This window comes from Phytohabitans kaempferiae (assembly GCF_042433955.1).
GTDB classification, from domain to species: domain Bacteria; phylum Actinomycetota; class Actinomycetes; order Mycobacteriales; family Micromonosporaceae; genus Phytohabitans; species Phytohabitans kaempferiae.
Window position 1 is genome coordinate 57,672 of sequence record NZ_JBHLUH010000041.1, and the last position, 55,337, is coordinate 113,008.

56 protein-coding genes, 2 tRNA genes and 1 pseudogene (2 of these 59 cut by a window edge) are annotated in these 55,337 nt (G+C 72.1%); 40 read left to right on the top strand and 19 right to left on the bottom strand.

Translation table 11 applies throughout. The features are described from left to right. The 3 genes in view from ACFFIA_RS20845 to ACFFIA_RS20855 are tightly spaced (at most 17 nt apart) and all read left to right on the top strand, a layout consistent with a single transcriptional unit that may run on beyond the window. Positions 1–66, top strand: the end of a protein-coding gene (locus tag ACFFIA_RS20845; RefSeq protein WP_377253218.1) for a TrmH family RNA methyltransferase. 459 nt of this gene lie to the left of the window's left edge; only the last 66 of its 525 coding nucleotides appear in the window; its start codon lies beyond the left edge, outside the window; it ends in the stop codon at positions 64–66. A 17-nt stretch (positions 67–83) separates the two neighbouring features. Beyond that, a complete protein-coding gene (locus ACFFIA_RS20850; protein ID WP_377253219.1) occupies positions 84–938 on the top strand; it encodes an LLM class flavin-dependent oxidoreductase in 855 nt (284 codons plus the stop codon). Then, positions 935–1,342, top strand: coding sequence for a TIGR03668 family PPOX class F420-dependent oxidoreductase (locus ACFFIA_RS20855; RefSeq protein WP_377253221.1), 408 nt, complete (start codon positions 935–937; stop codon positions 1,340–1,342). The genes ACFFIA_RS20850 and ACFFIA_RS20855 overlap by 4 nt, the downstream gene beginning before the upstream one ends. On the opposite strand, the gene ACFFIA_RS20860 is transcribed toward ACFFIA_RS20855, so the two are convergent. Further along, positions 1,270–1,686, bottom strand: coding sequence for an MBL fold metallo-hydrolase (locus ACFFIA_RS20860; protein ID WP_377253391.1), 417 nt, complete (start codon positions 1,684–1,686; stop codon positions 1,270–1,272). The two genes, ACFFIA_RS20855 and ACFFIA_RS20860, sit on opposite strands and share 73 nt — an antisense overlap. A gap of 99 nt (positions 1,687–1,785) precedes the next feature. Here ACFFIA_RS20860 and ACFFIA_RS20865 point away from each other — a divergent pair, with 99 nt between their 5' ends. The 8 genes from ACFFIA_RS20865 (at position 1,786) to ACFFIA_RS20900 (ending at position 11,023) form a co-directional block, all read left to right on the top strand. Then, complete coding sequence (locus ACFFIA_RS20865) at positions 1,786–4,857, top strand: TIR domain-containing protein (protein WP_377253222.1); 3,072 nt, start codon at positions 1,786–1,788, stop codon at positions 4,855–4,857. A 152-nt stretch (positions 4,858–5,009) separates the two neighbouring features. Further along, positions 5,010–5,207: a hypothetical protein gene (locus tag ACFFIA_RS20870; RefSeq protein WP_377253223.1), complete on the top strand. Its 198-nt coding sequence runs from the start codon at positions 5,010–5,012 to the stop codon at positions 5,205–5,207. 62 nt (positions 5,208–5,269) lie between these two features. After that, positions 5,270–6,292, top strand: a complete 1,023-nt coding sequence (locus tag ACFFIA_RS20875) for an AAA family ATPase (RefSeq protein WP_377253392.1) — start codon at positions 5,270–5,272, stop codon at positions 6,290–6,292. Continuing rightward, positions 6,289–7,275 carry a DUF58 domain-containing protein gene (locus ACFFIA_RS20880; protein WP_377253224.1) on the top strand — a complete coding sequence of 329 codons (987 nt, stop codon included), beginning with the start codon at positions 6,289–6,291 and terminating at the stop codon, positions 7,273–7,275. Before ACFFIA_RS20875 ends, ACFFIA_RS20880 begins: the two co-directional genes overlap by 4 nt. Next, positions 7,272–8,231 carry a VWA domain-containing protein gene (locus ACFFIA_RS20885; RefSeq protein ID WP_377253225.1) on the top strand — a complete coding sequence of 320 codons (960 nt, stop codon included), beginning with the start codon at positions 7,272–7,274 and terminating at the stop codon, positions 8,229–8,231. Before ACFFIA_RS20880 ends, ACFFIA_RS20885 begins: the two co-directional genes overlap by 4 nt. Positions 8,232–8,243: 12 nt before the next feature. Next, on the top strand, positions 8,244–9,119 hold the full coding sequence (locus ACFFIA_RS20890; protein WP_377253226.1) for a S1C family serine protease: 876 nt from the start codon (positions 8,244–8,246) through the stop codon (positions 9,117–9,119). 9 nt (positions 9,120–9,128) lie between these two features. Continuing rightward, the gene (locus ACFFIA_RS20895) at positions 9,129–9,809 is read left to right on the top strand and encodes a response regulator transcription factor (protein ID WP_377253227.1); all 681 of its coding nucleotides are present in this window, start codon (positions 9,129–9,131) and stop codon (positions 9,807–9,809) included. Next, entirely contained in the window at positions 9,809–11,023 is a 1,215-nt protein-coding gene (locus ACFFIA_RS20900) for a sensor histidine kinase (protein WP_377253228.1), read from the top strand. The genes ACFFIA_RS20895 and ACFFIA_RS20900 overlap by 1 nt, the downstream gene beginning before the upstream one ends. Here ACFFIA_RS20900 and ACFFIA_RS20905 read toward each other — a convergent pair. Further along, positions 11,005–12,597 (bottom strand): pectate lyase family protein, encoded by a 1,593-nt coding sequence (locus ACFFIA_RS20905; protein WP_377253229.1) that lies wholly within the window; start codon positions 12,595–12,597, stop codon positions 11,005–11,007. The genes ACFFIA_RS20900 and ACFFIA_RS20905 overlap by 19 nt on opposite strands. A gap of 12 nt (positions 12,598–12,609) precedes the next feature. Next, positions 12,610–13,629 (bottom strand): pectate lyase family protein, encoded by a 1,020-nt coding sequence (locus ACFFIA_RS20910; RefSeq protein WP_377253231.1) that lies wholly within the window; start codon positions 13,627–13,629, stop codon positions 12,610–12,612. 122 nt (positions 13,630–13,751) lie between these two features. Here ACFFIA_RS20910 and ACFFIA_RS20915 point away from each other — a divergent pair, with 122 nt between their 5' ends. Further along, the gene (locus ACFFIA_RS20915; RefSeq protein WP_377253232.1) at positions 13,752–14,435 is read left to right on the top strand and encodes a hypothetical protein; all 684 of its coding nucleotides are present in this window, start codon (positions 13,752–13,754) and stop codon (positions 14,433–14,435) included. 5 nt (positions 14,436–14,440) lie between these two features. Then, a complete protein-coding gene (arfB, locus tag ACFFIA_RS20920; RefSeq protein ID WP_377253233.1) occupies positions 14,441–14,872 on the top strand; it encodes an alternative ribosome rescue aminoacyl-tRNA hydrolase ArfB in 432 nt (143 codons plus the stop codon). On the opposite strand, the gene ACFFIA_RS20925 is transcribed toward arfB, so the two are convergent. Further along, positions 14,835–15,770, bottom strand: a complete 936-nt coding sequence (locus ACFFIA_RS20925; RefSeq protein WP_377253234.1) for a 3-methyladenine DNA glycosylase — start codon at positions 15,768–15,770, stop codon at positions 14,835–14,837. The two genes, arfB and ACFFIA_RS20925, sit on opposite strands and share 38 nt — an antisense overlap. Positions 15,771–15,793: 23 nt before the next feature. Here ACFFIA_RS20925 and ACFFIA_RS20930 point away from each other — a divergent pair, with 23 nt between their 5' ends. The 3 genes from ACFFIA_RS20930 (at position 15,794) to ACFFIA_RS20940 (ending at position 16,887) form a co-directional block, all read left to right on the top strand. Continuing rightward, positions 15,794–16,570 (top strand): fumarylacetoacetate hydrolase family protein, encoded by a 777-nt coding sequence (locus ACFFIA_RS20930; protein ID WP_377253235.1) that lies wholly within the window; start codon positions 15,794–15,796, stop codon positions 16,568–16,570. Positions 16,571–16,650: 80 nt separating this feature from the next. Next, a tRNA-Gln gene (locus tag ACFFIA_RS20935) sits at positions 16,651–16,722 on the top strand. Between the two features lie 92 nt (positions 16,723–16,814). Continuing rightward, a tRNA-Glu gene (locus tag ACFFIA_RS20940) sits at positions 16,815–16,887 on the top strand. A gap of 1,121 nt (positions 16,888–18,008) precedes the next feature. On the opposite strand, the gene ACFFIA_RS20945 is transcribed toward ACFFIA_RS20940, so the two are convergent. Further along, positions 18,009–18,695 (bottom strand): IclR family transcriptional regulator, encoded by a 687-nt coding sequence (locus ACFFIA_RS20945; RefSeq protein WP_173159014.1) that lies wholly within the window; start codon positions 18,693–18,695, stop codon positions 18,009–18,011. A 49-nt stretch (positions 18,696–18,744) separates the two neighbouring features. Here ACFFIA_RS20945 and leuC point away from each other — a divergent pair, with 49 nt between their 5' ends. The 3 genes from leuC to ACFFIA_RS20960 all read left to right on the top strand — a co-directional run bounded on the left by leuC (position 18,745) and on the right by ACFFIA_RS20960 (position 21,503). Further along, positions 18,745–20,193, top strand: coding sequence for a 3-isopropylmalate dehydratase large subunit (gene leuC, locus ACFFIA_RS20950; protein WP_377253236.1), 1,449 nt, complete (start codon positions 18,745–18,747; stop codon positions 20,191–20,193). 27 nt (positions 20,194–20,220) lie between these two features. Then, the gene (gene leuD / locus ACFFIA_RS20955; RefSeq protein WP_377253237.1) at positions 20,221–20,808 is read left to right on the top strand and encodes a 3-isopropylmalate dehydratase small subunit; all 588 of its coding nucleotides are present in this window, start codon (positions 20,221–20,223) and stop codon (positions 20,806–20,808) included. Between the two features lie 176 nt (positions 20,809–20,984). After that, positions 20,985–21,503, top strand: coding sequence for an HU family DNA-binding protein (locus ACFFIA_RS20960; RefSeq protein WP_377253238.1), 519 nt, complete (start codon positions 20,985–20,987; stop codon positions 21,501–21,503). A 79-nt stretch (positions 21,504–21,582) separates the two neighbouring features. Here the strand turns inward: ACFFIA_RS20960 and ACFFIA_RS20965 are convergent, their stop codons facing one another. The 7 genes from ACFFIA_RS20965 to ACFFIA_RS20995 form a co-directional block, all read right to left on the bottom strand. Further along, positions 21,583–23,658 carry an MMPL family transporter gene (locus tag ACFFIA_RS20965; protein WP_377253240.1) on the bottom strand — a complete coding sequence of 692 codons (2,076 nt, stop codon included), beginning with the start codon at positions 23,656–23,658 and terminating at the stop codon, positions 21,583–21,585. Positions 23,659–23,730: 72 nt separating this feature from the next. Continuing rightward, positions 23,731–24,417, bottom strand: coding sequence for a response regulator (locus ACFFIA_RS20970; RefSeq protein ID WP_377253241.1), 687 nt, complete (start codon positions 24,415–24,417; stop codon positions 23,731–23,733). Between the two features lie 3 nt (positions 24,418–24,420). Further along, the gene (locus ACFFIA_RS20975; protein ID WP_377253242.1) at positions 24,421–25,626 is read right to left on the bottom strand and encodes a sensor histidine kinase; all 1,206 of its coding nucleotides are present in this window, start codon (positions 25,624–25,626) and stop codon (positions 24,421–24,423) included. 80 nt (positions 25,627–25,706) lie between these two features. Continuing rightward, on the bottom strand, positions 25,707–26,597 hold the full coding sequence (locus tag ACFFIA_RS20980) for a bifunctional NUDIX hydrolase/histidine phosphatase family protein (protein WP_377253243.1): 891 nt from the start codon (positions 26,595–26,597) through the stop codon (positions 25,707–25,709). Next, a complete protein-coding gene (locus tag ACFFIA_RS20985; RefSeq protein WP_377253244.1) occupies positions 26,585–28,114 on the bottom strand; it encodes a CYTH and CHAD domain-containing protein in 1,530 nt (509 codons plus the stop codon). Before ACFFIA_RS20985 ends, ACFFIA_RS20980 begins: the two co-directional genes overlap by 13 nt. Positions 28,115–28,123: 9 nt before the next feature. Continuing rightward, on the bottom strand, positions 28,124–30,286 hold the full coding sequence (locus tag ACFFIA_RS20990; RefSeq protein WP_377253393.1) for an RNA degradosome polyphosphate kinase: 2,163 nt from the start codon (positions 30,284–30,286) through the stop codon (positions 28,124–28,126). Positions 30,287–30,442: 156 nt separating this feature from the next. Beyond that, positions 30,443–30,640 (bottom strand): cold-shock protein, encoded by a 198-nt coding sequence (locus ACFFIA_RS20995; protein ID WP_377253245.1) that lies wholly within the window; start codon positions 30,638–30,640, stop codon positions 30,443–30,445. A gap of 96 nt (positions 30,641–30,736) precedes the next feature. Here ACFFIA_RS20995 and ACFFIA_RS21000 point away from each other — a divergent pair, with 96 nt between their 5' ends. After that, the gene (locus ACFFIA_RS21000; RefSeq protein WP_377253246.1) at positions 30,737–32,197 is read left to right on the top strand and encodes an LLM class flavin-dependent oxidoreductase; all 1,461 of its coding nucleotides are present in this window, start codon (positions 30,737–30,739) and stop codon (positions 32,195–32,197) included. Here the strand turns inward: ACFFIA_RS21000 and cofC are convergent. Beyond that, positions 32,149–32,799 carry a 2-phospho-L-lactate guanylyltransferase gene (gene cofC, locus ACFFIA_RS21005; protein WP_377253248.1) on the bottom strand — a complete coding sequence of 217 codons (651 nt, stop codon included), beginning with the start codon at positions 32,797–32,799 and terminating at the stop codon, positions 32,149–32,151. The genes ACFFIA_RS21000 and cofC overlap by 49 nt on opposite strands. Positions 32,800–32,939: 140 nt before the next feature. On the opposite strand from cofC, the gene ACFFIA_RS21010 reads away from it, so the two are divergent. The 3 genes from ACFFIA_RS21010 to ACFFIA_RS21020 are packed head-to-tail and all read left to right on the top strand — an operon-like array spanning position 32,940 to position 35,745. Next, on the top strand, positions 32,940–33,644 hold the full coding sequence (locus ACFFIA_RS21010; RefSeq protein ID WP_377253249.1) for a lysophospholipid acyltransferase family protein: 705 nt from the start codon (positions 32,940–32,942) through the stop codon (positions 33,642–33,644). Then, positions 33,641–34,636, top strand: a complete 996-nt coding sequence (locus ACFFIA_RS21015) for an NAD(P)H-dependent glycerol-3-phosphate dehydrogenase (protein WP_377253250.1) — start codon at positions 33,641–33,643, stop codon at positions 34,634–34,636. The genes ACFFIA_RS21010 and ACFFIA_RS21015 overlap by 4 nt, the downstream gene beginning before the upstream one ends. Beyond that, a complete protein-coding gene (locus ACFFIA_RS21020) occupies positions 34,633–35,745 on the top strand; it encodes a cystathionine gamma-lyase (RefSeq protein ID WP_377253251.1) in 1,113 nt (370 codons plus the stop codon). Before ACFFIA_RS21015 ends, ACFFIA_RS21020 begins: the two co-directional genes overlap by 4 nt. Positions 35,746–35,785: 40 nt before the next feature. Here ACFFIA_RS21020 and ACFFIA_RS21025 read toward each other — a convergent pair. Next, a pseudogene (locus tag ACFFIA_RS21025) lies at positions 35,786–36,376 on the bottom strand (Clp protease N-terminal domain-containing protein); the annotation flags it as partial. Beyond that, positions 36,376–36,612, bottom strand: coding sequence for a helix-turn-helix domain-containing protein (locus ACFFIA_RS21030; protein WP_377253252.1), 237 nt, complete (start codon positions 36,610–36,612; stop codon positions 36,376–36,378). The gene ACFFIA_RS21030 and the pseudogene ACFFIA_RS21025, both read right to left, overlap by 1 nt. Before the next feature lie 111 nt (positions 36,613–36,723). On the opposite strand from ACFFIA_RS21030, the gene ACFFIA_RS21035 reads away from it, so the two are divergent. Continuing rightward, a complete protein-coding gene (locus ACFFIA_RS21035; RefSeq protein ID WP_377253253.1) occupies positions 36,724–36,957 on the top strand; it encodes a hypothetical protein in 234 nt (77 codons plus the stop codon). Here the strand turns inward: ACFFIA_RS21035 and ACFFIA_RS21040 are convergent. Next, positions 36,948–37,499, bottom strand: coding sequence for a protein-tyrosine phosphatase family protein (locus tag ACFFIA_RS21040; protein ID WP_377253255.1), 552 nt, complete (start codon positions 37,497–37,499; stop codon positions 36,948–36,950). The two genes, ACFFIA_RS21035 and ACFFIA_RS21040, sit on opposite strands and share 10 nt — an antisense overlap. Positions 37,500–37,553: 54 nt before the next feature. Between ACFFIA_RS21040 and ACFFIA_RS21045 the strand changes: the two genes are divergently transcribed. Next, positions 37,554–38,654: a D-alanine--D-alanine ligase family protein gene (locus tag ACFFIA_RS21045; protein WP_377253256.1), complete on the top strand. Its 1,101-nt coding sequence runs from the start codon at positions 37,554–37,556 to the stop codon at positions 38,652–38,654. A 208-nt stretch (positions 38,655–38,862) separates the two neighbouring features. On the opposite strand, the gene ACFFIA_RS21050 is transcribed toward ACFFIA_RS21045, so the two are convergent. Both ACFFIA_RS21050 and ACFFIA_RS21055 read right to left on the bottom strand, forming a co-directional pair. Beyond that, positions 38,863–39,429, bottom strand: a complete 567-nt coding sequence (locus tag ACFFIA_RS21050) for a DUF3515 family protein (RefSeq protein WP_377253257.1) — start codon at positions 39,427–39,429, stop codon at positions 38,863–38,865. Beyond that, on the bottom strand, positions 39,430–39,663 hold the full coding sequence (locus ACFFIA_RS21055) for an Lrp/AsnC ligand binding domain-containing protein (RefSeq protein ID WP_377253258.1): 234 nt from the start codon (positions 39,661–39,663) through the stop codon (positions 39,430–39,432). It lies immediately after the preceding gene. Positions 39,664–39,846: 183 nt separating this feature from the next. Here ACFFIA_RS21055 and ACFFIA_RS21060 point away from each other — a divergent pair, with 183 nt between their 5' ends. From ACFFIA_RS21060 to recG, 6 genes are all read left to right on the top strand, one after another. Continuing rightward, positions 39,847–40,782: a thiamine-phosphate kinase gene (locus ACFFIA_RS21060; RefSeq protein ID WP_377253259.1), complete on the top strand. Its 936-nt coding sequence runs from the start codon at positions 39,847–39,849 to the stop codon at positions 40,780–40,782. Positions 40,783–40,823: 41 nt separating this feature from the next. Continuing rightward, on the top strand, positions 40,824–41,363 hold the full coding sequence (locus ACFFIA_RS21065) for an RNA polymerase sigma factor (RefSeq protein ID WP_377253260.1): 540 nt from the start codon (positions 40,824–40,826) through the stop codon (positions 41,361–41,363). Beyond that, positions 41,360–42,454 (top strand): CU044_5270 family protein, encoded by a 1,095-nt coding sequence (locus tag ACFFIA_RS21070; RefSeq protein ID WP_377253262.1) that lies wholly within the window; start codon positions 41,360–41,362, stop codon positions 42,452–42,454. The genes ACFFIA_RS21065 and ACFFIA_RS21070 overlap by 4 nt, the downstream gene beginning before the upstream one ends. Before the next feature lie 116 nt (positions 42,455–42,570). After that, a complete protein-coding gene (gene rpmB / locus ACFFIA_RS21075; RefSeq protein WP_377253263.1) occupies positions 42,571–42,762 on the top strand; it encodes a 50S ribosomal protein L28 in 192 nt (63 codons plus the stop codon). A 236-nt stretch (positions 42,763–42,998) separates the two neighbouring features. Continuing rightward, entirely contained in the window at positions 42,999–44,609 is a 1,611-nt protein-coding gene (locus ACFFIA_RS21080; protein WP_377253264.1) for a fatty acid kinase ATP-binding subunit FakA, read from the top strand. Continuing rightward, positions 44,606–46,810: an ATP-dependent DNA helicase RecG gene (gene recG / locus ACFFIA_RS21085; RefSeq protein WP_377253266.1), complete on the top strand. Its 2,205-nt coding sequence runs from the start codon at positions 44,606–44,608 to the stop codon at positions 46,808–46,810. The genes ACFFIA_RS21080 and recG overlap by 4 nt, the downstream gene beginning before the upstream one ends. Positions 46,811–46,965: 155 nt before the next feature. Here recG and ACFFIA_RS21090 read toward each other — a convergent pair whose 3' ends face one another. Beyond that, on the bottom strand, positions 46,966–48,075 hold the full coding sequence (locus tag ACFFIA_RS21090; RefSeq protein ID WP_377253267.1) for a cell wall anchor protein: 1,110 nt from the start codon (positions 48,073–48,075) through the stop codon (positions 46,966–46,968). A 312-nt stretch (positions 48,076–48,387) separates the two neighbouring features. On the opposite strand from ACFFIA_RS21090, the gene rsmD reads away from it, so the two are divergent. From rsmD to ACFFIA_RS21135, 9 genes are all read left to right on the top strand, one after another. Then, entirely contained in the window at positions 48,388–48,969 is a 582-nt protein-coding gene (gene rsmD, locus ACFFIA_RS21095; RefSeq protein WP_377253268.1) for a 16S rRNA (guanine(966)-N(2))-methyltransferase RsmD, read from the top strand. Then, on the top strand, positions 48,966–49,442 hold the full coding sequence (gene coaD / locus ACFFIA_RS21100; protein WP_377253269.1) for a pantetheine-phosphate adenylyltransferase: 477 nt from the start codon (positions 48,966–48,968) through the stop codon (positions 49,440–49,442). Before rsmD ends, coaD begins: the two co-directional genes overlap by 4 nt. A gap of 242 nt (positions 49,443–49,684) precedes the next feature. Beyond that, complete coding sequence (locus ACFFIA_RS21105) at positions 49,685–50,182, top strand: ATP synthase subunit B family protein (protein ID WP_377253394.1); 498 nt, start codon at positions 49,685–49,687, stop codon at positions 50,180–50,182. An 80-nt stretch (positions 50,183–50,262) separates the two neighbouring features. Beyond that, positions 50,263–50,826: a YceD family protein gene (locus ACFFIA_RS21110; RefSeq protein WP_377253271.1), complete on the top strand. Its 564-nt coding sequence runs from the start codon at positions 50,263–50,265 to the stop codon at positions 50,824–50,826. Positions 50,827–50,831: 5 nt separating this feature from the next. Next, the gene (gene rpmF / locus ACFFIA_RS21115; protein ID WP_168113045.1) at positions 50,832–51,005 is read left to right on the top strand and encodes a 50S ribosomal protein L32; all 174 of its coding nucleotides are present in this window, start codon (positions 50,832–50,834) and stop codon (positions 51,003–51,005) included. Positions 51,006–51,101: 96 nt separating this feature from the next. Continuing rightward, positions 51,102–52,031, top strand: coding sequence for a phosphate acyltransferase PlsX (locus tag ACFFIA_RS21120; RefSeq protein ID WP_377253395.1), 930 nt, complete (start codon positions 51,102–51,104; stop codon positions 52,029–52,031). After that, positions 52,024–52,833 (top strand): ribonuclease III, encoded by an 810-nt coding sequence (gene rnc / locus ACFFIA_RS21125; RefSeq protein ID WP_377253272.1) that lies wholly within the window; start codon positions 52,024–52,026, stop codon positions 52,831–52,833. Before ACFFIA_RS21120 ends, rnc begins: the two co-directional genes overlap by 8 nt. After that, positions 52,817–53,677: a bifunctional DNA-formamidopyrimidine glycosylase/DNA-(apurinic or apyrimidinic site) lyase gene (gene mutM / locus ACFFIA_RS21130; RefSeq protein ID WP_377253274.1), complete on the top strand. Its 861-nt coding sequence runs from the start codon at positions 52,817–52,819 to the stop codon at positions 53,675–53,677. The genes rnc and mutM overlap by 17 nt, the downstream gene beginning before the upstream one ends. A gap of 875 nt (positions 53,678–54,552) precedes the next feature. Continuing rightward, a protein-coding gene (locus tag ACFFIA_RS21135) for an MMPL family transporter (protein ID WP_377253276.1) crosses the window boundary here: on the top strand, positions 54,553–55,337 show its beginning. Its footprint extends 1,411 nt past the window's final position; 785 of the gene's 2,196 nt are visible here — the first part of the coding sequence; it begins with the start codon at positions 54,553–54,555; the stop codon falls past the right edge of the window.

Consider the following 55,337-nt stretch of genomic DNA (forward strand, 5'->3'; position numbering starts at 1 on the left):
GGCGCGAGCCTCAACGTGGCGGTCGCTGGCTCGCTTGTGCTTTACAAGCTCGCCGGCCTCGCGTGAGGGGTAGCTTGGGGCTCGTGGACATCGCGATCGGGCTACCGAACACGTTGCACGTCAAGGGTCCGGATGTGGTCGAGTGGGCGCGGCGGGCGGAGGAGCGGGGGTTCAGTTCGCTGGCGACGATCGACCGGATCGTGTACCCGTCGTACGACTCGCTCACCGCCCTCGCCGTCGCCGCGGGCGCCACGTCGCGGATCCGGCTCTTCACCGACGTGCTGGTCACGCCGGTCTACCGGCCGGTGCTGCTCGCCAAGGTGACCGCCAGCCTCGACGCCCTCTCCGGCGGGCGACTGGTGCTCGGGCTGGGCGTGGGCAGCCGGCCGGACGACTTCGCCGCGATGGACCGCCCGGTCAACCGCCGAGGCAGACTCATGGACGAGGCGCTCGACCTGCTCCACCGCGCGTGGGCCGGTGAGAGCGTCACCGGCAACGACCAACCGGTCGGTCCGGAGCCGGCCGCTGGCAACCGCATCCCCGTGCTCATCGGCGGTACGTCCGACGCGGCGGTGCGACGTACGGCGCGGTACGGCGAGGGCTGGACCGCGGGCGGCTCGACGCCGGAGGCGGTCGCCCCGATGGTGGCGAAGGTACGTCAGGCGTGGCACGAAGCCGGCCGCGAGGGGGAGCCGCGCATCGCCGCACTCGTCTACTTCGGACTCGGCGATCCCTCGGTGTCGATGGACTCGTTGCGGCGCTACTACAGCTTCCTGCCCGACGGTGGCGAGGGCGTGGCACAGGCGGCGCTGCGCTCGCCCGAGGCGATCCGCGAGCGTGTGCGGGCGTACGCCGACGTGGGCGTCTCCGAGCTGGTCTTCGACCCCACCATCCCGTCGGTCGACCAGGTCGACCGCTTGGCCGACGTGGTGCTGTGACCGCCGCCGCCCGCATCCGCTTCGCCGCCGCCCGGGTCGCCACACTGGCCACGGTGGACGGTGCGGGCGCGCCGCACCTGGTGCCGGTGACGTTCGTTCTCGACGGTGACACGATCTGGTCCGCGGTGGACGCGAAGCCCAAGCGGCATACGGCCTTGCGGCGGCTCGACAACATCCGGGCCAATCCCCGCGTGAGCCTCCTCGCGCAGCACTGGGACGAGGACTGGTCGGCGCTCTGGTGGGCCCGCGCCGACGGGCTGGCCATGGTGACCGAGGCATCCTCCGCGGTGGAGCACGCCGTCGCTCTGTTACGCGCGAAGTACACGCAGTATCAGACCGTCGACGTGCACGGCCCGGTCATCGAGGTGGCCGTGCACGCCTGGCACGGCTGGAGCGCCGCGTAGCCTAGGGCTCGACGCTCTCGCCCACCCCGATGCGCGAGTACGCGGTGTCGCCCTTCATGTCGAACCACTGGTCGAAGATAGATCTCGGCGTGCGCGCCGCCCACCACGCGCACCTGGAAGCCGCCGGCGTCGAACTCGTCGCCGCTGGCGACCGTGACGGCGGCGTCGCCGAGCTTCTCCAACTGGGCGGTCATGGCGGTGTGCGCGGACACCTTGAGGTCGGCGTTGGCGACCTGGGCCGCGGCCAGCCGGTCGATGTCGATGTGGTCGGCGTGCTCGTGCGTGATGAGGACGTGCGATACCCCTTCGAGTGCCGCGCCCTCACTCCAGACGCCCGGGTCGATGACGAGCTGGCGGTCGCCGTCCTAAAGACGCACGCAGGCGTGCGTGTACTTGGTCAAGCGCACGATGTCGAGCCTAGCCGCGTGCCAGATTCCTGACGCGTGCTTACGGTGATCACCCTGGTACGCGAGGATGCGGACGTGACGGCGTTCGAGGGCTTCACCAAGCGGAGTTCCCTGCGGCTGCCAAGCGATTCGGGGATCTCCTGTCTGACCTGGTCACCAGATGGTCGCGTGCTGGCCTTGGCGACGGGCCGGCACGTCCACCTCATCGACGCCACCTCTCTGGCGTCCGTCGTGTTGGTTGCCGCCGTGCCCGTCGACAAGCTGTGCTTCAAGCGTGCCGAGGGCCTGCTCGTCACGGCAGGCGGCACACGCGGCGGGTCGGAGCATGGCGTTATCCAGGTCTGGGACGTGGCGAGCGGTCAGCCACTCCACACGCGTCACGTCGTTCCGCCGACCTCGCTCGCCTTCGACGCGACCGGCACTCTGCTGGTGAGCGGTCATCGCGACGGCTTCCGCCTGTGGGAGGTCAGGGCCGACGCGCTGGTCCTCCGGAGCGAGGTATCGGAGGTCGACAGTGTGCGAGCCGTCGCCTTCGGCGCTGACGACGACTCGGTGGTGGCGCTCAGCGCCCTGGCCGCGTTGACCCGGATGCACGCCGACGGCCAGCTCATCAGCACGTTCCAATGGATGGTGGCATTCTTCGCCATCCATCCGGCAGGTGTCATCGCCGCCGGTGGGGCAGGTGAGGTCATCGAGGTGCGACTGCTGCGCACCGGAGCCCTTCTGCACGCGCTCGAGGGGCACACCGACCGGGTCTACCAGGCGGCGTTCACCGCGGACGGGCGCCTGCTGGTGTCGGCGGGCGACGACGACACCATCCGGTTCTGGTCGACGGAGACCTGGCAGTGCGTCCAGGTGATGCGGCATCCGCCGGACGAAAACTGGCGCTACCTGGCGGCGATCCATCCGGACGTGTCACCGCTGGCCACCGCGAAGGTCACCGGTGCCGGGCACATCGCCGTAGACCTTTGGGATTTCGATCCGGCGCTGCTGCTCGCCGCGTCCCCGGGGGCGAGCGAGGCGTACACCACGGCGAAGATCGTGCTGGTCGGCGACTCCGGCACGGGCAAGACCGGCCTCGGCTACCGGCTGGCGCACGGGGAGTTCAAGGAACATCCGTCGACGCACGGCCAGCAGTTCTGGGTCGTCGACGAGCTCGGTGCCACGCGCAAGGACGGGGCGCGGTGCGAGGCGGTGCTCTGGGACCTCGCCGGCCAACCCGACTACCGCCTCACCCACGCGCTCTTCCTGGACCACGCCGACCTCGCCCTGGTCCTCTTCGACCCCACGCGCGACGACGTGCCGTTGCACGGTGTCGAGTACTGGCTGCGTCACCTCGAAGGACGGCCGGTCATCCTGGTCGCGGCCCGCTCCGACCGCGGCACCGCCCGCCTCGCGCCGCACGAGATCGAGCAGTTCTGTGCCCAGGCCGGGGCTCGTGTCTGCGTGACGACCAGCGCGCTCACCGGTGAGGGCCTCACCGACCTCCTCCACCACATGCGGGCCACCATTGCCTGGGACGAGCGGCCGACCACGATCACCACCGACACGTTCAAGCGCATCAAGGACCACGTGCTCGGCCTCAAGGAGGAGGGTCACGGCGAAAGGGTGATCCTGACCGTGCCGGAGCTGCGTGCCCGGCTGGAGCGGGACGGGGTCGCGCAGGGGTTCACCGACGCGGAGATGCTCACCGCCGTCGGGCACCTCGCCAACCACGGGTACGTGTCGCGGCTGCGCACGTCCAAGGGCGAGGAGCGGATCCTGCTCTCGCCCGAGCTGCTCAACAACCTCGCCTCCTCGATCGTGCTGGAGGCGCGGCGCAACCAGCGAGGGCTCGGCGCGCTGGAGGAGCGGCGCCTGCTGCGCGGTGAGTACCACCTGCCGGAGCTGGACGCGTTGCCCGCAGCCGAGCGCGAGGTGCTCCTGGACTCGGCGGTGGCGATGTTCCTCGACCACAGCGTCTGCTTCCGCGAGACCGATCCGCTGAGCGCGGAGGTCTACCTGGTGTTTCCCGGCCTGATCAATCTGCGCAAGCCGGCGATGGAAGACGAGCAGCGGGTCGAGGAGGCCGCCGCGTACACGGTCTCCGGCGCGGTGGAGAACGTCTACGCTTCGCTGGTCGTCCTGTTGGGCTACGCGAGCACGTTCGCCCGCGCGAACCAGTGGCGCAACGAGGCCCGGTACCGGGTCGGCGACGGCAAGGTGTGCGGCTTCCGCCTGGAGGCGGAGCGCGAGGGCGAACTCGACTTCGTGCTCTACTTCGACCCGGGTCTGGGCGCGCCGGTACGGAAGATGTTCCAGGGCCTGTTCGAGAGCTTCCTGGCCCGCCCGAAGCTGACCGTGCACCGCTACGAGCCGGTCGTCTGCGCGCAGGGGCACCGGGTCAACCGCGCGGTCGTGCGAGAGCACCTGGCGGAGGGGCTCACCAGCGCGTTCTGCGCGCGGTGCGGCGAGCGGCTGTCGCTGCCGAAGGTCGACGAGCCCATCGCCCTGAGCCACCGGCAGGCCGCCGAGCTGGATACGCAGAAGGAGACGGCCGCCGGGCGGGCCCGGTTCGAGCAGGCGCTGTTCCGGTTGAAGGCGTACGTCACGCAGGAGGGGATCGCCCCGCCGGAGTGCTTCGTCAGCTATGCGTGGGGCGACGCCGCGCAGGAGCGCTGGGTCGAGCACGATCTCGCCGACGACCTGCTGAAGGCCGGCATCGTCGTGGTGCTGGACCGGTGGGAGAACGCGCGCATCGGCGCGAGCGTGCCGCGCTTCGTCGAGCGCGTGCATCAGGCCGATCGCGTCATCGTGGTCGGCACTCCCCGGTACCGGACGAAGTATGACAACGGCGAGCCCATGCGCGGCTTCGTCGTCGCGGCGGAGGGCGACCTTATCGGCGTCCGCATGATCGGTGCGGAGGCGGGTAAGAGCAGCGTGCTCCCGATCGTGCTGGAGGGCGACCCCGAGACCGCGCTCCCGCCGCTCCTGCACGGTCGTGTGCACGCGGACTTCCGTGACCCTGACGCCTACTTCACCAGCGCGTTCGACCTGATCCTGAGCCTGTACCAGCTGTCGCCTCAGCTCGCCGCGACGAGGGAGCTACGGGACCTGTTGGGTTCCTGAGCGGGCGCCTCCTCGCCTTCGGCGGTTTTTCGGCTCCTCCTGGTGACATGGGCGTATGCGGGCGCCCGTGGTGCTGCCCCCAGCTGACGGAACGCGGGCGCCCGTCTGGAACGCCAGACACAGGGCGGGTTCGACGGAGGGAACGAGGATCGATGCGGATCAAGACAATCGTGGGCCTGAGCTTCGCTGGTGCGGCCGCCGCTGTCGCGGTGGCCGGAGGTGTGGCGTACGCCGCCGACGACGCGGGAGGCGCGGGCACGACGGTCAAGATCGTGGAGAGCGGCACGGCGGTGGACGAGAACTGCCCCGACAAGAACGGCGGTAACGCACCGGCGAAGGGTGACCTGTGAGTGAGCGTGGCCCGGCGGCGCCCACGCACCACGGCGCTGAGCGAGCGACCCGCGCCAGCTCCGTGACCGACAACGCGCTCACCCTGGCCGACATCGAGGCAGCGCCGCCGCACATGCAGCTCGAACAGGCGTTGTTCGAGGTCAAGCGCGTGATCGTCGGGCAGGATCGGCTGGTCGAGCGGCTGCTCACGGCCTTGCTGGCGGACGGGCACTGCCTGCTGGAGGGCGTGCCCGGTGTGGCCAAGACGCTGGCGGCGCAGACGTTGGCCACGGCGGTGGGCGGGAGCTTCAGCCGGATCCAGTTCACGCCGGACCTGGTGCCGTCGGACATCGTCGGCACCAGGATCTACCGGTCGTCGAAGGAGACGTTCGACGTGGAGCTGGGTCCGGTGATGGCCAACCTGGTGCTGGCCGACGAGATCAACCGGGCGCCGGCGAAGGTGCAGTCGGCGCTGCTGGAGGCGATGGCCGAGCGCCAGGTCTCGATCGGCGGGCGGTCGTACCCGGTGCCCGATCCGTTCCTGGTCCTCGCGACTCAGAACCCGATCGAGTCCGAGGGCGTCTACCAGCTGCCGGAGGCGCAGCGGGACCGGTTCCTGATGAAGGTCGTGGTGGACTACCCGACCGACGAGGAGGAGCTGGGCATCCTGTACCGGATGGGCACGACGCGGCCGGAACCGCGCACCGTGCTCGACCCGGGGCGGCTGCGCGGGCTGCAGGAGCTGGCGCGGACCGTGTTCGTGCACCACGCGCTCGCCGAGTACATCGTGCGGCTGGTCGTCTCCACGCGGCAGCCGGAGCGGTTCGGCGCGGGGGACGTGCGGTCGCGGCTGGCGTACGGCGCGAGCCCTCGGGCCACACTCGGGCTGGTGGCCGCTGCCCGGGCGCTCGCGCTGCTGCGCGGGCGGGACTACGTACTCCCCGCCGACATCACCGACCTCGCGGTCGACGTGCTGTCGCACCGGCTGGTGCTGTCGTTCGACGCGGTCGCCGACGGCGTGTCCGCGGACTCCGTCGTGCGCCGGCTGCTGGAGGCGGTGCCACCGCCACGGATCGCACCCCATCAGGCGGAACGGGCCGCATGAGCGGGAATCGCGAGGGGTACGCCTCGATCCACGAGCTGGCACCGGAACGGCGACTGCGGCGGCTGGAGTTGACCATCACGCGGCGGCTCGACGGGCTGCTGCACGGCCAGCACCTCGGCCTGCTCCCCGGAGCCGGCAGCGAGCTGGCCGGCAGCCGGGAGTACCGGCCGGGCGAGGACGAGGTGCGCCGCATGGACTGGGCGGTCACCGCGCGTACGACGGTGCCGCACGTGCGCGAGGTCGACGCCGACCGGGAGCTGACCACCTGGCTGCTCGCCGACGCCACGCCGAGCATGGACTTCGGCACGGCGGAGATCGAGAAGCGGGAGCTGGCGGTGGCGGCGACCGCGGCGGTGGGCTTCCTGACCGCCGGCTCAGGCAACCGGCTCGGCGCGCACGTGCTGGGCACCGAGTCGATCCGGCGCTTCCCGGCCCGTACCGGGCGGACGCACCTGCTCGGGCTGCTGCGCCTGCTGCTCGCCGTACCCCGTAGTGGTGCGGGAGCCCAGCCACCGGCGCTGGCCGAGGCCATCGGGGGCCTGCGGCGGTCGGCGCCGCGGCGGGGTCTGGTGGTCGTGGTCTCGGACTTCCTGGACGGCCTGCCCGACTCGGACGACCCCGAGGCCCGGCCGGACTGGGAGGAGGAGTTGCGGCGCCTGGCGGTACGGCACCAGGTGCTGGCCGTCGAGGTGGCCGACCCGCGTGAGCTGGAGCTGCCGGATGTCGGCCTCATCACGCTGGTCGACCCGGAGAGTGGGCGGCGGCGCGAGGTGTCCACGGGCGACCGGCGGCTGCGCGAGCGGTACGCGGCGGCGGCCGCCGCGCAGCGGGAGACCGTGCGGCGGGCGCTGCGGCGGGCCGGGGCGGCGCACCTTCCACTTCGGACCGACCGGGACTGGGTGGCGGACATCGTGCGGCACGTGTACGCCCAGCGCCGCCTCGCGACAGCGGCGAAGCCGCCATCGAGAGGAGGTACCGCGTGAGTTTTGAGAGCCCGATGCGGCTCTGGCTGCTCGTCGGCGTGGCAGTCATAGTCGTGCTGTACGTGGTGCTCCAGCGCCGGCGCAGCCGGTACGCGGTGCGCTTCACCAACCTGCGGCTGCTGGACCGCGTGGCGCCCAAGCGTCCCGGCTGGCGGCGGCACCTGCCGGCGAGCCTGTTCCTGGCGATGCTGGGGCTGCTGGTGGTGGGCTTCGCCCGCCCCAGCGACGACGTACGCGTCCCGCGCGAGCGGGCCACCGTCATCGTGGCGGTCGACGTGTCACTGTCCATGATGGCCTCCGACGTGCCGCCGGACCGGTTGACGTCGGCCAAGGCGGCGGCGCGCGACTTCGTCGAAGGGCTGCCCGAGGAGTTCAACGTCGGGCTGGTCGGCTTCGCCGGCAACGCGTCGGTGTTCGTGGCGCCGGTGACCGACCGGCAGGCCATGTACGGCGGCATCGACCGGCTGGCCGAGGGGAGCGCCGGCGAGCAGGGTACGGCGATCGGTGAGGCGATCTTCGCGGCGCTGGGCTCGATCCAGACGCTCGACGCGGAGGCCGCCGAGGAGCCGCCGCCGTCCCGGGTCGTGGTGCTCTCCGACGGTGCCAACACCTCCGGGCGCGGGCCGGACGAGGCGTCCGAGGCGGCGACGGCGGCCGGCATACCGGTGGACACGATCGCCTTCGGCACCGCGTCGGGCGCCATCGAGGGGGCAGGCCGCCTGATGAGCGTGCCGGTGGACGGCGAGACGCTCGAGACGGTGGCGCGGCAGACCGGCGGTACGTACCACGAGGCGGGCACCTCGGACGAGTTGCGCGCGGTGTACGAGGACATCGGCAGCTCGGTCGGATTCACCACGGAGCGGCAGGACGTCTCGGCCCGGTTCATCGGCATCGGGCTGGTACTCGCGCTGATGGCGGCGGCCGCCTCGATGTTCTGGTTCTCGCGCATTCCATAGTGGAGGGCTGACGTGACTGACCTAAGAGGACTCGGCGAGCCGCGCGGCCCGGGCTTCATCTCGCCCGACCTCGACCCGTGGGGCGCGCCCCGGCCCGCCGTACCCGGGGAGGTCGCGAAGAGTGACCCCGCGCGGTGGCCGCGCCTGCTGCTCGCGGGCCTGGCGGTGGTGGCGATCTCCGCGACGTCCGGCGCGATCGCCGGCGGCGTGGTGGCGGACGACGCCCCCGCGCCCGCCGCGGCGACGCCGGCGCCCACCACCTCGGCACCGCCACCGGCCCAGGGCGGCGTGCCGCACGACCTGGTCGGCGCGGCGGCGACCGCGCTGCCGGGAGTGGTGCAGGTGCGGGTCGGGCGCTCCGGCGGCTCCGGCTTCGCGGTCGACAACCAGGGCCACATCATCACCAACAACCACGTGGTCGCCAGCGGCGACGCGGTGACTGTCGTGGGGCAGGACGGGCGGCGGCTGGCCGCCGAGGTCGTGGGGCGCGACCCCGGCAGCGACATCGCCGTCCTCCGCGTGGATCCGACGTCCGGGCTGCGCCCTCTCGCGCTGGCGCAGCCCGGCAGTACCCGGGTCGGCGAGCCGGTGCTTGCCGTCGGCTCGCCGCTCGGGCTCTCCGGCACGGTCACCGCGGGGATCGTGAGCGCGCTCGACCGCCAGGTGCGGCTCGGCAACACCGGGGCCCGGCGCAACGCGATCCAGACCGACGCCTCGATCAACCCCGGCAACTCCGGCGGCCCGCTGGTGAACGCCCGGGGTGAGGTGGTCGGCGTGAACACCGCGATCGCCACACTGGATGGCAACGGCAACATCGGCATCGGCTTCGCCATCCCGATCGACCAGGCTCAGCGAGCGGCTGAGCGAATCATCCGCGGCGGCGGATAGCGTTCAGCCATGCGCCTCCTCGTGGTGGAAGACGAAGAAGACCTGGCCGAGGCCGTGCGCCTCGGCCTGGTTCGTGCCGGCTACGCCGTCGACATGGCCGGCGACGCGGCGCAGGCGTACGACCGCCTGGCCGTCAACGCGTACGACCTGATGCTGCTCGACATCAACCTGCCCGACGGCGACGGCTTCGCCGTTTGCCACGCGATCCGGCGCGGCGAGGTGCCGGTGGAGGGCGGGAGCGAGCTGAGGATCCTGATGCTCACCGCGCGGGGCGCGCTGCACGACCGGGTGCGCGGGCTCGACGAGGGGGCCGACGACTACCTGGTGAAGCCGTTCGCGCTGGCCGAGCTGCTCGCGCGCGTACGGGCGCTGCTGCGCCGCGACACCGGCGGCGGCACCGCTGTGCTGGAGGTGGGCGGCATCCGGCTCGACGTGGCCCGCCACGAGGCGAGCGTGGACGGGGACGCGCTGCACCTGACGCCGAAGGAGTTCGGCGTGCTCGAATACCTCATGACCCGCCCCGGGCACGTCGTGTCGGCGGAGGAGCTGCTCGAGCACGTGTGGGACGAAAACGCCGACCCTTTCACCCAGACGGTCCGGGTGACGGTGGGCACGCTGCGCCGCAAGCTCGGCGGTGAGCCGATCGAGACGGTCGTGGGACGCGGCTACCGGCTCAGGGAGGTGGCGTGATGCGTTTCGTGCGGACCATCCGGTTCCGCCTCACCGTGCTCTACTCGACGCTGCTCTTCGCACTGGCCGGCGCGGGGCTCGTGGTGACGTACGTGGCCGTCGAGCGCACCACCGACCCCAAGCCGATCACTAAGTCGTACGAGGCGGGCGTCTACAAGTACGGCGTGCGCACCGGCACCATGACCGTCGCCGAGGTGGACGAGATCGAGTCGGCGGTCAACTTCAGCACGCTGGAGACCATGCGCAACTACTCGCTGATCGCGCTCGGCGGCCTCTTCGTCGCGAGCCTCGGCATCGGTTGGGTCCTCTCCGGGCGGGCGCTGCGGCCGGTGGGCGCGATCGCCCGCACCGCGCGGGAGATCCAGGCGACCGACCTGTCCCGGCGGATCCGGCTCACCGGCCCCCGGGACGAGTTGCGCGACCTCGGCGAGACGATCGACTCGATGCTCGACCGGCTGGACGAGGCGTTCCGGGCCCAGCGACAGCTGATCGACGACGCCTCGCACGAGCTGCGCAGCCCGCTCGCGGTCATCCGGGCCAACCTCGACGCCTCGCTCATGGACGCGCCCGACGCGACCGAGCCCGAGCGGGAGCGGGCGGTCGCGGTCATCGACCGGGCCACCACGCGCATGTCACGGCTCGTCGAGGACCTGCTGGCCACCGCGCGCCGCAACGCGGTCGCGCTCGCCGACGCCGACGTCGACCTCGGCGGCGTCGCGCGCGAGGCGGGGGAGGACTTCGCCGCCATCGCCGCCGGGCGCGGTGTCCTTCTGCGGTACGACGTGCGCGGCGACCTGATGCTCATCGGCGACCACGACGCGCTGCGCCGGGCGGCGGGAAACCTGCTGTCGAACGCGGTACGCCTCTCGCCCGAGGGCGGCACCGTGACCGTGGCGGCCGGCGAGCGGGACGGCTGGCTGTGGCTGGCGGTCGCGGACGAGGGGCCGGGCATCCCCGACGACGACCAGCCGCGCGTCTTCGACCGCTTCTGGCGGGGCGCCCATCCGTCCCAGGATCGCCGTACGGGCCTCGGTCTCGCCATCGTGCGGCAGATCACCGAGTCGCACGGCGGTCACGTGGCGGTCTTCTCGTCGGTGGGGGCCGGCAGCACGTTCGTACTGTGGCTGCCGGCCCGGGACCGCGCCGACGACAGCCCAGCGCCGTCGGCGTCGCCCCTGCGCTCACCGCCGCCGGATCAGCTGACCTTCCCGTAGCCCGCGCCCGCGCGGACCGTGGCGGGCACGCTGGCCGCACTGTCCAACGTGTACGAGTAGTAGGTGCGCGGCTCGACCACCGTGCCGGCCGCCTCGCACGTGCCCGAGCCGACGAACGTGTTGCCCCGGTGCACGAGCCGCCCCGGGCCGCTGTCCGCGTACCCGCTGGCGGAGAAGCACGGGAACGGCACGTTCTCGAAGTAGTTGTTCTCCACCACCGCACCGGCCTGCTGCACCGAGGCGACGCCGTACAGCTCGTTGTCAAGGAAGTAGTTGTTGAACACGTGCACCGGCTCGCCGAAGCGGATGCGCGGATGCCGCTGGCGGCTGTTGTCGAAGAAGTTGTGGTGGATGGTCACCTTGAGGTGGCCGATGTCGGTGGAGGCCGCGCCGTCTGAGTGGCTGATCAGCATGCTCTTGTCGGCGTGGTCGAAGTGGTTCCACGAGATTGTGACGTAGTCGGCGCCGCGGACGACGTCGATCGAGCCGTCGACCGCGCCGGAGAACGAGTTGTGGTCGATCCAGATGTGGTGCGACTCCTGGCCCACGTTGATCGCGTCGTCCTCCGCGTTGGTGAAGCGCAGGTTCCGCACGATCACGTTGTACGAGCGGTAGAAGTCCAGCCCGCCGCCGTTGATGTGGCCCGAGGTGCCCACGCCGATGATCGTCTTGTTGGGGCGTACCCCCTGCTTGCTGGTGATGTTGATCTGGCCGGCGACCCGGATGACCAGCGTCTCGGTGCTGTCGATGTAGTCCAGGAACTCGGTGGCGTTGGTCGCGGTGACCGTGCGCCCGCCAGCCCCGCCGGTGGTCCCGTTCTGGCCGAGCGCGTTGAGCGAGGCGAACCCGATCGGCCCGCCGCCGGGGGTCGGCGGTGGCGTCGTGGGCGGTGATGTCGTGGGCGGTGGTGTGGTGGGCGGCGGCGTACTGGGCGCCGGGCTGCTCGGCGGTGGCGTGGTGGGCGCGGTCGCCGTCCGCACCGACACGTCGTCGAAGTTGGCCGCGGTGTAGAAGGTGGCCACGCCCACGCCGCCGGCCGCGAACGCGGTGTCGGTGGCGGTCAGCGCCGCGCCGCCGTTGACCGTGCTGCGCAGCGTCGAGCCGGCCACCTGGAGGCTGACCGTGTACGTGGTGCCGGCCGACACCGCCAGCGAGGTCGAGGCGAGCGTGGTGGCGGTGCCGTTGACGAGCTTTTTGAGTTCGACCGTGTTGTTGGAGCGCAGCGCCACGTAGTAGTAGCTGGTGGCCGACTGCGTGCGGGCGAGCACGGCGGCGAAGCGGTTGCCGCCGCTGAAGGCGGTGGGCCTGACCTTGGCGGTGACCGTGTAGTCGGTCCACGAGGCCGAGCCGGCCCGCGCGCGGGCGTCGCTGCTCGTACCGGCCTGGCGCAGCACGCGCGAGCCGTCGGTGGCGACCGACCAGGTGCCGCCGCTCGTGGTCCAGCCGGTGCTGTCGCCGTCTTCGAAGTCGTCGCCGAAGAGCGTGGCGGCCTGCGCACCGCCGGCGAAGCCGAGGAGCGCCGCGGCGAGCGTGGCCGCCGAGGCGACGGCGGCGATCGGGATGAGTCGCTTCATGGGTCGCCCTCCTCAGATCTTTCCGACGCCGGCGCCGGCCGGGACGACCGACGGGACGCTGGACGCGGGATCGGCGGTGTACGCGTAGTACGTGCGCGGGTCGGGCACGCCGCCGCGCTCCTCGATGGGGTGGTTGCAGGCGACGAGGATGTTGTCGCGCTGCACCAGCCGGCCCAACTCGCCGCTGAAGTTGACGCGGCCGGGGTTGTTGACGCTGTAGAAGTAGTTGCCCTCGACCCAGAGGCCCGAGTCCATCGTCGACGCGATGCCGTAGCTGTTGTCGTCGTAGTAGTTGTTGTAGACGTGCACCAGCGGGGAGAAGCGCACCCGGGGGTTGCGCTGGTCCGAGCCGTCGAAGAAGTTGTGGTGGTACGTCACGCGCAGCCGGCCGGCGTCCTGGGCGGCGTTGTCGTCGTCGTGCCCGACGAGCGTGGTCTTGTCGTGGTCGTAGAAGCGGTTCCAGGAGACCGTGACGTAGTCCGAGCCGCGCTTGATGTCGACCGCGCCGTCGTCCCCGTTCGAGAAGTCGTTGTGGTCGATCCACACGTGGTGCGTGAACATCTGCACGTTGATCAGGTCGTCGGAGGCGCCCGTCAGCGTGATGTTGCGGATGATCACGTTGTGCACCGCGTTCGCGGGCGGGCTGGTCAGGTCGTCGTCGACCGGCAGGCCGATGTTGAGGCCGCCACCGACCAGCCGGGCGTTCGCGCCGATGCCGACGATGGTCTTGTCGGAGGTCACGTTGTGCATGCCGTCGCTGTTGCCCTTGGGCAGCGTGATCGTGCCGGAGACCCGGATGACGTACGGGCCGGGGCGCGCGATGTAGTCCAGGAACTGCGCGGTCGTGGTGGCCGTGACGGTGGGGCCGCCGGCGCCGCCCGTGGTGCCGTTCTGCCCGAGCGCGTCGACGGCCGCGAAGCCGATCGGGGCGCTGTCGGCAGCCTGGGCCGGAGCGGTGGGCGACACGACGGTGAGGCCGGTGGCGACCAGCACCGCGGCGACGCCGGGTCGGAGCATGCGAAGTGGTGGCATGCGGGGTCTGCCTTTCGTGGGGGAGGCGAGGTGGCAGACCCTCGTGATTGGAAAGCGCTTTCCAATCACGATAGAAAGCCGTAACAGGGTTGTCAATCGGTCATCGCGTACACAATGGACGCGTGACTGATCACGGTGGCCGACCGCTCGAACCGGCATGGCGGCGGCCGCACCCCGGTGAGCACCGGTGGCCGGTCGCGGTGGCGATCAGTGTCGCGATCGTGCTCCAGTTCCTGACGCCGCAGGACCTGGCGTTCGACCCGAAGTGGCTCCTGCCGGCCGTGGAGGTCGCGCTACTGCTCGGTGTGCTCGTCGTGAACCCGTTCCGGATCGACCGCGAGTCGGCGGCGCTGCGCGTGCTCGGCATCGCGCTGGTGGCCGTGGCGTCGCTGGCCCTGGTCTGGTCCACCGGGCGGCTGGTGCTGACGCTGGTACACGGCGAGCGGGGCGGCAACCCCGGCCACGTACTGCTCAGCGGCGGGATCATCTGGCTCACCAACGTGATCGTCTTCGCCGTCTGGTACTGGCTCACCGACCGAGGTGGCCCCGCCGCGCGCGCCAACGCGCGGAAGATCCACCTCGACTTCCTCTTCCCGCAGATGACCACCCCCGAACTCACCCACAGCGAGTGGCGCCCGGTCTTCGTCGACTACCTGTACCTGGCGTTCACCAACTCCACCGCGTTCAGCCCGACCGACACGATGCCGCTGGCGCGCTGGGCGAAGCTGGCGATGCTGTTGCAGTCTGGCGTGTCGTTCCTCATCGTGATCCTGGTCATCGCGCGCGCGGTGAACACGCTTAACTAGAGGGCGTGGCAGACGAACTCCGCGTGACCGACCGCCTGGTGATCCCTTGCGGCGAGCTGCGCGAGCGCTTCTCCCGCTCCTCGGGTCCCGGCGGGCAGGGCGTCAACACGGCCGACAGCCGGGTCGAGCTGTCGTTCGACGTGGCCGGCTCGCCGTCGCTGCCGCCGCCGCTGCGCGACCGGGCGCTCGACCGCCTGGCCGGGCGGCTCGTCGACGGTGTGCTCACGATCGCGGCGAGTGAGCACCGGGCGCAGCTGGCCAATCGGGAGGCCGCGCGCGAGCGGCTGGTGGAGCTGCTGCGCGCCGCGGTCGCCCCGCCACCGCCACCGCGCCGGCCCACCAAGCCGAGCCGGGCGGCCAAGCAGCGGCGGCTCGACGAGAAGCGCCGCCGCTCCGACCTCAAGAAGAGCCGTCGAGTCGATCGAGGGCAGCAATGAGCCGGGCGCGCAGAGCTGCCGCTCGGCCGGCGAAGGCGCGCTGCGCGGCGGCATACTCCGCACGCCCCTCCGGCGTCTCCACCCGCACCGGCTCGTAGCCGAGGTCGGCGAGGTCGTAGGGGCTTGCCCGCATGTCCAGCGCGCGGATGTCCCGGGCCAGCGCGAAGGCATCGGCGACCAGCTCACTCGCGACGAGCGGCGACAGCTTGTACGCCCACTTGTAGAGGTCCATGTTGGCGTGCAGGCAGCCCGGCTGCTCGTTGTCGTGCTGGGTCTCGCGCGTGGGCTGGAGCAGGTTGAGCGGGCGGGCGGCGGGCGTGAAGAAGCGGAACGCGTCGAAGTGGCTGCACCGTACCCGGTTGTCGTCCACCACACGGTCGGTCTCGGCGGGGGAGAGGCGGAGCGGCACCTGCTCGTGGCGTACCCCCTCCGCGCGGTAGACCATCGCCCACTCGTGCATCCCGAAGCATCCGAAGTGCGCCGGGCGGCCGGCCGTGCGCCGCAGCAGCGTGCCGATCCACTCGGTGGACTTGCGGGCCGCCACCGTCGGGTCGAGCATCACGCCCTGGCCCGTCTGGATGTACTCCTTGTCCGGCAGCCCGTCCTCCAGCGTGACGCCGGCGCCCGGATGCCAGCGCCGGAGCTGGGCCGGGCGAAACGAGTAGTACGTGAAAAGGAAGTCCTCCACCGGATGCTTCTCGCCGGCCTGGCGGCGGGCCAGGTGGGGGGCCAGCCACGCGTCCACACGGGCCTCGTGTGTGGCACGGCGAGCGCGCCACTCGGTGGCCTCCAGGACCAGGGTCCGCGGGCGTGGCGGCTGGGTCTGCCCCGGTGCCGCGGAGGTTGTCCTCTGGGCCCGCCGCGGCGCCACAGAGGTTGGAGGATCAGACCCTGGCATCCGTCCAGGGTAGGTTGGCGGTCGTGCGTATCGCTCGTTTCGTTCATGCCGGTGGGATGTCGTTCGGTGTCGTGGAGGGCGACCCCGACGGGCTGACGGTCGCCGAGATCGAGGGTCATCCGTTCGGGCAGATCTCGTTCACCACGCAGCGCTGGGCCCTCGCCGACGTGCGGCTGCTCTCGCCGATCCTGCCGAGCAAGGTGGTGTGCGTCGGGCGTAACTACGCCGAGCACGCCGCCGAGCTGGGCAACGAGGTGCCGAAGGAGCCGCTGCTCTTCCTCAAGCCCTCCACCTCGGTGATCGGCCCGCGCGACGCGATCCGGCTCCCACCACAGTCCAAGCAGGTCGAGCACGAGGCCGAGCTCGCGGTGGTCATCGGCCCGCCAGGCGCGCGGCGCGCCGACCGTGCGACCGCCGAGCGGGCCATTTTCGGGTACACCTGCGCCAACGACGTCACCGCCCGCGACCTGCAGAAGGCCGACGTGCAGTTCACCCGCGCGAAGGGCTTCGACTCGTTCTGCCCGCTGGGACCGTGGATCACCACCAGCCTCGACGTGAGCGACCTCGAGGTGCGGTGCGAGGTCAACGAGGAGGTGCGCCAGCTCGGCCGCACCAAGGATCTGATCTTTGACGTGCCCACCCTCGTCTCGTACGTGTCGCACGTCATGACGCTCCTGCCCGGCGACGTGATCCTGACCGGCACGCCGGCGGGCGTGAGCCCCATCACCGCTGGTGACACGGTCACGGTGCGCGTGGAGGGCATCGGCGACCTGGCCAATCCGGTCGTCGGACTGGAGTGACCGCCAGCGGGTCGATTTGGGGGGCGGCCGGGCGGTCGGGTAGAGTTCCCCCTCGGTGCGGCCCGATGGGCATGTGCCAATGGGGTATGGGGTAATTGGCAGCCCGACGGATTCTGGCTCCGTTAGTCTAGGTTCGAGTCCTGGTACCCCAGCAACCGATGTCCGTTAAGGCGCCGGTGCTGGTCCTCTGGTAGAGTTCAGCACCGTTGTCCGGAAGGGCAGCGGAGGAAAGAAAGAAAGTCCTGGCCCCGTCGTCTAGCGGCCTAGGACGCCGCCCTCTCAAGGCGGTAGCGCCGGTTCGAATCCGGTCGGGGCTACATTTGGGCCCGCACTCTTTGGAGTGCGGGCCTTTTTCTTGCGTGCCGGCTTTCTTGCGCGCCGGCTTTGCTCGCGCTCGGGCGCGGGCTTCTCGTGTGCGGCGGTTTGGGGCACCGGTCGCTGGGCGCCTCGCTGTGGTGTGCTCGGTGTTGCGGTCTCGCTATCGGCCCGCCGGGGCTTGCGGTCGTGGCGGCTTCCTGACCATGACCGTCGGAGGCTGTTTCGCCGCGTGGCGAAGGACGAGCGGTGCTACAAGGGCGGAGCAGTCACGCATACGCCGGGATGCGAACGAGTGGCAGAGCCTTGCGGAGACCTCCGCGTGGCCGAAGCGGAAGGCGAGCCACGGCTGGCGGTCGTGGGAAGCTCTCAGATTTTCGCGCGGAACAGCAAGGCGGTGCCGAAGCCGAGGGCTGGCGGGCAGCGCCCGACGCCTCTGCGGTATCGCTCAAGGACGAGTGGAGGCGGTCGACGGCGGCATGGAGGCGCCCGGTGTAAAGCGTGCGAGGCCCGCGTGGAAGCAGCAGCCGTAGCAGCGCACGATGCCCGCGTGGAAGGTGCTCGACGCCGCGCGGAAGCGCGCACGGCGCGTACCGGAGCGGGAATGGCCGCGCGCTCGCGTCCGACGCTGGGGCGACAGCGCCCAAGGCCCTCATGGGAAACACGCGGTAGTGCTCAACGCCAGCGCGGCAAACAGCCAGGGGTCGCACGGTAAGCGTGGAGGCGCCCAGGGCCGCGCCGGAACCCCGAGGCCGGCGGAGCAGCACTCTCAAGGCTGGCACGCAAACAGCGGAGGCCGCACGAGAGCGCTCAAGCCCACAAACAGCGGGAGGCCGCGCGAAAGCGCCCGCGCCCGCGCCCGCGCCCACGCCCACGCCCACGCCCCAGAGCGTCAACGCCCGCGCGGCGGCGCCTCAACGCGGGAGCGCAACTGCCAAGGCGGCGCACAAGGACCGCGCGGAGAGCGGCCACCGCCCAAGCAACGGAGAACACCAACGGAAACCGCGCGAAGCAAAGCCGGACCGAGGAAACGACGCGCGCGGTGCGACGTGTGAGGTCAGCGCGAACCGTGAGGCGCGACAAACCCCCGAGCCGCACCGCGAAGCGTGCGCCAGGATGCCTGTCAGAGGCCGCTCAAGCGTTGCCCGGCGCGTACCACCGCCATCGCGTGGCGGTCGCCGGGGCGGCGGCCCAGGCGCTCGATCGGGCCGGAGACGCTGATGGCGGCGATAACGCGGCCGGTGCGGTCGCGGATCGGGGCGGAAACGCTTGCCACGCCGGCCTCGCGCTCGGCGACGCTCTGCGCCCAGCCGCGCCGGCGTACCTCGGCGAGTGTGCGGCCGGTGAACTTGCACCGTGGCAACAGTGGCATCACGGCCTCGGGCGGCTCCCAAGCGAGCAGCACCTGTGCGGCCGAGCCGGCGGTCATCGGGAGCACCGCGCCGACGGGCACTGTGTCGCGCAGGCCACTCGCGCGCTCGGCCGCACCGACGCAGATCCGTTCGTCCGCACGGCGCAGGTACAGCTGGGCGCTTTCGCCTGTGGCGTCACGGAGTGCGGAGAGGAGCGGCTCGGCGGCGGTCAGCAGAACGTCGGGCGCGGCGTTGGCGAGTTCGCCAAGGCGTGGCCCCGGACGCCAGCGGCCCTGTGTGTCGCGGACTAGCATCCGGTGGATTTCCAGCGCCTGTGCCAGCCGGTGCGCGGTGGCCCGGGGCAGCTTGGTGCGCTCGACGAGTTCGGCCAAGCTGGCGCCGTCGACACAGGCGGCCAGGATGACCACTGCCTTGTCGAGAACGCCGACACCGCTCATACTGTGTCCCACAAGCCGAAACATACCTCCCAGAATTTAGGATGTCCAGATGGTGGGAGACACGCAGAAACCACGGACCCTCGCCGAGAAGGTTTGGGACGCCCACGTGGTGCGATCCGCCGAGGGTGAGCCGGATCTGCTGTTCATCGACCTTCACCTGCTGCACGAGGTGACCAGCCCGCAGGCGTTCGACGGCCTGCGGATGGCCGGGCGGAGCGTCCGACGCACAGATCTCACGCTCGCGACCGAAGACCACAACACGCCGACGGGGTACGAGGATCCGTCGTTCAACAGCCGCCGCGGCGATCTGCTCACGATTTCGGATCCCACGTCGCGCACGCAGATCGAGACGCTGCGCCGCAACTGCGCCGAGTTCGGCGTGAAGCTGCACCCGTTGGGCGACGCCCAGCAGGGCATCGTGCACGTGATCGGTCCGCAGCTCGGCCTCACCCAGCCCGGTCTCACGATCGTGTGTGGCGACTCGCACACCGCGACGCACGGCGCGTTCGGCGCGCTGGCGTTCGGTATCGGCACGAGTGAGGTGGAGCACGTGCTCGCCACACAGACGCTGCCCCAGGCGCGCCCGAAGACGATGGCGGTGACGGTCAACGGCACGCTCGCCCCCGGCGTGACGGCCAAGGATCTGGTGCTGGCGCTCATCGCCAAGGTGGGCACCGGCGGCGGGCGCGGCCACGTCGTGGAGTACCGCGGCGACGCCATCCGCGCGCTTTCCATGGAAGGGCGCATGACGATCTGCAACATGTCGATCGAGTGGGGCGCCAAGGCCGGGATGATCGCGCCCGACGAGACCACGTTCGCGTACCTCAAGGGGCGCCCCAACGCGCCGCAGGGCGAGGCGTGGGACGCCGCGGTGGCGCACTGGCGTGGTCTGGTGACCGACGAGGGCGCCACGTTCGACACCGAGGTGGTGCTGGACGCCGCGGAGATCAGCCCGTTCGTCACGTGGGGCACCAACCCGGGACAGGGCTCCGCGCTCGACAGCGCCGTGCCGGACCCGGAGGAGTTCGTCGAGGAGGTCGAGCGCTCGGCCGCCCGCCGCGCCTTGGAGTACATGGCGCTGGAGCCGGGCACGCGGCTGCGCGACATCCCGGTCGACGTGGTCTTCGTCGGCTCGTGCACCAACGGCCGCCTGGAAGACCTGCGGGCCGCCGCCGAGGTGCTCCGGGGGCACAAGGTCGCCAACGGCGTACGCATGCTCGTGGTGCCCGGTTCCGCCGCCGTACGCGAGGCGGCCGAGCACGAAGGGCTGGACAAGGTGTTCACCGAGGCGGGCGCCGAGTGGCGCTTCGCCGGCTGCTCGATGTGCCTGGGCATGAACCCGGACACGCTCAAGCCCGGTGAGCGCTCGGCGTCCACCTCCAACCGCAACTTCGAGGGCCGGCAGGGCCGTGGTGGGCGTACCCACCTCGTCTCGCCCCCGGTCGCCGCCGCAACCGCCGTCGTGGGCCGCCTCGCCGCGCCCGCCGATCTCAACTAGGCGTTCCTCCAGGGGAGAAGTACGTACATGGACAAGTTCACCGTGCACACGGGCACCGGCGTCCCACTTCGCCGGTCCAACGTGGATACCGACCAGATCATCCCCGCCGTCTACCTGAAGCGGGTGACCCGCACCGGCTTCGAGGACGGGCTGTTCAACGCGTGGCGCGAGGATCCGGGCTTCGTGCTCAACAACCCGGCGTACTCGGGCGCCTCCGTCCTCGTGGCGGGGCCGGAGTTCGGCACCGGGTCGTCGCGCGAGCACGCCGTGTGGGCGTTGCGTGACTACGGTTTCCGGGCGGTCATCTCGCCGCGGTTCGGGGACATCTTCCGGGGCAACGCCTTGAAGGAGGGGTTGTTGCCCGTGGAGCTCGAACTCAAGGCTGTGGAAGCGCTGTGGGACCTGCTCGAGCGCGACCCGACCGCGCAGGTCACGGTCGACCTGACGGCCCGCGAGGTCAGGGCCGACGATGCCACTTGGTCGTTTCCACTCGACGATTTCAGCCGCTGGCGGCTGCTCGAGGGATTGGACGACATTGGACTGACGCTGCGGCACGAGGACGCCATCAGCGCCTACGAAGAGCGTCGTCTCCCCTTCCTGCCAGTGGTTTCGTAACCATCGCGCAGCCCTTACCTGGCCGTTTTCGCCCCTGTCGGATCATCCGACAGGGGCGAATCCGTTACGACACAACGGCTTTTTTCGCGGGGATGTTTGCTCAGACTGGGCAAAGGGCATACGGTGCGCGCAGAATGGCTCGAGTTGAGTCCAAAGTTAGGTACGGGAGGGAAGTCGTGAACAAGGCCGAGCTCATCGAGGCGCTCGCCGCCCGCTTGGGAGACAAGAAGGCGGCGACGGCGGCGCTGGACGCGGTGCTGACGGAGGTTCAGCAGGCTGTAACCAAGGGCGACCGGGTGGCGATCACCGGTTTCGGCGTCTTCGAGAAGCGGGTCCGCGGTGCGCGAACAGCTCGCAACCCGCGGACCGGCGAAGCGGTGAAGGTGAAGAAGACGTCGGTTCCGGCCTTCCGCGCCGGCGCCGGCTTCAAGGAGATGGTCGCGAGCGGCCGCGTGCCGAAGGTGGCCGCCGCCAAGAAGACCACCGCCGCGAAGGCGACCACCGCCAAGGCCACCACGGCCAAGGCCGCCACCAAGAAGGCCGCCGCCCCGGCGAAGGCTACGGCGACCAAGAAGGCCGCTGCCGCCCCCGCGAAGAAGGCCGCGACCAAGAGCACCACCGCCCGCGCGACGGCGGCGGCCAAGAAGGCCCCCGCCAAGAAGGCTCCGGCCCGGAAGGCCGCGCCGAAGCGCTGAGCAAGCGGCGAAGGAGGGCATCCGCTGATCGGGATGCCCTCCTTTTCTGTGTGCGCGCGTGTTCCGGGCGAACGCGTGGTCAGACGAGTGCGGGCTCCCGCTCTGGCTCGGCGCTTTCCTCCCGTACCTCGATCCGCTTGTGCAGGCGGCCCAGCGGCCCTGGCGCCCAGAAGTTGTACCGGCCGAGGAGCGTCATGGTGGCCGGTACCAGAAGCATCCGTACCACGGTCGCGTCGAGCGCGACGGCGAGCACGAGCCCCAGGCCGATTCCCTTGATGGGTACGAAACCGCCGATCAGGAACCCGGCGAACACCACCACGAGAAGCAACGCCGCCGAGGTGATGATGCGGCCGGTGCGCTGGATGCCCTCGGCCACCGCGCGATCGGCGGGCACGCCGGCCAGCCAGCGTTCGCGGATGCGGGAGAGCAGGAAGACCTCGTAGTCGACCGAGAGCCCGAACGCGATCGCCGCGACGAGCACCGGCACCGTGAGGTTGAGGTAGCCCAGTCCGCTCGTACCGAAGATCCCGGCCAGATTGCCCTGCTGGAAGACCCACACGACCGCACCGAGTGCGGCACCGATGCTGAGCGCGTTGGTGAGCACAGCCTTGATCGGCAACAGCACCGAGCCGGTGAAGGCGAAGAGCAGCAGCAGCGTGCCGATCACCACCACACCGATCGCCCACGGCGCCCGGTCGACCAGCATCTCCTCGTAGTCCACCAGCCGTGCCGCGTCGCCGGTCACCAACACCTCGAACGGCGCGGGCAGGTCGCGGATCGCGCTCACCGCGTCCTTCGTCGAGTCCGACGGGGTGATGTCCGACGGGTACGCGTTCAGCACCGTCATGTCCCCTCCCGCCGGTACCGCCTCCACGCGCGTGATACCCGCGACGCCGGCGATCTGGTCGCGCAGCGCGGCGATACCGCGATCGGTGGAGGGCGCGGCGGCCACCGCCTCGATCGGCTCTGGCGCGTTCCCCTCGGGGTAGTGCGTCGCCAGCGCGTCGTACATCTGGCGAGTGCTCGAATCGGTCGGCAGCATACGCGGATCGCCGACGCCGAGCCGCAGGTCGAGTGCCGGCAGCGCGACGAAGACCAGCGCGGCCCCGGTCGCGACCAACGTCACCAGCGGGCGCCGCTGCACACCGCGTACCATCCGGGCGAGGAAGCCGCCGCGGGCGCGCTCCTTGGCCGGCTTGACCCGGTGGCCGAAGAGCACCAGCAGCGCGGGGAGCAGCGTGAGCGCGGCGAGCATGTCCACCAGGACGACCGCGAGGCCGGCCAGGCCCATCGAGCGCAGGAACGGGTCGGAGAAGACGACCAGGCCGGCGAGGGCGAGCGCGACGGTCAGCCCGGCGAAGAGCACGGTGCGGCCGGCGGTCGCGGCGGTGCGGGTCGCGGCGACGCGTACGTCCGGGTCGACCGCGCGCTCCTCACGGAAGCGGCTCACCATCAGCAGCGCGTAGTCCACGCCGAGGCCCACCGCCAGCATCGTGGTCACCTGGATGGCGTACACGGATACGTCGGTCACCTCGGAGAAAGCGAAGAGGATGCCGAACGTGCCGCCCACGCCGGCGACCGCGATCAGCAGCGGCAGCCCGGCCGCGATGAGACCGCCGAAGATGAGCAGCAGCAGGATGAGTACCACCGGGGTGGTGAGCATCTCCGCGCGCTGCACGTCCTCCTCGGCCTGAGCGCCGTACTCCTCATCGCTGAGCGGCCCGCCGGAGACGGCGACCTGCGCCGCGGAGATCTCGCGCAACCGCTCGGCCGCCGCCTCCGCCGCGTCGGTCTCGTCGTCGGACCGCAGCGTGATGCTGAGGATCAGGGCCTCGCCGGTCTGCGCGGACGGCTGGGGCGGGCTGACCGCGACGACGCCGGGGATCGCGCGTATGTCGGCGATCGCGCCGTCCACCTCCGCTTGGACGGCCGGGTCGTCCGCCGGCTTCCCGTGCACGATCGCGGTGAGGGTGGGCTGCTCCGGGCCGGTGGCGGCGAGGCGGTCGTCCGCGCGGGCCGACTCGGTGCCGGAGCCTGAGTTGATGTCGCCGGTGAGCCGCTCGAAGACGCCGATGCCGATGCCGAAGCCGGCGACCAGCACGAGGAGCCAGGCCACCACCACCAGGCGCGGCCGCCGGATCGCGAATCCTGTCACTGAGGTAAGCATGGTGCTGATGCTCGTCCGCTGAACCCCGCCGCGGATCGCCGTCAGGAGTGGAGTCGCGCCTCAGCCTTGGGACGGAGCCGAGCCCGGCACGACGAGCCCGGACTCGTACGCGAGGACCACCGCCTGCACGCGGTCGCGCAGGCCGAGCTTGGTCAGCAGGTTGCTCACGTGGGTCTTGACGGTGTGCTCGGTCACGAACATCTCGGCGGCGATCTCGGCATTGGAGAGGCCGCGGGCGACCAGGCGCAGCGTGTCGGTCTCGCGCGCGGTCAACGCGGCCAGCCGCCCCTCGGGGCGCCGGCCGGCCGGTGCGGCCCGCCCTCGGTCGACCATCTCGGCGATCAGCCGGCGCGTGACCGTCGGCGCGAGCAGCGCCTCGCCAGACGCGATCGTGCGCACCGCGGAGACGAGCTCGTCGCGGCGCATGTCTTTGAGCAGGAAGCCGCTCGCGCCGGCGTGCAGCGCGTCGTAGACGTACTCGTCGACGTCGAACGTGGTGAGCACCAGCACGCGCGCGTCGGTCTCGGCGGAGATGCGGGCGGTGGCGCCGATGCCGTCGAGCTTGGGCATGCGGACATCCATCAGGACGACGTCGGGGCGCAGCGTCAGAGCCGCGCTGACGGCCTCTTCGCCGTCGCCGGCCTCCCCAACCACCGTGATGTCGGGTTGGGCGTCCAGAATGACGCTGAAGCCGTCGCGCACCAACGCCTGGTCGTCGACGACGAGCACCCGCAGCGGGTCAGCCATCGCCTACCGCACTCCCTCGTCCGCTCGCTCGTGCGGCACTGGAGGTGGCGTCGTGCCGTGCGGCTCCCCGACCTCGACCGGCATCGTGGCGGTGACCTGGAAGCCGGTGCCCCCCGGACCGGGGCCGGCGCGCAGTGCGCCGCCGACGGCGGCGACCCGCTCGCGCATGCCCACGATGCCGTGCCCACCTCCGTTGCCGTCGCCGCTCGACGGACCCCGCCCATCGTCGCGCACCTCGACGCCGAGCTGGTCAGCGGCCCAGTCGAGCCGGATCCAGACCCGCTTGGCGGCGGCGTGGCGGACGACGTTGGTCAGGGACTCCTGGACCACGCGGTAGGCGGTCAGGCCAAGCTCCGGCGGGAGGGGCCGCTTGTCGCCGCGCTCCTCGACCGCGACGGCCAGACCAGCCTCGCGGGCCCGATCGGCGAGAGCCGTCAGGCCGTCCAGATCGGGCTGTGGCGCGCGGCTGCCCGCCTCGCCGCGCAGGATGCCGAGCGTGCGGCGCAACTGGGTGAGCGCCTCGCGGGCGGTCTGCCCGATCGTGTCGAAGACCCGCTCGGCGCGCGCCGGATCGGACCGCACGAGCACAGGCCCGGCCTCGGCCTGCACGGCGATGAGGCTGATCGAGTGGGCCAGGATGTCGTGCATGTCGCGGGCGATCCGCTCCCGCTCGCGGGCCGCGGCCGCCTCACGCTCCTCGGCGTGCCGCCGGTTGCGCTCCTCGAGCAGCGCGATGCGGACGTGGCGGGCGCGGGCGCCGGTGCCCAACGAGTAGGCCCCGATGAAGAGCAGCCCGACGATCGGCAACTGCACGAGCTTGTCCGGATGCCCGATGAACGAGAACCCGACGCCGGCCACCGTGCCGACCACGCCAGCCGTGCGGGCGAGCGGGCCGCTGAACGCGGCGACCGTGTACGTCGCGACAAGCTGGCCGTAGGGCGGGTCGTTGAGCCCGTAGCGGATCGTGAACACGACGGTGGCGACCCCGCACACACACATGACCGGCAGGGGCCATCGGCGCCGCCAGACGAGCGGGATCGTCGCGATGGCGGCCAGCACCAGCGGGAGCGGCCGAGCCTCCTCGTGGCCACTGACGGAGACGGCCAGGAGCCCGTAGCACAGCAGCGCGACGCCGGCGTCGATGACGCGCGCCGGCACCGCCGCCGTGCGGTCGCGTAGCGTCTCCAGCCACCTCACGCGCTCGCTCACGGTCGCAGTATCACCCGCGCCGGCGACCCTCCGCCTCCCTCCCAGGAGCGAGGCCCGGGTATCCCCGCTGGGGGATCCGCTCAGACGGTGAGCCGGTCGGCGCCGGCCAGATGCGTACCGGCGAAGGCGAGCAGCCAGCCGGTGCCCTTGGGCGTGGCCCACGCCTTCGCGGAGCCCAGCCGGGACAGCCGGGCCAGCGCCGGCGGGATCACCTTGCCCTGGCTGCACACGACGACCGCTCCGTACTCGGTGGCCAGCGCGGCGAGCCGGGCGGCTGCTTCGGCCGCGACGTCGGCGGGCTCCTGCCCCGGCTTCGGCTCGTTGAACGCGGCGTCGACCTCGATCGGCAGGTCGAGCCGGGCGCCCACCGGCTCCACCGTCTCGATGCACCGGCGGACCGAGGCGGAGAGGATCCGCTCCGGCGCCACGGCGGCCAGCACCGGCGCGAGCGTCCGCGCCTGGGCCAGCCCGGCCGGGTCGAGCGGACGCGCGCCGTCCGGGCCGCGCCAGTCGCCCCGCTTGCCCGCCAGCGCGTGCCGTACGAGCGCGACCGCGGCGGTGATCCTCGGCAGGCTCGCGAAGTGGCGCAGCACGCGCGCGTCGTGGTCGTACGTGAGCAGGCGCTCTGCCGTGTTGGTGGAGACCCACCGGAGCCCGTCCACCTCGGCGTTGGGCCGGAAGCGCGTCGCCGACAGCATGCGCATCGACCAGTAGTCGACGACCTTCGGCTGCCCGTCGCGCCAGTACCGGATGGAGGGGAGGCGGACCTGGGGCTGGCCGGATACCCCGGTCTCCTCCGCCACCTCGCGCACGGCGGCGGCGAGGGGATGCTCACGGGCGTGGAGCTTGCCCTTGGGCAGCGACCAGTCGTCGTAGCGCGGCCGGTGCACGAGGCACACCTCGACGCCGCCGCGCACTCCGGGCCGCCAGACGACGCCGCCGGCGGCCCGGACCGTGCCTACGGCAGCCAATCTGTCATCCGGGGCTTCGTGGCCTTGCGCCAGGCTTCGGGGAAGTCGGCCCGCACGCCGCGGATCGCGGTGCGCTCGCGCTCGAAGAGCCGGCCCGCGGTCACCGCGAGGGTGTGGTCGTCCGGATCGGTGGCCGCGATGCCGAGCCACGTCTCGGCGGCGGTCGCCGCGTCCTGGTGCTCGCCGAGCAGATCCTGCACGCCGGCGAGGGCCTTGGCCAGCTCTGGCGCGGCGCCGCCGAGCACGCCCGCGACGGCCTCGACCGCGTACCGCGCGCGCTTGCCGTTGATCCGCACCGAGTGCCACTGCTCGTCCGGCGCGTACGGGTCGAGGTCGGCCGCGCCGTCGACGCCCTTCGCACCGAGCGCGAAGGTGCGCCACGGCCGGGACACCAGCCGGGGCAGCACGTCGAGCGCGCGCTCACGGGCGAGCGGCGTCAGGTGCGGCTCGCGGGACGCGGCGACGAGGCTGTCGACAAGCTTCGCGTACCGGTCGGAGCGCAGCCCTTCGTCGAGTGTGACCAGCGCCTCCTCGTGGCGGGCGGCGAGGTCGGCGTCGATCCGCGCGACGGCGGCCTCGTCGGGCGGGCTGAGCGGGTCGGCGGACGCCGTGCGGCGCAGCCGCGCGCGCAGCACCTCGGCGTCGCGGGCGCCGCCCAGAAGGCCGGCGACCCAGCCCAGCTCGTCGCGGAGCGGCTTGGCCCACGCGCGGTCGACCAGCGGGCCGAACGTCTTCAGGTCGCTGCGCAGGCGCCGGCAGCCGACCCGCATCTGGTGCACGGCGGTGTCGTTGTCGCCGACCGGGGCGCGCAGCCGCACCAGCGGGTCGTGCGTCAGGATCCGCTCGATGCCCTTGCGGATGGCGGCGGTGACCACCTCGTCGGCCTTTGGCTTGCGGGGCAGGTCGGTTGCGCGTACCAGGTCGGGCGGACTGGCCGCCGCGTCGCCGAGCGCGCGCACGTGCTTGGGCGTGAAGCCGCCCGCCACCGCGCCGGCCTCGCGCAGCACCACCTCCACCTTGTCGAGCAGCTTGCGGCCGCCGCCCTTGCGCTCCACCTCGATCTCGCGGAACCTCGACCGCACCTTGCGGTCTTCGAGCACCGAGACCGCGTCGTCGGCCAGCTCGGCGAGGAGCCGGCCGTCGGCGTCGCGCAGGTGGTACGCCCGGCGGATGGTGCGCACCACCGCGGCCGGTGCCAGCTCGGCGCCCCGCGAGTACGCGGTGACGAGCAAGACCAGCTCGGCCGGTGGCGTGCCGGGAGCGCCGCCGCGGGAGATCTCGTGCCGGACGCCGGGAGTCTCGGCGGGCAGCTTGACCGTCCACGGCTCGGCGTCGCCCTTGCGGTAGCGCAGCGAGACGCCGGCGCGGGCCAGGCGAAGGTCGGGGGCATCGAAGTAGGTGGCGGTGAGTGTGACCGGCGGCCGCTCCTCGACCTGCCCGTCGGAGGGCAGGCACGCGGTCAGGTCGGGCAGCGTGAAGCGCGGCTCCACCTCGTACTTGCGTTCCTCCTCCAGCATCCGATCAGCCTACTCAGTGCCCCGCGACTTGGGCGCTCCGAGAACGCGGCGCAACAGCGCCTCCTGGAGGTGGGTCTCGCCGTGGCGGCGGATCCAGGTGCCATCCGGTTGCAGCTCGAACGCCTCGCACTCGTCACTCATCGACTGCGAGATCACGTGGTCGAGCTCGGTGCGGGCGACCGGGTCGGCGACCTGCACCAGCGCCTCGACGCGGCGGTCGAGGTTGCGGTGCATGAGGTCGGCCGAGCCGATCCAGAACTCGGCGGAGCCGTTGTTGCCGAACCGGAAGATCCGCGAGTGCTCCAGGAAGCGGCCGAGGATCGAGCGGACCCGGATGTTCTCGGAGAGCCCCGGTACGCCCGGCCGCAGCATGCACATGCCCCGGATGATGAGGTCGACCCGCACACCGGCCTGCGAGGCCCGGTAGAGCGCGTCGGTGACCTCCTCGTCGACGAGCGAGTTCACCTTGATCTGTACGAGCCCTTGGCCGCCGAGGCGGGCGTGCTCGATCTCCCGCTCGATCCGCGCGATGATGCCGGCGCGCACGCCGTGCGGTGCGACCAGCAGCCGCCGGTACGCGGTCTGCCGGCTGTAACCGGTCAGCACGTTGAACAGGTCGGTGACGTCGGCGCCCACCTCCGGGTCGGCGGTGAGCATGCCGAAGTCCTCGTACAGCCGGGCGGTCTTGGGGTGGTAGTTGCCCGTGCCGATGTGGCAGTAGCGGCGGATCTGGTTGCCCTCCTGCCGCACGACGAGCGCGGTCTTGCAGTGTGTCTTGAGCCCCACCAGCCCGTACACCACGTGGCAGCCGGCCCGCTCCAGCGTTCGTGCCCAGCCGATGTTGGCCTGCTCGTCGAAGCGGGCCTTGACCTCGACCAGCACCACGACCTGCTTGCCCGCGTCGGCCGCCTCCACGAGGGCGTCGACGATGGGGGAGTCGCCGCTGGTGCGGTAGAGCGTCTGCTTGATGGCCAGCACGTTGGGATCGGCCGCGGCCTGCTCGATGAAGCGCTGCACGCTGGTCGAGAAGGAATGGTAGGGGTGGTGCACGAGCACGTCGCCGTCGCGCAGCGTGGCGAAGACGCTCCGCGGCACCTCGCCCTCGGCGAAGCGGGGATGGGTCGCCGGCACGAACGGGCGGTCCTTGAGCCCGGGGCGGTCGACCGCCTCGTACACCTGCCAGAGCGCGGAGAGGTCGAGCAGCCCCGGCACCTCGATGACGTCGTGGCTGTCCATGTCGAGCTCGTGCACGAGCGTGTCGAGCATCTCCTCGGAGATGGTGGAGGCGACCTCGAGCCGCACCGGAGGGCCGAAGCGGCGCTGCGCCAGCTCCCGCTCCAGCGCCTGGAGGAGGTCCTCGTCGCGGTCTTCGTCGACCTCGAGGTCGGCGTTGCGCGTGACCCGGAAGAGATGGCACTCGACCACCTGCATACCGGAGAAGAGCTGGCCGAGCTGCGTGGAGATGAGTTCCTCCAGCGGGAGGAAGCGGGCGACCCGGCCGGTGTTCTCCACCACCACGAAGCGGGGCACGTTGTTGGGCACCTTGACCCGGGCGAACAGCTCCGGCCCGCCGTCGGGGTCGCGCACCGTCACGGCCAGGTTGAGCGAGCGGCTGGAGATGTACGGAAACGGGTGCGCCACGTCGACCGCGAGCGGGGTGAGCACCGGGAAGATGACCTCCCGGAAGTAGGTGCGGAGCCGCTGGCGCTCCTCGCCGTCGAGGTCAGACCAGCCGACCAGCTGGATCCCCTCGGCGGCGAGCTTGGGCTGCACCTCGTCGGCGAAGCAGTGGGCGTGCCGGGCGATCAGCTCGCTGGTCTTCTCCGCGATCAGCTCCAGCTGCGTGCGGAGCGGGATCTGGTCGCCGCCGCGCACCGGCAGGCCGGCCTGGAGCCGCCGCTTCAGCCCGGCGACCCGGACCATGTAGAACTCGTCGAGGTTGCTCGCGAAGATCGCCAGGAACTTCGCCCGCTCCAGCAGCGGCGTGTCCGGGTCTTCGGCGAGGGCGAGGACCCGGGCGTTGAAGTCCAACCAGGACAGTTCGCGGTTGAGGAAGCGATCTTCGGGCAGCGGGTCGGCCATCGGGGTTGGACGCTCGTCGGGGGGCGGGCGGTCGGTGCCGTCGCTGCTGGCCTCCGGCCGCTCGGGCGTCCGGGAGGGCTCCGGAGCCACCTTCGTGAAGCGACCGTCCGGGCCACGCGACGGGACCGAGGCGACGACATCGCCGGCGGCCCGGCGCTGCTGAGGGGGGTGTCCGGGATGCGTCTCACTCACCGATCAATCATCACCCGACCTCGGTTAACGCGAGATGAATTCGCTCACGGTTGATCAGCCAAACGTCGGCAACGTTATGCGCGTCACCTGGCCGGAGTCATCTTGCTCGATGCGTACGCGCTGGCCAAGCCGCAGCAGCCGGAGGCCCGACGCGGCGAATGCCTCCGCCGGGTAGGTGATCTCGGTGCCATCGTCGAGCAGGAGAGTGCCCGAGTGGGTATCCGGGTCGTACGTGGCGACGGTGCCCTGCATGCGTACAGCCTAGGTGGAGCCGGTCACGCGATCCGGTGCAGCAGCTTCCGTAGTGGCTACTATTTTCGTAGCGGCCTAGTCATTGGAGCGATCGTGATGCCCGACGTGGAGTTCGGCTACTTCCTCATCCCCGACGCGAGCGACCCCCAGGGCACCGTCGGGCTGGCCAAGTTCGCCGACGAGCTGGGGCTCGACCTGCTCGGCGTGCAGGACCATCCGTACCAGCCGCGGTTTCTCGACACCTGGACGCTGCTGTCCCACCTCGCCGCGCGCACCGAGCGGATCCGGCTCTTCCCCGACGTCACCAGCCTGCCGCTGCGGCCGCCGGCGGTGCTCGCCCGGGCCGCGGCCAGCCTCGACATCCTCAGCGGCGGGCGGTTCGAGCTGGGCCTCGGCGCGGGCGCCTTCTGGGAGGCGATCGAGGCGATGGACGGCCCCCGGCGCGAGCCCCGCGAGGCGGTCGCCGCGCTGGCCGAGGCGATCGGGGTGATACGTGCACTATGGACGCCCGGCCGGGGCGCGCGCCTCGACGGCGAGCACTACCGGCTGCGCGGGGCCAAGCCCGGGCCGTTCCCGGTGCACGACATCGGCATCTGGGTCGGGGCGTACAAGCCGCGGATGCTGTCGCTGATCGGCCGGCTCGCCGACGGCTGGATCCCCTCGACGATGTACGTGCCGCCGGCCGAGCTGGCCAAGGCGTCCCGGATCATCGACGCGGCCGCGGAGGAGGCCGGGCGTGACCCGGCCGCGATCCGGCGCATCTACAACATCTCGGGCAGGTTCGGCGGGTCCGGGGGCGGCTTCCTCCAGGGCCCGCCGCGCGTCTGGGCCGAGCAGCTCACCGAGCTGGCGCTGGCCGACAAGGTGAGCGGCTTTGTGCTGGCCACGGGCGACGACACGCGTGGTGAGCTGCGGCGCTTCGCCGAGGAGGTGGCCCCGGCGGTGCGCGCGGCGGTGCCGTCCGACCCGCCCGGCGATCCGCCCGGCGGGGCCGGAAGCGAGCCGGCGCGCGAGCGCATCTCGGTCATCGACGACGCCAGCCGGCCGCGCCTGCCCAAGCGGCCCGGCGGTGCGAGCGCGTCGGGCCGGGGGCACGGCCAGGACCTCGTCCGCGTACACGAGCACCTGCGCCAGGAGTTGGCCGGGCTGCGTGACGCGATTGCCCAGGTCGCGGCCGGTGAGCTGGACCCGGGCGTGGCCCGCTCGGTGCTCAACCGGCTCACCATGCGGCAGAACTACCTGTCGATCGGGGCGTTTTGCGCCTCGTACTGCCGGGTCGTCACGATGCACCACAGCATCGAGGACCAGGTGCTCTTCACCAGCCTCCGGGCCGCCGACGAGTCCCTGGCGCCGGTGCTCGACCGGCTCGCCGCCGAGCACGACGTGATCGCGGGGATCCTCGACCGGGTCGACAAGGAGCTCGTGGCGTACACCAACGACCCGACCCGCATCGGCGATCTGCGGCGGGAGGTCGACACGCTCGCGGACGGGCTGCTCTCCCACCTCGCCTACGAGGAGGAGCAGCTCGTCGAGCCGATGGGCCGGCTGGGTATCTGAGCGACCGCGGCGGAGTGCGGCCCGAGCCCCAGCCGGGCCGCACCGTCGAGGTCGGCGGCGGTGTCCACGTCACGGCGGAGGGTCGGCCAGTCGCCGGCGAGCGGCACCGCGCCGGAGCGGCGGTGTGCGGCGGCCGAGCCGGGGCCGAAGCGCGGGTCGAGTGGCGTGCCCGCCGGGGCGGTGAGCAGGACCGTGCCGGTGCCGGGCGCGTCCGCGACGAAGCAGCGCCGCGCGCCGGCCGCCGTACGCAGCGCCGCGGAGAGGTCGGCCGGGCACAGTGCGGGCAGGTCGGCGGCGAGCGCGGCGACCGGGCGGTGGGCCAGCTGCGCGGCGCCGTACGCGAACGCGGGGTTGAGGCCGCCGCCCGGCACGTCCGGCACGACCCGCGCGCCAAGCTCGGCCAGCGCCCGCCCCACCACCGGATCGTCGGTGACGGCCAGCACCTCGGCCACCTCGGCGCAGGCCAGCGCGGCGGCGACGGTGTCCTGGGCGAGGGCCAGCGCCAGCCGCTCGTGCGGCACGCCGTCGAGCGTCCCCCGCAGCCGGCTCTTGGCCACGGCCAGCCGCTTGACCGGCAGCACCACCCCCCATGTCGGCTTCACGGGACAATCCTGCCAGCGTCCGGCCCGGATCGGCGCCGCCGGGGGCAGCCGGTACCCGCGCTGGCCGTACCCAGCTTCAGCAGGCATGATTTCGCTGCGGGCGTCCGGCGGAGGCGCCGTAGGGGTAGCCAGGAGAACGTATGAAGCGGCTGGGGCCATTGCGGCGGTTCGTGGTGATCCTGGTCAAGTCGGTGCTCACACCGATGACGAGGCGCACCTGGACCGGGCAGGAGCACATCCCCCGCACCGGCGGCGTGATCCTGACGGCCAACCACCTCTCGCACGCCGATCCACTGGTCATGGCCCACTTCGTCTACGACGCGGGGCGGTGGCCGCGCTTCCTCGGCAAGGCGAGCGTGTTCAAGGTGCCGGTGATCGGCAAGCTGATCCTGCGCGTGCAGCAGATCCCGGTCGAGCGGGGCAGCGTCGACGCGGCCAAGTCGCTGGAGGCGCTCACCGCGGCGATCGAAGGCGGCGGCGCCGTGATCATCTACCCCGAGGGCACGACCACGCGCGAGCCCGACCTGTGGCCGATGCGGGGCAAGACCGGCGCCGCCCGGCTGGCGCTCGCGACCGGCGCCCCGGTGGTCCCGATCGCCATGTGGGGCCCGCAGCGGTTCTACGACACGCGTACCAAGAAGGTGGGCCTCCGCCCGCGCACGCCGATCGCCATCGCCGCCGGCCCGCCGGTCGACCTTTCCCGCTGGGCCGGCGCCGAGCCCACCAGGGCCACGCTCGACGAGATGACCGACGAGATCATGCTCCGCGTACGCGACCTGCTCGCCGGCATCCGCGGCGAGACCCCGCCGCCGCTGTGGGCGCCGGCCAAGGGGGAGAAGGCATGACGTCCGCCGCGGTGCTCGGCGCGGGCTCCTGGGGTACGGCGTTCGCGAAGGTCCTCGCCGACGCCGGCACCGACGTCACGATCTGGGCCCGGCGCGAGCCCGTGGCGGCGGCCATCCGGGAGTACGGCACCAATCCCGACTACCTCCCCGCGGTGCGGCTGCCCGAGCGGGTCACCGCCACCTCCGACGCGGGCAAGGCGATCGCCGGCGCCGATCTGGTGGTGCTGGCCGTACCCTCGCAGACCCTGCGTGGCAACCTGGCCGACTGGACCGGCTTCCTGGCGCCCGACGCGACGCTGGTCTCGCTCATGAAGGGCATCGAGCTGGGCACCACCAAGCGGATGAGCGAGGTGATCGTGGAGACCGCCGGCGTGCCCGCCGACCGCGTGGTCGTGGTCTCCGGGCCCAACCTGGCCGCCGAGATCGCCGCCGAGCAGCCGGCCGCCACGGTGGTCGCCTGCACCGACGGGACCCGGGCGACGCAGGTGCAGCGGGCGGTCACCACGCCCTACTTCCGGCCGTACACCAATGACGACGTGGTCGGCTGCGAGCTGGGCGGCGCGGTGAAGAACGTGATCGCCCTCGCGTACGGCATCGCCACCGCCATGCGCCTCGGCGACAACACCAAGGCGTCGCTCATCACCCGCGGGCTGGCCGAGACGGCCCGGCTGGGCGTGGCGCTCGGCGCCGACCCGCTCACCTTCGCCGGCCTCGCGGGGCTGGGCGACCTGGTGGCCACGTGCTCGTCGCCGCTGTCCCGCAACCGTACGTTCGGGGAGCACCTGGGGCGGGGCGAGACGCTGGAGCAGGCGCAGGCGGCGACCCGGCAGACCGCCGAGGGCGTGAAGAGCTGCCTGGCGCTCCGCGACCTGGCCCGTACGCACGGTGTGGACATGCCGATCACCGAGCAGGTGGAGTTAGTCTGCCACGAGGGAGTCAACCCGCGCAGCGCGCTGATCGCGCTGATGAGCCGGGAGACGAAGCCCGAGTGACCGGCGGCGAGTACGGCGACGGCACGCGTTCCGTCCACGCTGGACTGCCGGCGCCCGAGCCGGGGCAGCCGTTCCTGCCCGGTCCGGTCTTCGCGGCGCCGTACCACCTGGATCCCGTGACCGGCCCGGCCCGCGACGGGTACGGCCGACCCGACAACCCCACGCGCCGGCTGCTGGAGGCGGCCATCGGCGAGTTGGAGGGCGGCGAGGCGCGCGCCTTCGCAAGCGGGCAGGCGGCCATCACCGCGGTGCTGATGGCGGTGCTGCGCCCCGGCGACACGGTGGTGCTCCCGTCCGACGGCTACTACACGGTGCGCTCCTTCGCCGCCTCCACACTGGACCAGCTAGGCGTACGAGTGTCCTATGTGCCCACCGCCGGCCCGCACCCCTCCTTCGACGGGGTACGCCTCGTGCTGCTGGAGACGCCCGCCAACCCCGGGCTCGACGTCTGCGACGTGGCGGCGCTGTCGGTCGCGGCCCACGCCGCCGGCGCCCTGGTCGCGGTGGACAACACCACCGCCACGCCACTCGGCCAGCGCCCGCTCGACCTCGGCGCCGACTTCTCGGTCGCCTCCGGTACGAAGGCGCTGACCGGCCACTCCGACCTGTTGCTGGGATACGCCGCCACGCGCGATGCCGGCCTGCTGGAGCGCGTCACCACCTGGCGTACGCAGACCGGGGGCGTCCCGGGCGCCTTCGACGCGTGGCTGGCGCACCGCTCGATGGCCACTTTGGACCTGCGCCTGGCCCGGCAGTCGGCCAACGCCGCGGCCGTCGCGATGGCGCTCGCCGCGCGCTCCGATGTGGAGCACGTGCGCTGGCCCGGTCTGCCCGACGATCCGTCCTATGTGGTCGCCGAGCGCCAGATGCGGCGGATCCCCGGTCTCGTCTCGGTCGACCTCGGCTCGGCCGAGCGCGTGACGGCGTTTCTGCGGGCGTCGAAGCTGGTCTTCGCCGCCACCTCCTTCGGCGGGCTGCACACGAGCGCCGACCGCCGGGCCCAGTGGGGAGACAGCACGCCCGAGGGCTTTATCCGCATCTCATGCGGCGTCGAGGACACCGCCGACCTGGTGGCCGACATCACTGCCGCCCTCGACGCCGCCGCCTGATCCGGCTCAGCCGGGGCCGCCACGCTCAGGCGGCCCGGTGCATCGCGTCGAGCACGTGCCGGCGCAGGTCTTCGAGGCTGAGCCCGGCGTTGGTGAGCACCATGGCGGCCAGCCCTTCGCCCTCGCGGATCAGGCCGAGCAGGATGTGCTCCGAGCCGATGTGCCGGTGCTTGAGGTGCAGCGCCTCGCGGAGCGCGAGCTCCAGCACCTTCTTCGCGCGCGGGGTGAAGGGGATGTGCCCCGGGGGCGGCGCGGGCACGGCCTGCGCGCGGCGGAAGACCCCGCGCCGGCGCGGCGGCCACACCGGTGGCGGCTCCAGAGCGCCCTCGCCGAAGGTCTCCTCGACCTTCTCTCGGACGGCTTCGAGGTCGATGCCGATCGCCCGCAGCGCCTCCGCGTCGGCCGCGCCGAGCGGCTCGCGCCGGCTGCCCACCGCGGCCTGGACGTCGGCCCGCACCTGCTCGGGGAAGACCCCGGCGTCGCGCAGGACCGCCGCGGCCATCCCGCCGTCGTCGGCCAGCAGGGCGAGCAGGATGTGCTCGGTGCCGATGTAGCGGTGGCGCAGCTCCCGCGCCTGGGTCTGGGCGCCCTTGACCACGTCTCTGGCCTGGTCGGTGAACCGCTCGAACATCACGCCTCCCGCCGTGCGCCCACCGGCCGCCGGCCGGCGTGCTTCTTGTGGACTGCCTGCCTGGTTACGTCGAGCGCGTCAGCTATCTCCTGCCATGACCAGCCCTGCCGCCGGGCGTTGTCGACCTGGAGCACCTCCAGGGTCTCCAGGAGGCGGCGCAGGGCCAGCAGGGCGCGCAGACCGACCCGGGGATCGGTGCTGCCGGCTGCCGCGGCGAGATCGGTTGCCTCACTCATGCTGTCAACCTACGTTGACAGGCTCACGTTTGTCAACCCAGGTTGACGTACTCGGCGAACGCACAGGTCGCGCACAGGGCGTCGTGGCATGAGTTCCCTACGCTTTCCCCCATGAGGCGTCACCTGAAGGGCCTGCTCTACTCGTACCTGGCGGCGAAGCTGGGCCGCATCCTGCATCGGCACGGCCACGGGCGGGGCTACCACGGCCACGGATCCGGGCACTACGGCCACGGCTACGGATACGGTCCCGGCCACGGGCATCACGGATACCACGGGCACTACCGGTACAAGGGGCACTACCGCTTCAAGGGGCACTACCGGAAGAAGCGCCGCCGCTACTGGTGACGGCCGCTGAGCGTGGCGAGGCGCCCCGGCCAGGCGCGGTCCCGATAGCAGGCGTGCGCGGCGGCGAAGTCGAAGAGCCACTCCCGCTGCGCCTCGTTGTCGGGCACATGCAGGCCGCGGGCACTGGAGATCAGGCGGAGGGCGTCGGCCGGCTGGGCGCCGAGCGTGACGAGTGTCGCACCGGCGAGCAGCGTCGCTCGCCCGATCCCCGCGAAGCAGTGGGTGACGACAAACCGGCCGACCCGCACGTGCGCGGCCAGCCGGATGGCCAGCTCGGTCGCCGCCGGACCGGGCTCGGGCACGCCCCGGTCGGGGATCGGGAAGGGCAGGAAGGTGATGCCGGCCGCCTCCGCCGCCTCCCGCTCCTGCGTGAGGGCGAGGCGGTCGCACTCTTCGGAAGTCAGCGCGGAGACCAGCACGTCGACGTCGGCCTCGACCAGAGCGGACATCTGGTCTTCGAGCCAGTCGCCACCCCGGGGGTGTGACATCGTCGCCAGCCGCCCCGGCCCGTGCCATTCAATCACGTGGAGTGTCGGTCTCATGGACTCCTTGCTCCTTGAGCGCGAAAGGCGCCCACGCAGAGTAGGGTCACCCGCGTGAGCAGCCCACGGAAGACCCGCGTAGCCCTCGTCTTCGGCGGACGCAGCACCGAGCACGCCATCTCGTGCGTGAGTGCGGGCAGCATTATGGCCGCCCTCGACCCTGACGAGTTTGAGGTGATCCCGGTAGGGATCACCCGTGCCGGCCAGTGGGTGCTCACCGCCGGCGACCCGGCACAGCTGGCCATTGCCGACCGCCGGCTGCCGGAGATCACGCCCGAGACCGGTAAGGCGGTGGTGCTCCCCGCCGATCCCACCGCCCATGGTCTCATGGTGCTCGATCCCGCCGCAGGCCCACAGGCACTCGCCGACGTCGATGTCGTGTTTCCGGCACTGCACGGTGCGTACGGGGAGGACGGCACGATCCAGGGCATGCTGGAGATGGCGGGCATTCCGTACGTCGGGGCGAACGTCTTCGCCTCCGCCGCCGCCATGGACAAGGAGTTCACCAAGAAGCTGGCGGTCGCCGAGGGCATCCCGGTCGGGCCGTATGTGGTGCTCCGGGCCGGCGTCTCGCTCTCCGAGGCGGACAAGGAGCGGCTCGGCCTGCCGGTCTTCGTGAAGCCGTCCCGCGCCGGCTCGTCGTACGGCATCTCAAAGGTCTCCGACTGGGCCGAGCTCGACGCGGCGGTGACCGAGGCGCGGCAGATCGACCCCAAGGTGCTCGTCGAGGCTGCGATCGTCGGCCGGGAGATCGAGTGCGGCGTGCTGGAGGGGGAGACCGGCGGCGCGCCCGAGGCATCCCTGCTGGCCGAGGTGCGGGTCGTCGCCGGCCACGAGTTCTACGACTTCGAGGCGAAGTACCTCGACGACTCCTGCGAGTACGAGATCCCGGCTGGCCTGCCGCCGGAGGTGACCCGGCAGATCCAGGAGTACGCCTGCCGCACCTTCACCGCGATCGACGGCGCCGGGCTGGCCCGGGTCGACTTCTTCGTCACGCCCGAGTTCGACGTCTACCTCAACGAGATCAATACGATGCCGGGCTTCACGCCGACGTCGATGTTCCCCCGGATGTGGGCGGAGACCGGGCTGGAATACCCGAAACTGGTCAGCCGCCTCATCCGCACCGCGCTGCACCGCGGCCCCGGGCTGCACTGAGAGGATCAGTTCCAGAGACAGATCTGGGCTACCGCGACGTCCGCCGCGCTCCAGACCGCCGCTCCCGCGGCCTCACCCGCCGCGGTCCACGACCTCACCCGCCCCCGCCGGCGGCACGGCCCTGGAGGTCACGCGCTGCTGCCGGTCGCCGGGCTCGGCCTGGGGCTGACCGCCGGTCGACCAGCGCGCACGGCGAGGCCCACGGGCTTTAAGGGCCGCCGCAGCCGCTCGGGATCTCCTTGAGCGACGGCACGGTCGCGACGACGGTGTCGGAGAAGGCGATCGTCCACTGGCCCGGCTGGTCGTACTGCCGCGGCACCGTCACGCGCACCGGCACCTCGCGGTCGACGGTGGTCCACTCGGTGGCGTACGGGAGGTCGGCGGAGTGCCAGCAGACGCGGCTGAGCGGATACACGAGGTCGGTCAGGGGTATCTCCGGCATCGGCACGCCGCAGGAGACCGTGATGGCCGGGTCGCCGTAGGCGGCGTTCTGCTCGGCGCCCTCGGTGACCGGGCGCTGTGCCAGCTCACGCACGGAGGCGGGCAGGCGGGCCAGCAGCGCGCGGCAGACGATCGCGGCACGCTCGGAGAGCGCCGGTGCGGCCATCTCCACCGGCGAGGTCGACTGGGGGCGAGGCGCGGTGGGGCTGGGCTCGGCGGCGGCCGAGGGCTCGTCGGGCCGCGTGACGAGGATGGCGACGACCGCCATGACGAGGGTCAGCGGCACGGCGACGACGGTCGCCCACAGTGCCGCCTGGCGGTTGGTGCGGTCCATTTACAGGTGCACCACCGAGCAGGTGAGGGTGCGTGTGATGCCGGGCACCATCTGCACCTTGCTGACGATCATCTTGCCCAGCTCGTCAACCGTGTGCGCTTCGGTGAGGACCACCACATCGTACGGCCCCGTGACGGCGTCGACCCGTACCACTCCGGAGACATCCTTGATCGCCGCGGCCACGTCACGCGCCTTTCCGACCTCGGTCTGGATGAGGATGTACGCCTGGACCACGATCCGCCTCCTCTCCGCCGCAGCCAGCGGCTCGACCGTGAAACTACCGTACGGAGCGGAACGGGATCGTCGACGGTGCGCAGGAGGCCCAGTGTGTGACCTATTTGGCGCCGCGGCGCCCGGACCGAACTGCCCCGCTGACGGCGTCCGTGCGCCGCACGAGCGAGCGAATCAGGAGAAACAGTGAGTGTGGCGAAAGCCGGTGAGTTCGGACTGATCGCCCGGGTCATCGCACGCCTGCCGGTCGGGTCGAGCGCGTTGCTCGGTCCGGGCGACGACGCGGCGGTGGTCAAGGCCGCCGACGGCCGGGTCGTCGCATCGACGGACGTTCTGGTGGAGGGGCGGCATTTCCGGCGCGACTGGTGTACCGCCAAGGACGTGGGCCACCGCGCCGCCGCCGCCAACCTCGCCGACATCGCCGCCATGGGCGCCACGCCGACCGCGCTGCTGGTCGCGCTCTGCGTACCCGCCAACCTCGACGCCCGCTGGGCCGAGGAGTTGGCCGACGGGCTGGGGGAGGAGGCCGCCCTCGTGGGCGCCAGCGTCGTGGGCGGCGACATGTCCGGCAGCACCACGCTCACGGTCGCGGTCACCGCGCTCGGCGACCTCCAGGGCCGGTCGCCCGTCGTGCGCACGGGGGCGCGGCCGGGAGACGTGGTCGCCATGTGCGGCCGAGTGGGGTACGCGGCCGCGGGCTACACGGTGCTGTCCCGCGGCTTCCGCACGCCCAAGGTGCTCGTCGACGCGTACCGGCGGCCCGAGGTGCAGTACGGCGCGGGGCCCGAGGCGGCCGACCTCGGCGCCACCGCCATGATCGACGTGTCCGACGGGCTCCTCGCCGACCTCGGCCACGTGGCCAAGGGCAGCGGGGTCGCGGTCGACCTGCGGCGGGACGCGTTCGAGGTGCCGCGGCAGATGCGCGACGCCGCGTACGCGCTGGGCGTCGACCCGTACACCTGGGTCCTCGCGGGCGGTGAGGACCACGCGCTGGCGGCCACCTTCCCGGAGGGCGTGGCGCTTCCACCGAGGTGGCGAGTGGTGGGCGCGGTGCGCGAGGGTACGGGCGTGACAGTGGACGGCAAGCCCTTCAATGGGCCCACCGGCTGGCAGCACTTCTGACCGTCGCGGAACACGGCGAGCGCGGCGGGGCAAGTACGGGCATGACGACGCCGACGTCTCCCGCGACAACGGATCCGGCCGATCTCGCGGGGGTCTTCGACCGGTACGCCAGGGAGTTGCTGCGCTACTGCACGCGCCGGGTAGGTGAGCAGGTCGCCGAGGATGTGGTGGCCGAGACCTTCCTCGTCGCGTACGAGCAGCGCCACCGCTACGACGCCGCGCGGGGCGAGGTGCTGCCGTGGCTGTACGGCATCGCCACCAACCTCCTGCGCCGCCACCGCCGCACCGAGATCCGCGCGCTCCGGGCGCTGGCCCACGCGGACGGGGGATCGCCGGTGGACGGGCCGGCACAGCGGGCCACCGAGCGCGTGGACGCCGCACGGGCGGTGGCGCGGCTCTCGGCCGTACTCGCGAAACTGCCGAGGCGGCAGCGCGACGTGCTGATGCTCTACGCGGTGGCCGAGCTGGAGTATGCGGAGATCGCCGCGGCGTTGCAGATCCCTCTCGGGTCGGTCCAGTCGGCCCTGCACCGTGCCCGCGCCAAGGTGCGGGCCGCCCTTGCCGAAGGAGACGCGCGATGAGCCGCGACGATTCAGACATCATCGCCGTGCGGGACCTCCCGCCCGGCCTGCCCGAGCCGACCGACGAGGCGGTCAGCCGCACCTGGCACCGCATCGCCGCCGCGCGCCGCCCGGCTCGCACGCGGCCCGGGTCCCGCGTCCTCGTACCGGTCCTCGCGGCGGCGGTGGTGGCCGGCCTCGCGGTGGGCGGGGCGGTGGTGTTCACGCCGGCAGACGCGCCGTGGGGCACCGCCGGACCGGGCGGTGGCAAGGTCCCCCGGCCCAACCTGGCGCCCGCGCCACCGGAGACAGTGGCGGCGCTCAACGCCCTGGCCGACGCCGCCGAAGACGGCCCGCCCGCCGCCGAGGCGCGGCCGGGTCAGTTGATCTACGTACGGCATGACGGCTGGGCGGCCAGCTTCCACGCGAGCGGCGGGAGGGACATCCAGCTCGGCGACGACCCGTTGCGGGACATGGGCCCGCGGGTCGACCCGTCGAAGAGCGCGGGGAGCCAGGACGGCTCGCTCGAGCCGCAGTTGCTGGAGTTGTGGTTCGAGGCGGAGGGCATGGTCATGCTCTCCGTCACCAACGGTGAGGCCACGCTCGACACCGACCCGGCCGGCGACCGGGACCGCCTGCGACTGCGCGGGCCGAGCATCCACCAGCCGACGCCCGCCTGGATCGCCGCCCTGCCCACCGACCCCGACCGGCTCCGCGCCCACCTGCGCGGGCTCGTCGGCGAGGGCGGCGCGTGGTCCACCGACCACGTGCTGTGGACCACGCTCCAGGCGTTCTACCTGCACTCCGACCTGCTGCTGTCGCCGGCTCAGCGGGCGGCGCTCCTGCGCTCGTACACCGGCCTGCATGGCATCACCTCCGCCGAGGTGACCGTGGACGGGCGGCGGCTGGTGGCCGTACGCCAGAGCGAGCAGCAGAGCGGCAACGAGATCCTTTTCGACCCGGCGACCGGCCAGGCCGTGGGGCGGCGGAGCGTGTCGCTCGACGCCGGCGTGGTGGTGCCGCCCGCCAGCGGCGCGCCCGCGCTGGACCCCAACGTGATCTACCAGGCGACGTGGACCCAGCGGGTCGTCGACCGGGTCGGCGACCGCTGAGATCCGCTGCTCGCCGGGGGCGATTGGCTCGGCGTGCGGGGGATCGGCTACCCTGGTCAGGTTGCCCGGATCGGGTCCGCTGGCGACATCGTGATCGACAATCCCAGGAGAGTTCCGTGGCTAGCGTGTGCGACGTCTGCGGCAAGGGGCCGGGCTTCGGCCACAACGTGCCGTGGTCCAAGAAGAAGACCAAGCGGCGCTGGGACCCCAACATCCAGACCGTCCGCACGCCGGCCGGCGGTGGCACCACCCGCAAGGTGCAGGCATGCACCTCGTGCATCAAGGCGGGCAAGGTCGTCCGCGCCTGAGGCGCATCCCAGACCAGACGCTTCCGTAGCCGCCGGATCCCGCGATCCGGCGGCTATGTCTGTCCGCCGGGGCGACTCTTTTGCCCCGGCTCGGGTCGCCGTCCGTCAGCGCCGCGCGGAGGGCGAACCGCCGCGAAACGCGCAGCCGACCGCCGGACGGGTCGCTGTGGCCGACATATCGGCGGTGGCCTCGGCACTTCGCGGCAGGTGTCGGTGGGCGACAGTAGGCTCATCGCGTGCTGGAGACGTTCGACGCGGAGGCGGTGCGCCGGTGGTGCGCGGCCGGGCTGGAGTCGTTGCGCCAGCACCAGCAGGAGATCGACCGGCTCAATGTCTATCCCGTGCCCGATGGTGACACCGGCACCAACCTCGTGCTCACCGTCGCCTCGGCACAGCAGGCCATCGCCAACGACGCGGTCAACGGGGGTGACCACAGCGGTGAGGTGCTGCGGCTGATGTCGCGCGGGGCACTGCTCGGCGCGCGGGGCAATTCCGGCGTGATCGTCTCCCAGTTGCTGCGCGGCATGGCCGACGCGCTGACCGGCGCGGGGAGCGTGCGCGGGCGGGCACTCGCCGGGGCCCTCGGTGAGGCGGCCGCGGCGGCGCGGGCGGCGGTGGCCAAGCCGGTGGAGGGCACGATCCTGACCGTGGCGTCGGCGGCGGCGGAGGAGGCGTCGGCGACCGGGTCCGACGAGCTTGACGTGGTGGCGCGGTCGGCGGCGGGGGCGGCGGCGCGCGCGTTGGCCCGCACGCCCGAGCAGTTGCCGGCGCTGGCCCGCGCGGGCGTGGTCGACGCCGGTGGCCGGGGGTTCTGCCTGCTGCTCGACGCGCTGGTCGCCGTCGTCACGGGGCAGGAGGTGGATCCCGCGCCGATCGCCGTCGTCCCCGGGCAAAAGGCGAGGTCCGCGCCGATCACCGTCCACCGCCCGGTCAGCGCCGTGCGGGAGAGTGGTTCCCCGGAGTACGGATACGAGGTGCAGTACCTGCTCGACGCCGACCCCGCCGCGGTGGAGCGGCTGAAGTCGACGCTGGCGGGGCTCGGCGACTCGCTGGTGGTGGTCGGCGACCCCCCTACGTGGAATGTCCACGTCCACGTCAACGACATCGGCGCCGCCATCGAGGCTGGTGTGGAGGCGGGGCGACCCCATCGCATCACGGTGACCCGCTTCGAAGACCAGGCGCCGCCGCTCGACCCAGACGGGCGGGGCGCGGTGGTGGTGGCCGCCGGGCCGGGGCTTGTCGAGCTCTTCGCGGGCGAGGGGGCGCGGGTCGTGGCGGGCAACCCCTCGACCGCCGAGCTTCTCGACGCCGTGCGGGCCACGCGGGCGGGGCGCGTGGTGGTGCTCCCCGACGATCCGGATACCCAGGCGGTGGCGGGGGCCGCGGCGCGCGAGGCGCAGGTGGAGGGCGTGCGCGTGAGTGTGGTCCCCACGCGCTCCCCGGTGCAGGCGCTGGCCGCGCTGGCCGTGCGCGACGCTGGGCGGGGCTTCGAAGACGACGTGATCGCGATGGCCGAGGCGGCGGGCGCGTGTCGATACGCCGAGGTCTGTTACGCCAGCCGCGAGGCGCTCACGATGGTCGGCCGCTGCCGACCGGGCGATGTGCTGGCGCTGGTCGAAGACGAGGTGCACCTGATCGGCACCGACCTGGCGCAGACCTGTCGCGACCTGCTCGACCGCATGCTCGGCGGGGGCGGCGAGCTTGCCACGCTGCTGCTCGGCGCCGACGCGCCCCCCGGCCTTGGCGACGACCTCAGCGAGCACCTCGCGCAGCGGTGGCCGTTTGTGGAGGTGCAGGTCTACGACGGCGGCCAGCCCACCTATCCGCTCCTGGTAGGCATCGAATGACTGCTCCCGCGACACCGTCCGGCCACGTCGATGTGGACACTCCGCTGACGAAGGTGCTCGGCGCCAACACAGCCAAGGCCCTCGCCAGCCACCTCGACCTGCACACCGCCGGCGATCTGCTCTACCACTTCCCCCGGCGCTACGACGAGCGGGGCGAGCACACCGACATCCGCTCGCTGGAGGTGGGCGAGGACGTCACGGTGATGGCCCAGGTGCGTGCCACCAACCGCCGCCGGATCCGGGGCGGTGCCGACGAGATGCTCGAGGTGACGGTCGGCGACGGGGCGGGCGGCGTGCTGATGCTCACCTACTTCGGGCGCCGGCAGGTGTGGCGGGAGAAGGAGCTGCGCCCCGGGCGGTGGGGGCTCTTCGCCGGCAAGGTGACCGAGTTTCGCGGCAAGCGGCAGCTCAATGGCGCGCAGTACGTACTGCTGTCCGACGAGGGCGAGGCGTCCGAGGAGATCGAGGAGTTCGCCGGCGCGCTGATCCCGGTCTACCCGGCGGCGGCGAAGGTGCCCACGTGGACTATCGCGCGGTGTGTGGGCGTGGTGCTGGAGATGGTGAGCCCGCCGGAAGACCCGCTGCCGGCCGGCGTGCGCGCGCAGGGCAACCTCGTCGGCATCGCTCAGGCGCTCCGCGAGATCCACCGCCCAACCTCGAAGGAGGAGCTGTACAAGGCGCGGCGGCGGCTCAAGTGGGACGAGGCATTCGCCGTGCAGCTGACGCTGGTGCAGCGCAAGCACCGGGCCGCGTCGTGGCCGGCCCGCCCCCGCGCCCGGCGCGATGACGGGCTGCTGGCCGCCTTCGACGCCACGCTGCCGTACGAGCTGACCGAGGGCCAGCAGACCGTCGGTGAGGAGATCGCCGGCGACCTCGGCACCGCCCACCCCATGCACCGGTTGTTGCAGGGCGAGGTGGGCTCGGGCAAGACGCTCGTGGCCGTACGCGCGATGCTTCAGGTGGTCGACACGGGCGGTCAGGCGGCCATGCTCGCGCCGACCGAGGTGCTAGCCGCCCAGCACTACCGGGGCATCGCCGACCTGCTCGGGCCGCTCGGCCGGGCCGGCGAGCTCGACTCTGCGCCCGACGCGACCAGGGTCACGCTGGTCACCGGCTCGCTCGGCGCGGCGGCCCGGCGCAAGGCGCTGGAGGAGATCGCCGGCGGGCACGCGGGCATCGTGGTGGGCACGCACGCCCTGCTGTACGAGGGGGTCGACTTCGCCGACCTCGGCCTGGTGGTGGTCGACGAGCAGCACCGCTTCGGCGTGGAGCAGCGCGACGCACTGCGCACCAAGGGCACACAGCCGCCGCACGTGCTGGTCATGACGGCCACGCCGATCCCGCGCACGGTGGCCATGACGGTGTATGGCGACCTTGAGGTGTCCACCCTCTCCCAGCTGCCGAAGGGGCGTTCGCCGATCGCCTCGCACGTGGTGCCCGCGGCGGAGAAGCCGGCCTTCCTGGAGCGCGCGTGGAAGCGGATCCGCGAGGAGGTGGCGGCGGGCCACCAGGCGTACGTGGTGTGCCCCCGGATCGGCGACACATCCGACGAGGACGCTTCGGCTGCGACCGACGACAACGGCAAGCGTCCCCCGGTGGCGGTGCTCGACGTGGCGCCGCTGCTCGCCGAGGGGCCGCTGCACGGGCTGCGCATCGGCGTACTGCACGGAAAGCTCGCCGCCGACGAGAAGGACGCGGTGATGCGGGCGTACGCGGGCGGCGAGATCGACGTGCTGGTCGCCACCACGGTGGTCGAGGTCGGCGTCAACGTGCCCAACGCGACGGTCATGGTGGTGCTCGACGCCGAGCGCTTCGGCGTCTCCCAGCTGCACCAGCTCCGCGGGCGCGTGGGGCGTGGCTCGGCGGCCGGGCTGTGCCTGCTGGTGACCGAGGCGCTGGAGGGCACGCCGGCCCGCGAGCGGCTCGACGCGGTTGCCTCCACGACCGATGGCTTCCGGCTCGCCGAGATCGACCTGGAGCAGCGCCGCGAGGGCGACGTGCTCGGCGCGACCCAGTCCGGCCGCCGCTCCCACCTGCGGCTGCTGTCGCTGCTGCGGGACGCCAAGCTGATCAACGAGGCCCGGGTCGAGGCGATCTCCCTGGTCCAGGAAGACCCGGAGCTGGAGCGCCATCCGGCGCTGGCGGCTTCGGTGGCCGCGCTGGTCGACGAGGAGCGCGCCGAATACCTCGAAAAGGGCTGAGGCCGCCTCCGAAACGCTGAGGCCGCCTCCGAAACGCTGAGGCCGCCTCCGAAACGCTGAGGCCGCCTCCGAAACGCTGAGGCCGCGCCCGGGAACGGGTGCGGCCCGCGACGACCGGGGGGTGTCGTCGCGGGCCGCGGAGGGGGTGGAATGCGTTAGGCGGTGAAGGTCATCCGACGCCGGCGGGCCAGGTAGAAGAGCACCGCGCCGATGGCCAGCAGCGCGAGCGCGCCACCGGCGATACCGCCAGCCGCGGCACCGGTCACCGGCAGCTCGGGGCCGCCGCCGCCCGCACCGGGCTCGCAGTCGTCGGGCGCGGTCCAGGCGATCGGCTCGCCCTCCTCGCCCTCGACCGACGGGGTCACGGTCAGGCCCTCGCTGGCCGGGAAGGTCGCCGACTTGGTCTCGCCCGGGGCGACGGTCAGCGTCTGCGGCTCACCGGTGTTCGGCGTGAGGGTGATGGTCACCGTCTCGCCGTCGGCCGGGTTCTTGACCGTGAAGATCATCTCGTCGCAGGTCAGCTCGATGTCGCCCTCGGGCTCGCCCGGTGCGACACAGTTCTCCGGCTCGGTCCAGGTGTACGTCCCGACCGGCTCTTCCTTGCCCTCCTGGCTCACCGTGATCTCACCGGCGTCGGCGGGCACCTGGATGTCGGTCTTGGTCTCGCCCGGCTCGAGCGTGAACGTCTCCTTGAACTCACCGGCGCTGACGGTCAGTTTGACCGCCGCGGTGGCCTCCTGGCCGTTGCCGAGGGTCACGTTGACGGTGCCCTCGCAGTCCGGCGAGAAGCTGGCGGTCGGGGCGGTCGTCGAGGGGACGTCCTTCTTGCACTCGCCGCCCAGCTCAACCGTCTTGGACTTGGCGTCGCGCTCGAGGTGGGCGCCGCGCTCCTTCTTCCACTTGGCCTTGACCGTCAGCGACGCGCTCGTGGCGTCACCGGGCACACGCTGCACGCCGACCACCGGAGTGTCCACGCTGTACGGGTAGTCGTTGCCCTCGGTCGTCCGGATCTCCGTGACGGTGGTGCCGGCCGGGGTGAGGTCGGCCTTGACCAGCTTGTAGCGCTCCACGCCCTGCGGGGCGAAGCTCGTCACGGTCCACGTGACGACCCACTCGCCGGTCTCGGTGTCGCAGACGGCCTTGCCGTCCACTTCGCTGTGGTGGGCGCTGGCCGGCGACGCGACCATGAGGGCCGCGGCGAGGCCCAGCGCGGCCGCGCCGACGAGGGCGAGCGGGCGGCGCAGCGACAGCTTCCTACGATTCACGCGTACTCCTGAACAAAGGGGGGTCTTCAGGGCGCGGCCCGGGGCTCAGGCATGGCACAGCCGGTCGCTGCGGAGTCCAGCCGCAACCCGTCCGACGCCTCCCCAGGTCGTCGTGTCGGCGAGGACGCTGCCGACACAGCGCACGACCTTAGCGGTTCCTGAAGGGGCGCAGAGGAATTGAAGCCAAACTAAGAATCCCGTTGTGAAGTCGTGATCTTCTATGGTCGGAGCGAAGCCGAATGGTGTCCCTGTGTAGTGGTGGGGCTGCTGTTACTGGTGTGACTCGCAGGGGCGTGGCGTAGCGTCAGCCCCATGACCCGCATCGTCGCCGGCACGCTGGGCGGCCGCCGGATCGCCGCGCCGCCCGGCGACCGCACGCGTCCCACGTCAGACCGCGTGCGCGAGGCGCTCTTCAGCGCGCTGGAGTCGATGGCCGACCTGGAGGGGGCGCGGGTCGCCGACCTCTACGCCGGCTCCGGCGCGGTCGGTCTCGAAGCGCTCTCCCGCGGGGCGGCGCACGTGCTGCTGGTGGAGTCGGATGCCCGGGTCGCCCGGATCGTCCGGCAGAACATCGCGGCGCTCGGCGTCGGCTCGGCCGCCCGGCTCGCCACCGCCAAGGTGAGCACCGTGCTCGCGGCCGGGCCGGAGGGGGGCGGATACCCGGAGGGGGGCGGATACGACGTGGTCTTCGCCGACCCGCCGTACGCCGTACCCGACGAGGAGGTCACCGCCGTGCAGGCGGCCCTCGTCGACGGTGGCTGGCTGGCGGCGGACGCCGTGGTGGTCATCGAGCGTTCCACGCGCTCACGGGCGCTGACCTGGGTGAAAGGAATCACCGGCGAGCACAGCCGGCGATACGGCGAGACGACGCTTTGGTACGGTCGCCGATCGTGAGACGTGCGGTGTGTCCCGGCTCGTTCGACCCGGTGACCAACGGGCATCTGGACATCGTCGGCCGGGCCAGCAGGCTCTTCGACGAGCTCATCGTGGGCGTGTTGATCAACCAGTCGAAGACCGGCCTCTTCACGGAGGACGAGCGCATCGACATGCTGCGCGAGGTCACCAAGGGGTACGACAACGTGCGGGTCCTGTCGTTCCGGGGCCTGCTGGTCGACTTCTGCCGCAAGCACGACGCGGCAGTGGTGGTCAAGGGCCTGCGCGCGGTGAGCGACTTCGACTACGAGCTGCAGATGGCGCAGATGAACATTGGGCTCGCCGGCGTCGAGACGCTGTTCATGCCGACCAACCCCCTCTACTCGTTCCTCTCGTCGAGCCTCGTCAAGGAGGTCGCGAAGTGGGGCGGTGACGTGTCGTCCCATGTGCCTGACGTGGTGGCCGCACGGCTGCTGGAGCGCCTGGGCGGCTGACCGCCCCGACCGCGCTGTCCGCCCGGCCGGAGGGCCGCCCCTGGGCGGGGGAGCGCCCCGACCGGATGGCCGATTGCCGGAGAGCCGGATGACCGCTGGTGGTGTCGGTGACGGCACTGCGACACAGGGCGACGCGCCCGGCGGAACGTGAGTGGGCGTACCTTTCGGTCCTGGGGCCGCATCATGGGGTGACCACCCTCATCATGTGAGGGTCGGCTGTGGACGACAGGAGTGAGGCGCCGGTGGACCCGCTCGACCGCATCGACGAGATCATCGCCATCGTGGAGGCTGCCCGGTCGGTCCCCATGTCGCGCACCAACTGCATGGTGGATCGCGGCGAGATGATCGGCGCCCTCGACCAGCTCCGCGCCGAGCTTCCCAGCGAGCTGCGGCGGGCCTCGGCCCTGCTGGACGAGCGCGACAAGATCATCGACGCTGGGCGGCGGGAGGCTGACCGGATCATCAGCGAGGGTGAGACGGAGCACGCCCGGCTCGTCTCGGTCAACGAGATCACCGTCTCCGCCGAGCACGAGGGTGCCCGGATCATCGCCGAGGCCCGCGCCGAGGCCCAGCGGCTGCGCGAGGAGGTCGACGACTACGTCGACACCGCGCTGGCCAACTTCGAGCAGTTCCTCACCCGGGCGCTCGCCTCGATCGAGCGAGGCCGCGACAAGATGCACGCGCTCCGCGAGATCGGCACGTTCACCGGGGAGGAGAACGAGCGGCCCCTCCCGTTCTGAGCGGACCGGGGCGGTTCGACGCCGGACCGATGCCTCGGGTACCGTAGACCGTCGGCCTCCTACCAGGCCGGAGTCTCACGATGCCCAATTACTCGCCGACCCACCTCGATCCCAGGTCGCCGCTGGTCCTCGACACGAGGGAGCTGCCGCGCCGACCTGGTGCGATGCGTACGGTCAATCGGGTGGTGCCGGCACCGGCAGACCTCGGGCTGGAGCTGATCGGGGTGCCCGAAGGCGCCGATCTCACCCTCGACCTGAGGATGGAGTCGGTGTCCGAGGGAGTGCTGGTTTCCGGCACCGCGTCCGCCGCTGTGGCGGGCGAGTGCGGCCGGTGCCTGCGCCCGATCAGCGACTCGGTGGTCGTCCCGATCCAGGAGCTGTATGCGTACGAGCACAGCACCACGGACGAGACGACCGACGAAGACGAGGTAGGCCGGTTGCAGGGAGACCTGGTCGACCTGGAGCCGGTGCTGCGGGATGCGGTGGTGCTCGCGCTGCCCACCAACCCGCTGTGCCGAGAAGACTGTCCAGGGCTGTGCCCCGAGTGTGGGGTGCACTGGGACGAGCTGCCGGCTGGTCACAGCCACGAGCAGGTCGATCCCCGGTGGGCGGCCCTGTCGCAACTGAACCGGAAAGAGGAGTAGGAACCGTGGCGGTCCCCAAGCGCAAGATGTCGCGCAGCAACACCCGGTCGCGCCGGGCCCAGTGGAAGGCCACGGCGGTGGCGACGGTGGCCTGCCCGCAGTGCCGCTCGCCGAAGCTCCCGCACGCGGCGTGCACCGTCTGCGGCACGTACAACGGCCGTCAGGTCATCGAGGTCTGACCCGAGCCGCGCGTGGAACTCCCGACCCCGGGTCGGGCAGCTCCGGTTCCAGCCGCCGGCCGGCCTCGTCCGGCCGGCGTTCACGTAGAACCGGGCATCGCGCGGATCGCCGTTGACCTCCTCGGCGGGGACGGGGCACCCGCCGTCGTGGTTGACGGCGCTCTGCGGGCATGCGACGCCGATCCCGACCTCCACCTGCTGCTCGTCGGCCCACCTGAAGTGGCCGGCGAGATGGTTGGCGCGCTCCCACCGGCTGAGCGGGAGCGCGTCTCTGTGCGCCCGGTCCGGGCGGTGGTCGGCATGGCCGACGCGCCCACCGGCGCCAAGCGCCCCGACACCACCGTCCGCGCCGCCGCGGCCGCCGTCGCCGAGGGGCGCGCCGACGCGCTCGTCTCGGCCGGGGCCAGCGGCGCGACCGTCACCGCCGCCGTGCTCGGGCTGGGCCGCTGGACCGGTGTACGCCGCCCGGCGCTCGTCGCGACCCTCCCGGCCGAAGCCGGCCCGGTGGTGCTGCTCGACGTGGGCGCGTCCGTCGAGGCGCGCCCCGGCACGCTGGCCCGCCACGCCGCGCTCGGCGCCGCGTACGCCGCCGCCGTCCACCACATGCCCAGTCCCCGGGTCGGCCTGCTGTCGATCGGCACCGAGCCGGGCAAGGGAGACCGGGCGCGGCGCGTCGCCGACCCGTTCATCGCGGCGCAGCCCCTCCCCTCCGGTGCCCGGTACGTCGGGCTCGTCGAGGGCTACGAAGTGTCGCTAGGTGCCCGCGCCGACGTGATCGTCGCCGACGGGTTCACCGGAAACGTGCTGCTCAAGGGCATCGAAGGCACATACACACGCTGCCGCCCGGACCGGGTCGAGACCCCGCACCGGGCCGCGGCGCTGGTGGGCGTCGGTGGTGTCGTGGTGGTCTGCCACGGCGCCGCGACCGGCGCCGACGTCGCCTCCGGCATCGCCCTCGCCGCAGACCTGCACCGCCGCGCCGCGGCCACCGAGATCGCCACGTTGCTAGGGGTGAGTCATGGATAAGCGCAAGCGGCCGCCGGCCGACCATCTGGAGGCGGCGTTCGGCGTCGCCCTCGACTCGGAGTTGCTGGAACGGGCGCTGACGCACCGCTCCTACGCGTACGAGAACGGGGGGCTGCCGACCAACGAGCGGCTTGAGTTCCTCGGCGACTCGGTGCTCGGGGTGGTGATCACGACCGCGCTCTTCCACAACCACCCCGACTTGCCCGAGGGACAGCTCGCCAAGCTGCGCGCGAGCGTGGTCAACATGCGCGCGCTCGCCGAAGTGGCGCGCGGGCTGGGTCCGCTCGGGCTGGGGCCGTACCTGCTGCTCGGCAAGGGCGAGGAGACCACCGGCGGGCGGGACAAGGCGAGCATCCTCGCCGACACGCTGGAGGCGCTGCTCGGCGCGATCTACCTCCAGTACGGGCTGGACGCCACCTCCGGCGTGATCCACCGCCTCTTCGACCCGCTGATGGCCGAGTCGGCGGGGCGGGGTGCCGGGCTCGACTGGAAGACGAGCCTCCAGGAGCTGACCGCCTCGCTGGGGCTGGGCGTGCCGGAGTACCGGATCGACGAGGCGGGCCCCGACCACGCCAAGACCTTCACCGCGTGGGTCGTCGTGGCCGGCGACCGGTACGGCGGCGCCGAGGGACGCAGCAAGAAGGAGGCCGAGCAGCGGGCGGCCGAGGCGGCGTACCGCACGCTGTCCGCGAAGTTCGGCGAGGCCGCTGGAGCGTCCGCCGCCAGCGTGTCCCCGCCCGCCGTCGCGAGTCCGGCCGTGGGCGTCCCGGAGGCGGGAGGGGACAGTGCCGGAGCTTCCTGAGGTCGAGACCGTCCGCCAAGGGCTGGCCAAGTGGGTGACCGGGCGGCGGATCGCGGCGGTCGAGGTACGCCATCCACGGGCCATCCGCCGGCACCTGCCCGGCGCCGACCACTTCGCGGCCGTGCTCGCCGGTCACCGGGTCGTCGACGTGTGCCGGCGCGGCAAGTACCTGTGGCTGCCGCTCGACTCGGGCGACGCGATCATCGGCCACCTCGGCATGTCCGGCCAGCTGCTCTTCCAGCCCGGCGACGCGCCCGACGAGGTACACCTGCGGATCCGGTTCCGCTTCGACGACGACGGGCCGGAGCTGCGCTTCGTCGACCAGCGCACGTTCGGCGGGCTCTCCGTCTCGCCGGGCGGCGCCGAGCTGCCCGCCGAGATCGCGCACATCGCCCGCGACCCGATGGACCCGCTCTTCTCCGACGTCGACTTCGTGACCAACCTGCGCCGCAAGCACACCGAGGTGAAGCGGGCCCTGCTCGACCAGACGCTGATCTCCGGAGTGGGCAACATCTACGCGGACGAGGCGCTGTGGCGGTCCAAACTGCACGGTGCCCGCGCCACCGACGCGATCACCAAGCCGGCCGCGGCCCGGCTGCTCGGGCACATCCGCGAGGTGCTCTCCGAGGCGCTGGTGGCGGGCGGCACGAGCTTCGACGCGCTCTACGTCAACGTCAACGGGGAGAGTGGCTACTTCGACCGCTCGCTCAACGTGTACGGCCGCGAAGGCGAGCCCTGCAACCGCTGCGGCGCCCCGATCCGCCGCGAGGCGTTCATGAACCGCTCCTCGTACTCGTGCCCGAAGTGCCAGCCCCGTCCCCGTTCGCCGGTCAGGGCAAGCTAGAGAGGGCGCGGCCGGCTGGGCTCAATGCTGGACGACTTGTGGCGCCATGCCAGCCATGACTCGTCTAGCGATCTTCCGCTTTCCGTTGCGGCTCGATTTGGTGTGGCAGAGGGGAGCTGCCGCGATGTCCGCCGTGCTCCGGGCCGCTGCTCCCGCAGCCTCTCCCTCCGCGTCCCCACGATCGCGACCCGGCCCAACACGGGCGGGCCTCGGCCCGGGAGGCAGGTCGGGTCCGTGTTCAGGAGAGCTGTCGAGCTGGGCGCACCGACGCGCCCAAATCGCGCCGCATCGTCGGCACGCTCTCTCAGTTTCGAGATCGGTCGGGGATAGTTCGTTGGACCGGTGGCGCTCGGACCGTCCACCGGGCAGGGCAGCCTCTGGATTAGGACGAGTTATGGCTGCTATTGACGCCACAGGTCGTCTAGATCCGGCAGGCTCGCTGTGATCATTGAGGCGTTAGGGCGCTGGCCGGCCCACAAGCGGCCGGCTCAGCCGTGATCCGGGTGCCAACCTCGCGAGCTGGCGGCGTGGGCGCGTTGGTGCGCCCAGCTCGACAGCCTTTTCTGAACATGAACTCCGAGGCGCAACCCCAGGGGCCGGGGCTTGACCCGCGGGCCTGGCAGCGGAGGCCGGGGTTTCGGGGAGCGCCAGCGAGCCGCCGGACGGAGCGGTGCCCGCGGGAGCGTGCGGTCCGCAGGTGACGCGGACCGGGGTTCGGCATCGGGGCGGACCCCCAGGGCCGAAAGTCTCTGGTCGGGGTAATTCCCGAGGTGCGACTTCCGGGGCCGCAGCGGGTCGCTCCCGGATGTCGCCGAGCCGGTCGCTGCCTAGCGTCAGGTGCTGTGGACAGGACTCTGGCGGAGGGGGAGCCCGCGATGGGCAGGCGACCGATGACGGTGCGCGTCGCGCGGTGGAGCGCGGAGCACCCATGGCGGGCCATCGCGCTGTGGGCGGTGTTCGTGGCGGTCTGCTTCGTGGGCGGCAACGCGGCCGGTCTCAACGAGGCGACCGACGAGGATCAGGCGATCGGCGAGGCCGGTCGCGCGTCCGTAATCGAGATTCACGGTGACTTCGACAACCCGGCGGTGGAGAACATCCTGATCACCGCCCCCAGTGGAGCGTTGGACCGGGCGGCGGCGGACGCGGCGGCCGCCGACGCGGTGAGCCGGATGAGCGCCACCGAGGGCGTGGCGAAGGTCGACCCGCCCATCCCGGCGCGGGACGGCTCGGCGCTGCTCATCCCGATCACCATGAGCGGCGAGCGGGAGGACGCCGCGGACCGGCTCCAGCCGCTGGAGGAGACGACCGCCGCGCTCCAGGCGGCGCATCCAGGCGTACGCGTCGACGAGGTGGGCGGCCCCTCCATCAACAAGGCGCTGGACGCGACGCTCGGCGAGGACTTCAAGCGCGCCGAGATCCTGAGCCTGCCGGTCACGCTGGCGATCCTCGTCGTCGCGTTCGGCGCGTTGATCGCGGCCGGCGTACCGGTGCTGCTCGCCATGTCGTCGGTCTTCGCGGCGATGGGCCTGTCCACGATCGCCTCGCACCTGCTGCCGGCGACCGACACGACCAACAGCGTGATCCTGCTGATCGGCCTCGCGGTCGGCGTCGACTACTCGCTCTTCTACATCCGGCGCGAGCGGGAGGAACGCGCCAAGGG

What these genes read in the sequence shown, in the direction of transcription:
- leuC (WP_377253236.1), top strand. Translation starts at nt 18,745, where the DNA reads ATGGTGGGAGACACGCAGAAACCACGGACCCTCGCCGAGAAGGTTTGG.
- ACFFIA_RS20910 (WP_377253231.1), bottom strand. Translation starts at nt 13,629, where the DNA reads ATGCCACCACTTCGCATGCTCCGACCCGGCGTCGCCGCGGTGCTGGTC.
- ACFFIA_RS20970 (WP_377253241.1), bottom strand. Translation starts at nt 24,417, where the DNA reads ATGGCTGACCCGCTGCGGGTGCTCGTCGTCGACGACCAGGCGTTGGTG.
- recG (WP_377253266.1), top strand. Translation starts at nt 44,606, where the DNA reads ATGACTGCTCCCGCGACACCGTCCGGCCACGTCGATGTGGACACTCCG.
- ACFFIA_RS21030 (WP_377253252.1), bottom strand. Translation starts at nt 36,612, where the DNA reads ATGAGTGAGGCAACCGATCTCGCCGCGGCAGCCGGCAGCACCGATCCC.
- ACFFIA_RS21000 (WP_377253246.1), top strand. Translation starts at nt 30,737, where the DNA reads ATGCCCGACGTGGAGTTCGGCTACTTCCTCATCCCCGACGCGAGCGAC.
- ACFFIA_RS20985 (WP_377253244.1), bottom strand. Translation starts at nt 28,114, where the DNA reads ATGCTGGAGGAGGAACGCAAGTACGAGGTGGAGCCGCGCTTCACGCTG.
- ACFFIA_RS20905 (WP_377253229.1), bottom strand. Translation starts at nt 12,597, where the DNA reads ATGAAGCGACTCATCCCGATCGCCGCCGTCGCCTCGGCGGCCACGCTC.
- ACFFIA_RS21010 (WP_377253249.1), top strand. Translation starts at nt 32,940, where the DNA reads ATGAAGCGGCTGGGGCCATTGCGGCGGTTCGTGGTGATCCTGGTCAAG.
- ACFFIA_RS21065 (WP_377253260.1), top strand. Translation starts at nt 40,824, where the DNA reads ATGACGACGCCGACGTCTCCCGCGACAACGGATCCGGCCGATCTCGCG.
- ACFFIA_RS20925 (WP_377253234.1), bottom strand. Translation starts at nt 15,770, where the DNA reads ATGCCAGGGTCTGATCCTCCAACCTCTGTGGCGCCGCGGCGGGCCCAG.
- ACFFIA_RS20870 (WP_377253223.1), top strand. Translation starts at nt 5,010, where the DNA reads ATGCGGATCAAGACAATCGTGGGCCTGAGCTTCGCTGGTGCGGCCGCC.
- ACFFIA_RS21035 (WP_377253253.1), top strand. Translation starts at nt 36,724, where the DNA reads ATGAGGCGTCACCTGAAGGGCCTGCTCTACTCGTACCTGGCGGCGAAG.
- rsmD (WP_377253268.1), top strand. Translation starts at nt 48,388, where the DNA reads ATGACCCGCATCGTCGCCGGCACGCTGGGCGGCCGCCGGATCGCCGCG.
- ACFFIA_RS21040 (WP_377253255.1), bottom strand. Translation starts at nt 37,499, where the DNA reads ATGAGACCGACACTCCACGTGATTGAATGGCACGGGCCGGGGCGGCTG.
- ACFFIA_RS21015 (WP_377253250.1), top strand. Translation starts at nt 33,641, where the DNA reads ATGACGTCCGCCGCGGTGCTCGGCGCGGGCTCCTGGGGTACGGCGTTC.
- ACFFIA_RS21050 (WP_377253257.1), bottom strand. Translation starts at nt 39,429, where the DNA reads ATGGACCGCACCAACCGCCAGGCGGCACTGTGGGCGACCGTCGTCGCC.
- ACFFIA_RS20995 (WP_377253245.1), bottom strand. Translation starts at nt 30,640, where the DNA reads ATGCAGGGCACCGTCGCCACGTACGACCCGGATACCCACTCGGGCACT.
- leuD (WP_377253237.1), top strand. Translation starts at nt 20,221, where the DNA reads ATGGACAAGTTCACCGTGCACACGGGCACCGGCGTCCCACTTCGCCGG.
- ACFFIA_RS21110 (WP_377253271.1), top strand. Translation starts at nt 50,263, where the DNA reads ATGCCCAATTACTCGCCGACCCACCTCGATCCCAGGTCGCCGCTGGTC.
- ACFFIA_RS20900 (WP_377253228.1), top strand. Translation starts at nt 9,809, where the DNA reads ATGCGTTTCGTGCGGACCATCCGGTTCCGCCTCACCGTGCTCTACTCG.
- ACFFIA_RS21070 (WP_377253262.1), top strand. Translation starts at nt 41,360, where the DNA reads ATGAGCCGCGACGATTCAGACATCATCGCCGTGCGGGACCTCCCGCCC.
- ACFFIA_RS20895 (WP_377253227.1), top strand. Translation starts at nt 9,129, where the DNA reads ATGCGCCTCCTCGTGGTGGAAGACGAAGAAGACCTGGCCGAGGCCGTG.
- ACFFIA_RS20945 (WP_173159014.1), bottom strand. Translation starts at nt 18,695, where the DNA reads ATGAGCGGTGTCGGCGTTCTCGACAAGGCAGTGGTCATCCTGGCCGCC.
- ACFFIA_RS20880 (WP_377253224.1), top strand. Translation starts at nt 6,289, where the DNA reads ATGAGCGGGAATCGCGAGGGGTACGCCTCGATCCACGAGCTGGCACCG.
- rnc (WP_377253272.1), top strand. Translation starts at nt 52,024, where the DNA reads ATGGATAAGCGCAAGCGGCCGCCGGCCGACCATCTGGAGGCGGCGTTC.